The sequence below is a fragment of the Devosia sp. 919 genome (assembly GCF_013185965.1).
Taxonomy (GTDB): domain Bacteria; phylum Pseudomonadota; class Alphaproteobacteria; order Rhizobiales; family Devosiaceae; genus Devosia.
This window is the reverse complement of the sequence record NZ_JABAOL010000001.1, coordinates 167,052-223,196: the sequence shown is the minus strand read 5'-3', so window position 1 is coordinate 223,196 and position 56,145 is coordinate 167,052. Positions and strand designations below refer to the sequence as shown.

At 63.2% G+C, this 56,145-nt stretch carries 54 protein-coding genes (2 of these 54 running past the window's edge); 29 read left to right on the top strand and 25 right to left on the bottom strand.

Annotation, left to right across the window (positions count from 1 at the left end):
- Positions 1 to 349, top strand: partial view of a ParB/RepB/Spo0J family partition protein gene (locus HRQ64_RS01075; RefSeq protein ID WP_172121683.1) — the 3' end only. Its footprint begins 521 nt before the window's first position; the window shows 349 of its 870 coding nt (coding positions 522-870); its start codon lies beyond the left edge, outside the window; the stop codon is at positions 347 to 349.
- A gap of 3 nt (positions 350 to 352) precedes the next feature.
- Here the strand turns inward: HRQ64_RS01075 and holA are convergent, their stop codons facing one another.
- Genes holA through leuS form a run of 3 tightly spaced genes read right to left on the bottom strand, consistent with a single transcriptional unit; the run spans position 353 to position 4,484 of the window.
- Positions 353 to 1,375 (bottom strand): DNA polymerase III subunit delta, encoded by a 1,023-nt coding sequence (gene holA, locus HRQ64_RS01070; protein WP_172121682.1) that lies wholly within the window; start codon positions 1,373 to 1,375, stop codon positions 353 to 355.
- Positions 1,376 to 1,879 carry a hypothetical protein gene (locus HRQ64_RS01065; protein WP_172121681.1) on the bottom strand — a complete coding sequence of 168 codons (504 nt, stop codon included), beginning with the start codon at positions 1,877 to 1,879 and terminating at the stop codon, positions 1,376 to 1,378.
- Positions 1,866 to 4,484 (bottom strand): leucine--tRNA ligase, encoded by a 2,619-nt coding sequence (gene leuS / locus HRQ64_RS01060; RefSeq protein WP_172121680.1) that lies wholly within the window; start codon positions 4,482 to 4,484, stop codon positions 1,866 to 1,868. The genes HRQ64_RS01065 and leuS overlap by 14 nt, the downstream gene beginning before the upstream one ends.
- 170 nt (positions 4,485 to 4,654) lie before the next feature.
- On the opposite strand from leuS, the gene HRQ64_RS01055 reads away from it, so the two are divergent.
- From HRQ64_RS01055 to HRQ64_RS01045, 3 genes are all read left to right on the top strand, one after another.
- Positions 4,655 to 5,299: a YggS family pyridoxal phosphate-dependent enzyme gene (locus tag HRQ64_RS01055; protein WP_349236727.1), complete on the top strand. Its 645-nt coding sequence runs from the start codon at positions 4,655 to 4,657 to the stop codon at positions 5,297 to 5,299.
- Positions 5,300 to 5,467: 168 nt separating this feature from the next.
- Positions 5,468 to 6,151: a response regulator transcription factor gene (locus HRQ64_RS01050; protein ID WP_127754947.1), complete on the top strand. Its 684-nt coding sequence runs from the start codon at positions 5,468 to 5,470 to the stop codon at positions 6,149 to 6,151.
- 109 nt (positions 6,152 to 6,260) lie between these two features.
- A complete protein-coding gene (locus tag HRQ64_RS01045; RefSeq protein ID WP_172121679.1) occupies positions 6,261 to 6,707 on the top strand; it encodes a cyclic nucleotide-binding domain-containing protein in 447 nt (148 codons plus the stop codon).
- Between the two features lie 3 nt (positions 6,708 to 6,710).
- Here the strand turns inward: HRQ64_RS01045 and HRQ64_RS01040 are convergent, their stop codons facing one another.
- Positions 6,711 to 7,520, bottom strand: coding sequence for an exodeoxyribonuclease III (locus tag HRQ64_RS01040; RefSeq protein ID WP_127754945.1), 810 nt, complete (start codon positions 7,518 to 7,520; stop codon positions 6,711 to 6,713).
- A 287-nt stretch (positions 7,521 to 7,807) separates the two neighbouring features.
- Between HRQ64_RS01040 and ffh the strand changes: the two genes are divergently transcribed.
- On the top strand, positions 7,808 to 9,385 hold the full coding sequence (ffh, locus tag HRQ64_RS01035) for a signal recognition particle protein (protein ID WP_172121678.1): 1,578 nt from the start codon (positions 7,808 to 7,810) through the stop codon (positions 9,383 to 9,385).
- A gap of 26 nt (positions 9,386 to 9,411) precedes the next feature.
- Positions 9,412 to 9,786 carry a 30S ribosomal protein S16 gene (gene rpsP, locus HRQ64_RS01030; protein WP_172121677.1) on the top strand — a complete coding sequence of 125 codons (375 nt, stop codon included), beginning with the start codon at positions 9,412 to 9,414 and terminating at the stop codon, positions 9,784 to 9,786.
- Positions 9,787 to 9,929: 143 nt separating this feature from the next.
- On the opposite strand, the gene leuB is transcribed toward rpsP, so the two are convergent.
- From leuB to argC, 4 genes are all read right to left on the bottom strand, one after another.
- The gene (gene leuB, locus HRQ64_RS01025) at positions 9,930 to 11,030 is read right to left on the bottom strand and encodes a 3-isopropylmalate dehydrogenase (RefSeq protein WP_127754942.1); all 1,101 of its coding nucleotides are present in this window, start codon (positions 11,028 to 11,030) and stop codon (positions 9,930 to 9,932) included.
- A gap of 11 nt (positions 11,031 to 11,041) precedes the next feature.
- A complete protein-coding gene (locus HRQ64_RS01020) occupies positions 11,042 to 11,431 on the bottom strand; it encodes a RidA family protein (protein ID WP_172121676.1) in 390 nt (129 codons plus the stop codon).
- 11 nt (positions 11,432 to 11,442) lie between these two features.
- On the bottom strand, positions 11,443 to 12,048 hold the full coding sequence (leuD, locus tag HRQ64_RS01015; protein WP_127754940.1) for a 3-isopropylmalate dehydratase small subunit: 606 nt from the start codon (positions 12,046 to 12,048) through the stop codon (positions 11,443 to 11,445).
- A 358-nt stretch (positions 12,049 to 12,406) separates the two neighbouring features.
- Entirely contained in the window at positions 12,407 to 13,357 is a 951-nt protein-coding gene (argC, locus tag HRQ64_RS01010; protein WP_172121675.1) for an N-acetyl-gamma-glutamyl-phosphate reductase, read from the bottom strand.
- A 131-nt stretch (positions 13,358 to 13,488) separates the two neighbouring features.
- Here argC and deoD point away from each other — a divergent pair, with 131 nt between their 5' ends.
- Positions 13,489 to 14,199, top strand: coding sequence for a purine-nucleoside phosphorylase (gene deoD / locus HRQ64_RS01005; protein WP_172121674.1), 711 nt, complete (start codon positions 13,489 to 13,491; stop codon positions 14,197 to 14,199).
- Between the two features lie 43 nt (positions 14,200 to 14,242).
- On the opposite strand, the gene HRQ64_RS01000 is transcribed toward deoD, so the two are convergent.
- On the bottom strand, positions 14,243 to 14,605 hold the full coding sequence (locus HRQ64_RS01000) for a hypothetical protein (protein ID WP_172121673.1): 363 nt from the start codon (positions 14,603 to 14,605) through the stop codon (positions 14,243 to 14,245).
- 323 nt (positions 14,606 to 14,928) lie between these two features.
- Here HRQ64_RS01000 and glgX point away from each other — a divergent pair, with 323 nt between their 5' ends.
- The 7 genes from glgX (at position 14,929) to HRQ64_RS00965 (ending at position 24,555) form a co-directional block, all read left to right on the top strand.
- Positions 14,929 to 17,016 carry a glycogen debranching protein GlgX gene (gene glgX / locus HRQ64_RS00995; RefSeq protein ID WP_172121672.1) on the top strand — a complete coding sequence of 696 codons (2,088 nt, stop codon included), beginning with the start codon at positions 14,929 to 14,931 and terminating at the stop codon, positions 17,014 to 17,016.
- Between the two features lie 125 nt (positions 17,017 to 17,141).
- Positions 17,142 to 19,460: an AI-2E family transporter gene (locus HRQ64_RS00990; protein WP_172121671.1), complete on the top strand. Its 2,319-nt coding sequence runs from the start codon at positions 17,142 to 17,144 to the stop codon at positions 19,458 to 19,460.
- Between the two features lie 136 nt (positions 19,461 to 19,596).
- Entirely contained in the window at positions 19,597 to 20,373 is a 777-nt protein-coding gene (locus HRQ64_RS00985) for an ATP-binding cassette domain-containing protein (protein WP_172121670.1), read from the top strand.
- A 54-nt stretch (positions 20,374 to 20,427) separates the two neighbouring features.
- The gene (locus HRQ64_RS00980) at positions 20,428 to 21,438 is read left to right on the top strand and encodes a sugar ABC transporter substrate-binding protein (protein ID WP_127755386.1); all 1,011 of its coding nucleotides are present in this window, start codon (positions 20,428 to 20,430) and stop codon (positions 21,436 to 21,438) included.
- Between the two features lie 70 nt (positions 21,439 to 21,508).
- A complete protein-coding gene (locus tag HRQ64_RS00975; RefSeq protein WP_127754933.1) occupies positions 21,509 to 22,504 on the top strand; it encodes an ABC transporter permease in 996 nt (331 codons plus the stop codon).
- The gene (locus HRQ64_RS00970; protein ID WP_127754932.1) at positions 22,501 to 23,277 is read left to right on the top strand and encodes an SDR family oxidoreductase; all 777 of its coding nucleotides are present in this window, start codon (positions 22,501 to 22,503) and stop codon (positions 23,275 to 23,277) included. Before HRQ64_RS00975 ends, HRQ64_RS00970 begins: the two co-directional genes overlap by 4 nt.
- A 42-nt stretch (positions 23,278 to 23,319) precedes the next feature.
- A complete protein-coding gene (locus HRQ64_RS00965; RefSeq protein WP_172121669.1) occupies positions 23,320 to 24,555 on the top strand; it encodes an FAD-dependent oxidoreductase in 1,236 nt (411 codons plus the stop codon).
- Between the two features lie 17 nt (positions 24,556 to 24,572).
- Here the strand turns inward: HRQ64_RS00965 and HRQ64_RS00960 are convergent, their stop codons facing one another.
- Together HRQ64_RS00960 and HRQ64_RS00955 are read right to left on the bottom strand one after the other, a co-directional pair.
- Positions 24,573 to 25,664, bottom strand: a complete 1,092-nt coding sequence (locus tag HRQ64_RS00960) for a Crp/Fnr family transcriptional regulator (protein WP_172121668.1) — start codon at positions 25,662 to 25,664, stop codon at positions 24,573 to 24,575.
- Entirely contained in the window at positions 25,651 to 26,019 is a 369-nt protein-coding gene (locus tag HRQ64_RS00955) for a response regulator (protein WP_172121667.1), read from the bottom strand. Before HRQ64_RS00955 ends, HRQ64_RS00960 begins: the two co-directional genes overlap by 14 nt.
- Positions 26,020 to 26,633: 614 nt before the next feature.
- On the opposite strand from HRQ64_RS00955, the gene HRQ64_RS00950 reads away from it, so the two are divergent.
- The gene (locus HRQ64_RS00950; protein WP_172121666.1) at positions 26,634 to 26,807 is read left to right on the top strand and encodes a hypothetical protein; all 174 of its coding nucleotides are present in this window, start codon (positions 26,634 to 26,636) and stop codon (positions 26,805 to 26,807) included.
- Positions 26,808 to 26,823: 16 nt separating this feature from the next.
- Here the strand turns inward: HRQ64_RS00950 and HRQ64_RS00945 are convergent, their stop codons facing one another.
- Positions 26,824 to 28,686, bottom strand: a complete 1,863-nt coding sequence (locus HRQ64_RS00945) for an adenine deaminase C-terminal domain-containing protein (RefSeq protein ID WP_172121665.1) — start codon at positions 28,684 to 28,686, stop codon at positions 26,824 to 26,826.
- 199 nt (positions 28,687 to 28,885) lie between these two features.
- Here HRQ64_RS00945 and HRQ64_RS00940 point away from each other — a divergent pair, with 199 nt between their 5' ends.
- The 6 genes from HRQ64_RS00940 (at position 28,886) to HRQ64_RS00915 (ending at position 34,922) form a co-directional block, all read left to right on the top strand.
- On the top strand, positions 28,886 to 29,923 hold the full coding sequence (locus HRQ64_RS00940) for an ABC transporter substrate-binding protein (RefSeq protein WP_172121664.1): 1,038 nt from the start codon (positions 28,886 to 28,888) through the stop codon (positions 29,921 to 29,923).
- A 61-nt stretch (positions 29,924 to 29,984) separates the two neighbouring features.
- On the top strand, positions 29,985 to 30,809 hold the full coding sequence (locus HRQ64_RS00935; protein ID WP_172121663.1) for an ABC transporter permease: 825 nt from the start codon (positions 29,985 to 29,987) through the stop codon (positions 30,807 to 30,809).
- Entirely contained in the window at positions 30,806 to 31,597 is a 792-nt protein-coding gene (locus tag HRQ64_RS00930) for an ABC transporter permease (RefSeq protein WP_127754924.1), read from the top strand. The genes HRQ64_RS00935 and HRQ64_RS00930 overlap by 4 nt, the downstream gene beginning before the upstream one ends.
- A gap of 12 nt (positions 31,598 to 31,609) precedes the next feature.
- On the top strand, positions 31,610 to 32,677 hold the full coding sequence (locus HRQ64_RS00925) for an ABC transporter ATP-binding protein (RefSeq protein WP_127754923.1): 1,068 nt from the start codon (positions 31,610 to 31,612) through the stop codon (positions 32,675 to 32,677).
- Positions 32,674 to 33,999 carry an amidohydrolase gene (locus HRQ64_RS00920; protein WP_349236653.1) on the top strand — a complete coding sequence of 442 codons (1,326 nt, stop codon included), beginning with the start codon at positions 32,674 to 32,676 and terminating at the stop codon, positions 33,997 to 33,999. Before HRQ64_RS00925 ends, HRQ64_RS00920 begins: the two co-directional genes overlap by 4 nt.
- Entirely contained in the window at positions 33,996 to 34,922 is a 927-nt protein-coding gene (locus HRQ64_RS00915; protein WP_172121661.1) for a nucleoside hydrolase, read from the top strand. The genes HRQ64_RS00920 and HRQ64_RS00915 overlap by 4 nt, the downstream gene beginning before the upstream one ends.
- Here the strand turns inward: HRQ64_RS00915 and HRQ64_RS00910 are convergent.
- On the bottom strand, positions 34,904 to 36,070 hold the full coding sequence (locus HRQ64_RS00910; RefSeq protein ID WP_172121660.1) for a M20 aminoacylase family protein: 1,167 nt from the start codon (positions 36,068 to 36,070) through the stop codon (positions 34,904 to 34,906). The two genes, HRQ64_RS00915 and HRQ64_RS00910, sit on opposite strands and share 19 nt — an antisense overlap.
- An 80-nt stretch (positions 36,071 to 36,150) precedes the next feature.
- Between HRQ64_RS00910 and HRQ64_RS00905 the strand changes: the two genes are divergently transcribed.
- The gene (locus HRQ64_RS00905; protein ID WP_172124717.1) at positions 36,151 to 36,843 is read left to right on the top strand and encodes a phosphoribosyltransferase; all 693 of its coding nucleotides are present in this window, start codon (positions 36,151 to 36,153) and stop codon (positions 36,841 to 36,843) included.
- A 63-nt stretch (positions 36,844 to 36,906) separates the two neighbouring features.
- Here HRQ64_RS00905 and HRQ64_RS00900 read toward each other — a convergent pair whose 3' ends face one another.
- The 9 genes from HRQ64_RS00900 to HRQ64_RS00860 all read right to left on the bottom strand — a co-directional run bounded on the left by HRQ64_RS00900 (position 36,907) and on the right by HRQ64_RS00860 (position 44,840).
- A complete protein-coding gene (locus HRQ64_RS00900; RefSeq protein WP_127754919.1) occupies positions 36,907 to 37,176 on the bottom strand; it encodes a DUF2312 domain-containing protein in 270 nt (89 codons plus the stop codon).
- Positions 37,177 to 37,292: 116 nt separating this feature from the next.
- Positions 37,293 to 38,174: an N-acetylmuramic acid 6-phosphate etherase gene (locus tag HRQ64_RS00895; RefSeq protein WP_172121659.1), complete on the bottom strand. Its 882-nt coding sequence runs from the start codon at positions 38,172 to 38,174 to the stop codon at positions 37,293 to 37,295.
- Positions 38,171 to 39,079 carry a BadF/BadG/BcrA/BcrD ATPase family protein gene (locus tag HRQ64_RS00890; RefSeq protein ID WP_172121658.1) on the bottom strand — a complete coding sequence of 303 codons (909 nt, stop codon included), beginning with the start codon at positions 39,077 to 39,079 and terminating at the stop codon, positions 38,171 to 38,173. Before HRQ64_RS00890 ends, HRQ64_RS00895 begins: the two co-directional genes overlap by 4 nt.
- Positions 39,079 to 39,756, bottom strand: coding sequence for a putative N-acetylmannosamine-6-phosphate 2-epimerase (locus HRQ64_RS00885; RefSeq protein ID WP_172121657.1), 678 nt, complete (start codon positions 39,754 to 39,756; stop codon positions 39,079 to 39,081). Before HRQ64_RS00885 ends, HRQ64_RS00890 begins: the two co-directional genes overlap by 1 nt.
- Positions 39,753 to 40,616 carry a carbohydrate ABC transporter permease gene (locus HRQ64_RS00880; RefSeq protein ID WP_349236652.1) on the bottom strand — a complete coding sequence of 288 codons (864 nt, stop codon included), beginning with the start codon at positions 40,614 to 40,616 and terminating at the stop codon, positions 39,753 to 39,755. Before HRQ64_RS00880 ends, HRQ64_RS00885 begins: the two co-directional genes overlap by 4 nt.
- Positions 40,613 to 41,533: a sugar ABC transporter permease gene (locus HRQ64_RS00875; RefSeq protein WP_172121656.1), complete on the bottom strand. Its 921-nt coding sequence runs from the start codon at positions 41,531 to 41,533 to the stop codon at positions 40,613 to 40,615. Before HRQ64_RS00875 ends, HRQ64_RS00880 begins: the two co-directional genes overlap by 4 nt.
- Before the next feature lie 62 nt (positions 41,534 to 41,595).
- Entirely contained in the window at positions 41,596 to 42,834 is a 1,239-nt protein-coding gene (locus tag HRQ64_RS00870) for an extracellular solute-binding protein (protein WP_172121655.1), read from the bottom strand.
- A gap of 54 nt (positions 42,835 to 42,888) precedes the next feature.
- Entirely contained in the window at positions 42,889 to 43,953 is a 1,065-nt protein-coding gene (ugpC, locus tag HRQ64_RS00865) for a sn-glycerol-3-phosphate ABC transporter ATP-binding protein UgpC (RefSeq protein WP_127754914.1), read from the bottom strand.
- Between the two features lie 89 nt (positions 43,954 to 44,042).
- Positions 44,043 to 44,840, bottom strand: coding sequence for a GntR family transcriptional regulator (locus tag HRQ64_RS00860; protein WP_172124715.1), 798 nt, complete (start codon positions 44,838 to 44,840; stop codon positions 44,043 to 44,045).
- A 276-nt stretch (positions 44,841 to 45,116) separates the two neighbouring features.
- Here HRQ64_RS00860 and HRQ64_RS00855 point away from each other — a divergent pair, with 276 nt between their 5' ends.
- From HRQ64_RS00855 to HRQ64_RS00830, 6 genes are read left to right on the top strand one after another with little or no spacing between them, the layout of a single operon-like run.
- Positions 45,117 to 46,586: an ABC transporter substrate-binding protein gene (locus tag HRQ64_RS00855; protein WP_248308218.1), complete on the top strand. Its 1,470-nt coding sequence runs from the start codon at positions 45,117 to 45,119 to the stop codon at positions 46,584 to 46,586.
- A gap of 49 nt (positions 46,587 to 46,635) precedes the next feature.
- Positions 46,636 to 47,595 carry an ABC transporter permease gene (locus HRQ64_RS00850; RefSeq protein WP_172121653.1) on the top strand — a complete coding sequence of 320 codons (960 nt, stop codon included), beginning with the start codon at positions 46,636 to 46,638 and terminating at the stop codon, positions 47,593 to 47,595.
- Positions 47,595 to 48,434 carry an ABC transporter permease gene (locus HRQ64_RS00845; RefSeq protein ID WP_172121652.1) on the top strand — a complete coding sequence of 280 codons (840 nt, stop codon included), beginning with the start codon at positions 47,595 to 47,597 and terminating at the stop codon, positions 48,432 to 48,434. Before HRQ64_RS00850 ends, HRQ64_RS00845 begins: the two co-directional genes overlap by 1 nt.
- Positions 48,431 to 50,161 (top strand): ABC transporter ATP-binding protein, encoded by a 1,731-nt coding sequence (locus HRQ64_RS00840; protein WP_172121651.1) that lies wholly within the window; start codon positions 48,431 to 48,433, stop codon positions 50,159 to 50,161. The genes HRQ64_RS00845 and HRQ64_RS00840 overlap by 4 nt, the downstream gene beginning before the upstream one ends.
- The gene (locus tag HRQ64_RS00835; protein WP_172121650.1) at positions 50,158 to 51,165 is read left to right on the top strand and encodes a serine hydrolase domain-containing protein; all 1,008 of its coding nucleotides are present in this window, start codon (positions 50,158 to 50,160) and stop codon (positions 51,163 to 51,165) included. The genes HRQ64_RS00840 and HRQ64_RS00835 overlap by 4 nt, the downstream gene beginning before the upstream one ends.
- A gap of 4 nt (positions 51,166 to 51,169) precedes the next feature.
- Positions 51,170 to 52,285 carry an anhydro-N-acetylmuramic acid kinase gene (locus HRQ64_RS00830; RefSeq protein WP_172121649.1) on the top strand — a complete coding sequence of 372 codons (1,116 nt, stop codon included), beginning with the start codon at positions 51,170 to 51,172 and terminating at the stop codon, positions 52,283 to 52,285.
- Here the strand turns inward: HRQ64_RS00830 and HRQ64_RS00825 are convergent.
- Complete coding sequence (locus HRQ64_RS00825) at positions 52,282 to 52,701, bottom strand: GNAT family N-acetyltransferase (RefSeq protein WP_172121648.1); 420 nt, start codon at positions 52,699 to 52,701, stop codon at positions 52,282 to 52,284. The genes HRQ64_RS00830 and HRQ64_RS00825 overlap by 4 nt on opposite strands.
- Before the next feature lie 255 nt (positions 52,702 to 52,956).
- Here HRQ64_RS00825 and HRQ64_RS00820 point away from each other — a divergent pair, with 255 nt between their 5' ends.
- Positions 52,957 to 54,621 carry a hypothetical protein gene (locus HRQ64_RS00820; RefSeq protein ID WP_172121647.1) on the top strand — a complete coding sequence of 555 codons (1,665 nt, stop codon included), beginning with the start codon at positions 52,957 to 52,959 and terminating at the stop codon, positions 54,619 to 54,621.
- 21 nt (positions 54,622 to 54,642) lie between these two features.
- Here HRQ64_RS00820 and uxuA read toward each other — a convergent pair whose 3' ends face one another.
- Together uxuA and HRQ64_RS00810 are read right to left on the bottom strand one after the other, a co-directional pair.
- Entirely contained in the window at positions 54,643 to 55,863 is a 1,221-nt protein-coding gene (gene uxuA, locus HRQ64_RS00815) for a mannonate dehydratase (protein WP_172121646.1), read from the bottom strand.
- Positions 55,864 to 55,918: 55 nt separating this feature from the next.
- Positions 55,919 to 56,145, bottom strand: partial view of a TRAP transporter large permease gene (locus tag HRQ64_RS00810; protein WP_172121645.1) — the 3' end only. Its footprint extends 1,057 nt past the window's final position; 227 of the gene's 1,284 nt are visible here — the last part of the coding sequence; its start codon lies off the right edge, out of view — the gene reads right to left on this strand; the stop codon is at positions 55,919 to 55,921.

Sequence of the window (56,145 nt, the reverse complement as noted above, 5' to 3'; positions counted from 1 at the left end):
CGAAGACGTCAAGGAGATGGTCTCGAGCGGCGATTTGACCGCGGGCCATGCCCGCACTCTGATCACGGCGGAAGATCCGGCCAGACTGGCGCGGCAGATCGTGGATGAAGGCCTTTCCGTGCGTGAGGCCGAGGCGTTGAGCCAACAGCGTGAGGTTGCGCCCAAGAAGCGCAGCACGCCAACCGAGCGCGACAGCGATACGGTGTCGCTGGAGCGACGTTTGTCGGACGCGCTGGGCCTATCGGTGTCGCTCAATCATGGCGACAAGGGCGGCAAGATCGAGATTCGCTACAAGACCATGGAACAACTCGACGGCATTTGCCATCGGCTGACTGGCGCCGGGAACTAGGCTTTAATGGCTTGCGGCCGCCGTGCAGATGCTCAGCAAAGCACGGCGCAGCACCGGTTCGGCCAAGGCCGGGCGACGGCGCGACTCGCCGGTGGCGAGCAGCAGCCGCTCCAGCGCCGTGCCCAGTGCAGTGTCGGACCAAAGCCGCAGCTGCTGCTCCAGGCTTGAGCGGCGCGAGAAATGCGGCTTGGGCTTCAAGCTATCCAGGACATCGCGGGGGCTGCGGCCCTTGTCGACTTCGGTGCGCCAGCGCCGCAGATTGGCGAAGTGAATGGTCGCCGTTGCGAGCAGCCGCTGCGGATCAACGGCGCCGCTCAAAGCTCGATTAAGCGTCAGTTCCAGCCGCTCGGCGTGACCGCCAGCAGTTGCATCGATGATCGCATCAATGACGAGAGCGCCATTATCGGCGCAGAGGCGCAGCACGTCTTCGCGCGTCAACTGCTTGCTGGCGGCAGCGTAAAGGCTGAGCTTGTCGAGCTCGCGCCGGGTGACTTCGCGATCATTGCCCAGGATTTCGAGCAGTGTGGAGACTACGTCCCCATCAGCCCGGATGCCCTGGGCGTTGAAGGTTTCACGGATCAGCGCCGAAAGGGTCTCGTCCGTATCGGCATAGCAGGGCAGGGCGCGACCGAGCTTGGCTGCTTCCACAAGGGCCCGCAGGGCGTCCCGCGGGGCCAGATTGCCGGCTTCGAGCACGATGGCGGAGCCGCCGGGATCATCTCGCAGCTGTGTCAGCGCCATGACGAGGTTCTTGCCAGCCCCCCGGACCCGGATGATGCGCTTGCCGCCAAAGAGCGACGTGCTCCGCGCTTCGAGAACCAAGAGCGAGGGATCGGCATCGAGCTGGGCGCTGTCGAGCACGATCACATCGGCGGCTTCGGGATCATCGCCGCTCAGGCGGCGCATCAGGGTGTGCGCGGTTTCGCGAACGAGCCCGGTGTCGGGCCCGTAGACAAGAAAAATGCCCTCGCGGAGGTCGGGCCGGGCGAGATAGCGCGCGACCTCATGAGCCTTGAGCGCGCTCATCTAGCGCGACAGGACGGCCAGGAGCCCGAGACGCAGTGACTCGGCGACCGATTGGGCCGCGCGTTCGGCGGCTTCGGTGCCGGCCATGCGATCGGCCAGAACCTGATCATTCTTGGTGAAGCTCGCTGTCGCCGTGCGGGTCAGCACGATCGGCTTGCCACCGGGCAGGGCTGCCACGGTCAGGGTGCCGGTGATGGTCACTTCGAGCGGCTTGTAGGGGCTGCCGGTTTGCGACAGCGCCGCATCGGCATAGGTTACGGCGAGGCTGACGCGGGCCTCGCGGGGTGTGGCAGTGGCCGAATTGCTGAAGCTTTCGGCCAGCTCCTGGTAGATGATTTGCTCAAGCCGGTTGCCCGGCTTGGCAAAGCTCAGGGCAAACTGCTCGACCCGCGCCGCATTGGCTTGCCCATAGACCGGCGAGAAGCTGCAGCCACCCAGGGTGGCCGCAGCAGCGACAAGGCCAAGAGCGAGCAATGCGCTCCGGAGTGGGCTAGACCACGACATTGACGATCCTGTCCGGCACCACGACGATCTTGCGCGGTGTCTTGCCCTCCAGCATGCGGGCAATCGCTTCGAGTGACAAGACCATGCGCTCGATCTCGGCGGCGGCGGTGCCCTTGGCTACGGTGATTTCACCACGCCGCTTGCCGTTGACCTGGATGGGCATGACTACGTCATTGTCCACGAGGAGCGCCGGATCGACCTGGGGCCAGGGTGCATCGGCCACGAGACCGTCGCGGCCCAGTGCCTGCCAGCAGGTTTCTGCCAGGTGCGGCATCATCGGGGCGATCAGCTGCACAAGGTAGCCAACCCCTTCCTCGAGCGCCGCGAGGCGCGCTGCGGGAGCGGCCGATACCAGACCCGAGGAGCGTACGAGAGCATTGGTCAGCTCATAGATCTGGGCGACAGCGCGGTTGAAGCGGAGGCCTTCGATGTCGTCTGCGACCTGCTGCACCGCGCGGTGGGCGGCACGGCGAAGGGCAATGGCTTCTTCGTCCGCGGCAACAGGAGCCAGGTCCTGCGACTGGGCGCGCAGGGCCACCGTATCGCCCACCAGGCGCCAGATGCGCTGCTGGAACCGGCTGGCGCCTTCGACGCCGGCTTCGGTCCACTGCACGTCGCGCTCGGGCGGGGAGTCCGAGAGCATGAACCAGCGTGCAGTATCGGCACCATAGGTGGCAACGATCTCGTCGGGATCCACCACGTTCTTTTTGGATTTGCTCATCTTTTCGACCGAGCCGATGCTGATCGGCGCGCCGGTTTCGAGATGGGTGGCGGAGCGGGTTTCACCGCTGGTTTCGAGCACGACGTCCACCGGGGCGACCCATTCGCCCGCAGCCGAGCGATAGGTTTCGTGGGTGACCATGCCCTGGGTGAAGAGGCCCTTGAACGGCTCATCGAGCCCCACATGGCCGGTCGCCTTCATCGCGCGGGTAAAATAGCGCGAATACAGCAGGTGCAGGATCGCGTGCTCGACGCCACCGATATACTGATCCACCGGCAACCAACGATTGGCGATGTCGGGGACGGTCGGGGTTTCGGCCTGAGGCGCGGTGAAGCGGGCATAATACCAGGAGCTGTCCACGAAAGTGTCCATGGTATCGGTTTCGCGCCGGGCGGGGCCGCCGCATTGCGGGCAGGGCACGTGCTTCCAAGTCGGGTGATGATCGAGCGCATTGCCGGGTTTGTCGAAGGTGACATCCTCGGGGAGCACCACCGGCAGGTCCTTTTTGGGGACGGGCAGGGTGCCGCAGACCTCGCAATGGATCACCGGGATCGGACAGCCCCAATAGCGCTGGCGCGAGACGCCCCAATCGCGCAGGCGATAATTGACCTCGACCTTGCCCTGCGGCTTGCCGTCAACGGTGCGCTCGGCAAAGAACTGCGCTGCGGCGGCCTTGGCTTCGGTGATGGAGAGGCCGGAGAGGAAGCCCGAGTTGAAGATGTGACCAGTGTCAACATAGGCTTCATCGCCAATGGCGAAGCTGCCCGCATCGGCGTCGGGTGGCAGCACGACCGGGATCACCGGCAGGTCGTATTTGCGCGCGAAATCGAGGTCGCGCTGGTCATGGGCCGGGCAGCCGAAAATGGCGCCGGTGCCATAGTCCATCAGCACGAAATTGGCGACATAGACCGGCAGGGCCTGGCCGTCCAGCACGGGGTGCTTGACCTGAAGACCGGTGAAGACGCCCTTTTTTTCCGCTTTCTCGATGGTTTCGGTTGCCGTGCCGAGGCGCCGGGTCTCCTCAACGAACTCGGCCAGCGCCGGATTGCTGCGCGCCAATTCCGCCGTCAGGGGATGATCGGGAGAAAGGGCGACAAAGGAGGCGCCGAAAATGGTGTCGGGGCGGGTGGTGAAGACCTCGATGCTGCCGGCATTGACGGTGTTGTTGGGCACCATCTCGAACAGCAGGCGCAGGCCTTCGGAGCGGCCGATCCAGTTGCGCTGCATGGTGCGCACTTTTTCGGGCCACTCGGTCAGGCCATCAAGCGCTTCGAGCAGCTCTTCGGCGAAGTCGGAGATCTTGAAGAACCACTGGGTCAGCTCGCGCTGTTCCACGACGGCGCCCGAGCGCCAGCCCTTGCCATCGATCACCTGCTCATTGGCGAGCACGGTCATGTCGACGGGGTCCCAGTTCACCTTGCTTTGCTTGCGGGTCACGAGGCCCGCCGCCATCATGTCGATGAACATGGCCTGCTGGTGCTTGTAGTATTCGGGCTCGCAGGTGGCGAATTCGCGCGTCCAGTCGATGGACAGGCCCATGGATTTGAGCTGGCCCTTCATGGTCGCGATATTGGCGCGAGTCCACGTGCCGGGATGGGTCTTGCGCTCGATGGCGGCGTTTTCCGCCGGCAGGCCAAAGGCGTCCCAGCCCATGGGGTGCAGCACATTCTTGCCGCGGGCCCGGTGATAGCGCGCGACCACATCGCCCATGGCGTAGTTGCGCACGTGCCCCATATGGATGCGCCCCGAGGGATAGGGGAACATTTCGAGCACGTAGTAGGGCTCGCGCGGGTCATCATTGGAGGTCACAAAGCTTTGGCGCTGGTCCCAGACCTGCTGCCAGTGCGGTTCCATTTCGCGCGGATTATAGCGTTCGCCGCTCAATCTATCAGTCCTTGGGGGCAAATGCGCAGTCTGCCGAAAGGGCGAAGCTGCTTGCGTTTATTGGGGATTTTGGCTACCGGACCATCATCAGAAATCACCCCTCAGGTCAACAGCAACAGGGCAAAAGCGTGAGCGAGACTGCAGTGGACGCGCCGGCGCGGCTGGCCGAAATCCGCGATCGCATCGCGCGGGCGCAGGCGCGCTTCGAGCCTAGGCTGGCCGAGGTTAAGCTGGTGGCGGTGTCCAAGACCTTCGATGCCGAAGCGATCGCCCCCTTTCTCGAGGCGGGGCAGCGGGTGTTCGGGGAGAACCGTGTGCAGGAAGCCAAGAACAAGTGGCCGGCGCTGCGCGAGCGTTTTGCCGATGTGGAACTGCATCTGATCGGGCCGCTGCAAACCAACAAGGCGCGCGAGGCGGTTGGGTTGTTCGACGTGATCCAGAGCGTGGACCGCGACAACCTCGCGCAAGTGCTGGCCGCAGAAATGGCGCGCGCAGAGCGGCGGTTGCCCTGCTATGTGCAGGTCAATATCGGGGAAGAACCACAAAAGAGCGGCATTGCGCCGGCCGAAGCCGTAGCCTTTGTGGAGCGCTGCCGGAGCGTGCATGGGCTCGATGTGGTGGGGTTGATGTGCATTCCGCCCGATGGCGTGCCGCCAGGCCCTTATTTTGCTCATCTGGCCACGCTGGGCCGGGCGGCCGGGGTGTCGCGCCTGTCCATGGGCATGAGCGGGGACTTCGAGACAGCCATCGCCATGGGCGCCACCGATGTGCGGGTGGGCTCGGCCTTGTTTGGGGCCCGACCGCCGCTTGCCTAGCCGCCGCAAATGGTTAGCAGGAGATAAACTTGCGCCGCTTTGTGCCCGCACTGCAACTTCTGGGCGTCGTGTTCCGTTGCTTATCACCGTAACGGCGACGTGACCGGCCCTTTGCCTTTCTGCAGGCAGCCGTTTGCACTCGCCCTGGTCCAAGTCCGGAGCGAATTCATGAACAAGCGCCGCATTCTTCTGGTCGATGACGATGCGGATCTGCGCCAGACCATGGTGGATCAACTCGAAGACGAACGGGAATTCGAGATCGTCCAGGCTGCCAGCGCCAATGATGCGCTCAAGGCCACCCGCGAAAACAATATTGACCTCATGATCCTCGATGTCGGCCTTCCCGACATGGATGGACGCGAGGCGGTCAAGATCCTGCGCCAGGAGGGCTTCAAGAGCCCGATCCTGATGCTGACGGGGCAGACCAGCGATGCCGACCAGATCAAAGGGCTTGAATCGGGCGCCAATGACTATCTGACCAAGCCCTTCCGCTTTCCCGTGTTGATGGCGCGCATTCGCTCCGCGCTGCGCCAGCACGACCAAAGCGAGGACGCGGTGTTCACCATCGGGCCTTATAGCTTCCAGCCGGCGGCCAAAATGCTCGAAGCCAATGACGGGGGCAAGGTGCGCCTGACCGACAAGGAAACTTCGATCCTCAAATATCTCTACCGGCAGGGTCCTAAAACCATCACCCGGGATGTGCTGCTCAAGGAGGTGTGGGGCTACAACAACCGCGTGACCACCCATACGCTCGAAACCCACATCTATCGCTTGCGCCAGAAAATCGAGCGTGACCCGTCTCATGCCCGGCTCCTGGTGACCGAAGAAGGGGGCTATCGCCTCGTCCCCTAGCCCATTGGCGCTAAAGGGGGTTCAAAGCGGGAGCCGAATTGCCCTATAGCTTGGCGAACCGCTTCGGACCGACCGGGCGACCCGCTGATTTGTTGGATAGGGCGATATTATGGACGAAACGGCCGCGATGTTGGCGCGGGCCGAGTTCCTGGAAATGTGCGACGACGAGCAGCGGCGCATGCTGGCCTTTGCCGGCGACCAGCAGCATTTCGGCGCCGATCAGGTGCTGTACCGGGCCGGCGAGATTCCGAGCGGCGCCTTTGTGCTGCTCGAGGGAGTCCTGCAGGTGGCGCCACAAGGCGACGGCTCGGCCCCCTATACAATCGATGAGCCCGGCAGCGTTGTTTCTGCCATGGCGCTGATCCTGGCCAAACCTCGTCCCGTCACCATCACTGCTTTGACCGAAGCCCAGGTGTTTTTCGTGCCGCGGCACGCTTTCATGAAGCTGGTGCAGCAGTCCCCAGTGCTGGCACAGCGCGTGGCCGAGCGCATCCAGGCCGACCTTGGCAGCTATCTCGAAGCGCTGCAGCCCATTCGCAACAAGTTCAAGCGCTAGGCGTCACAGGCCAAACTGGGCGATCACCGGCACGTGGTCAGAGGGCTTTTCCGTCCAGCCGCGCGCCGGCTTGATGATCTCGGCCCCCGAGCAATGGGCGGCCACGTCTGCGGTGGCCCAGATGTGGTCAAGTCGGCGACCGCGGTTGCTTTTCTCCCAGTCGAGCCCGCGATAGCTCCACCAGGAAAACAGCTTCTGGTCATAGGGCACGTGCTTGCGGATCAGGTCCACCCAGCCGTGTCCGCCGGCCAGCAGCGCGTCGAGCCGCTCGGTTTCGGCAGGGGTGTGGCTGATGACCTTGAGCATCTGCTTGTGGCTCCACACGTCGTTCTCGTGCGGGGCGACGTTGAAGTCACCGGCGATGAGCTGGCCCTGAGCGAACTGCGGTTCGGCAAACCAGAGCGCCATTTCGTCGAGGAAATCGAGCTTGTGCTTGAACTTGATGTTGATCTCGGCATCGGGCTCGTCCCCGCCGGCCGGAATATAGAAGTTGTGGAGGGTCACCGGTCCACTGCCCCAGTCGAGCCGGGCCGAGATGTGGCGGGAGTGATCGATGTCACAAAACTGCCGGGTGGCAATGTCGGTGAGCGGGAAGCGAGAAATGATGGCGACGCCATGATAGCCCTTTTGCCCATGCACCGCATGGTGGGGATAGCCAGCTTCGGTAAAGGCCACGCGTGGGAACTGGTCCTCGGTGCACTTGATCTCCTGGAGCATCAGCACATCGGGGCTATATTGCTTGAGAAAGTCGAGCACCATGGGCAGGCGCAAGCGCACCGAGTTGATGTTCCAGCTGACAACGGCAATCGGCATGGGTGGATCCAGTTAATCGGGATGGCGCCCTTATGGCCAGCGGAGCGCCGGGCGTCCAGCCGCTAAAGGGGCGCAGGCCGGGCTTTCCTTGACTCGGAGGCGTGAAAACTCTATGCAGCACCCATTCATCAGGCCGTACCTGATCCGCCGACCGGGACCCCAAGTGGTATAAAACGATCCCGGAGGCCACCATCCGCCAGCGCGTTGCGCCCGCGGGTGGGTTTGGCGTTTGGGCTGATGGATCTTATCTCTCCTCGGATCACCCGAAGAGAATAAAGGACAAGTTCATGTTCGAGAGCCTTTCAGACCGGCTTGGCAAGATCTTCGAGGGACTGCGAGGGCGCGGTGCGCTCAACGCTGCCGATGTCGATGTGGCGCTGCGCGAGATTCGCCGCGCGCTGATCGAAGCCGACGTGTCGCTCGAAGTGGTGCGTGCCTTTGTGGAACAGGTGCGCGAGCGCGCGGTGGGCGCCGAAGTCACCCGTTCGGTCACGCCCGGCCAGCAAGTGGTCAAGATCGTCCACGACCAGCTCGTTGCCGTGCTGGGCGAGGACGCCGTCGCGATCGATCTCAATGCCCCTGCGCCCGTAACCCTCCTGATGGTGGGTCTGCAGGGCTCGGGCAAGACCACGACCACAGCCAAGATCGCCAAGCGCCTCAAGGACCGGCAGAAAAAGAAGGTGCTGCTGGCCTCGCTCGATACCCGCCGCCCCGCTGCCATGGAGCAGCTGCGCGTGTTGGGCGAGCAGGTGGGCGTTGCCACCTTGCCGATCGTCGCCAGCGAAACCCCGGTCGAGATCGCGCGCCGCGCCGCGCGCGAAGCCCGGCTGGGTGGCTTTGATGTGCTGGTGCTCGATACCGCCGGTCGCACCCATATCGATGAAGAGCTGATGGTCGAAACGACCCAGATCAAGTCGATTGCCAATCCACACGAAATCCTGTTGGTCGTCGATGCCCTGACCGGTCAGGACGCGATCAATGTGGCGCGCTCGTTCGATGAGCGGCTCGATGTCACGGGTATCGTCCTTACCCGCGTCGATGGCGATGGCCGCGGGGGCGCTGCGCTTTCGATGCGTGCCGCCACCGGCAAGCCGATCAAGCTGATCGGCGTGGGCGAAAAGATGGATGCGCTCGAGGATTTCCATCCCTCGCGCATTGCCGACCGGATCCTGGGGATGGGGGACATCGTCTCCCTCGTCGAGCGCGCCGCAGAGCATGTGTCGGCCGAAGACGCCGCGAAGATGGCCAAGAAGCTCAAAAAGGGCTCCTTTGACCTCGAAGATCTGCGCAACCAGCTGCTGCAGATGAAAAAGATGGGCGGCATGGGTGGCCTTATGGGCATGCTGCCGGGCATGGGCCAGATGAAAAAGGCCATGGCCGGCGCCAATGTCGACGAAAAGATCTTTGATCGCCAGGTCGCCATCATCAATTCGATGACCAAGAAGGAGCGGGCGGAGCCTGACCTGCTCAATGCCTCGCGCCGCAAGCGCATTGCCGCTGGCGCGGGGGTGGAAGTCAGCGAAATCAACAAGCTCATCAAGCAGCATCGGCAGATGGCCGATATGATGAAAAAGGTCTCCAAGGGCGGCATGGGCGCACTTGGCGGCATGTTCGGCGGCAAGATGGGCAATATGCTGGGCGGCATGCCGGACCTAAGCAAGATGGATCCCGCACAACTCGAAGCCATGGCCCTTCAGGCCGGCATCGATCCCAAGCAGTTGCAGGGCCTGCCCTCCGTGCAGCCGCAGCTGACCGAAAAGCTGCCGACCGATGTCGGCTCGCTGCTCAAATCCGCCCCGGGCCTACCCGGCCTTGGCGGTGCTCCCCGTTTCCCCGGCCTGCCTGGCCTGGGCAAGAAAAAGTAACCCTTCAACCAAACTAGGATACCAAAATGGCTCTCAAGCTCCGTCTGGCTCGTGGTGGCACCAAGAAGCGCCCGTTCTACCACATCGTTGTTGCCGATGCCCGCTCGCCCCGCGATGGCCGCTTCATCGAAAAGCTGGGCACGTTCAATCCGCTCCTCAACAAGGAAGCCGAGAACCGCGTCGTGCTGAACGGCGAGCGCGCCAAGCATTGGCTCGAAGTTGGCGCCCAGCCGACCGACCGCGTGCTGCGCTTCCTTGACAATGCGGGCCTGACCAAGCGCGATCCGCGCAACAACCCCAACAAGGGCAAGCCCGGCGAGAAGGCCACCCAGCGCGCCGAGGAAAAGGCCGCCAAGGCCGCTGCTGCCAATGCTCCGGCCGAGGACGCTGCCGCCGAGTAATTCGGCTTTTGGCGACTGCCAGAAGAACCCCGGTGCGCAAGCGCCGGGGTTTTTGGTTTGTGGGGCTTGGCCGTGCGCTGGCACAAACAAAAACCCCGGCGCGAGGCCGGGGTGATCTTGGTGCAACGCTGAGGAAGGGGGCTTTACGCCTTGAGCTTGGCGAGGATGGCCGAGCCCATTTCTTCGGTGCCCACAGTCTTGCGGTTGTCCTGGGCGATGTCGCGGGTGCGCAACCCGTCGCTGAGCACGGCCGAGATGGCGTCCTCGACCTTGCCGGCGAGTTCCACCATGCCAAAGCTGTAGCGTAGGGACATGGCAAAGCTCGCGATCATGGCGATCGGGTTGGCGATGCCCTGGCCGGCGATATCGGGGGCCGAACCATGCACGGGCTCGTAGAAGGCCTTGCGCTTGCCCGTCACCGGATCGGGTGCACCCAGCGCGGCGGAGGGCAGCATGCCGAGCGAGCCGGTCAGCATGGCCGCCACGTCCGAGAGGATATCGCCGAACAGGTTGTCGGTGACCATGACGTCGAACTGCTTGGGATTGCGCACGAGTTGCATGGCGGCGTTATCGGCGAGGATATGGCGCAGCTCGACGTCCGAGTAGTCCTTGTGCACCTGGTGCACGACTTCATCCCAGAACACGCCGGACTTCATGACGTTCTTCTTGTCGGCGGAGTGCACGAGACCGCGGCGGGTACGGGCGAGATCGAAGGCGACGCGGGCGATGCGGTCGATCTCATAGGTCTCGTAGACCTGGGTGTCGACGGCGCGTTTCTGGCCGTTGCCCAGATCGGTGATCTCCTTGGGCTCGCCGAAATAAACGCCGCCCGTTAGTTCGCGCACGATGAGGATATCAAGGCCTTCCACCAGCTCGCGCTTGAGCGAAGAGGCGTCGGCCAGGGCGGGGTAGCAGATGGCGGGGCGCAGATTGGCAAAAACGGCCATTTCCTTGCGCAGGCGCAGGAGAGCCGCCTCGGGGCGATGCTCATAAGGGACATTGTCCCACTTTGGCCCGCCCACGGCGCCAAACAGCACGGCATCAGCCGCGAGCGCCTTGGCCACGTCTGCATCCGTGATGGCGACGCCATGCTGATCATAGGCGGCGCCGCCGGCAAGACCGGTATCGATCGAGAAATCGGTCAGCTGCTCGCCATTGGTCCAATCAATGAGCTTTTCGACCTCCACCATGATCTCGGTGCCGATGCCATCGCCGGGCAAGAGGAAGAGGGAATGGGTGGCCATATTTTGTGCTTTCAAGAGTTGGAGGCGCCCAGGCGGGCGGTTACTTCGATTTCAATCTTCATGCCGGGCTCGATCATCTGCACGATCAGCATGGAAGCGGCGGGGCGGACCGTACGGAAAACCGGTCCGACCGCCGCCACGACGTCCTCGACATGTGAGCGGTCTGCTACGTAGTAAACGACGCGGACGGTGTCGGCGATCGTGCAGCCCAGTTCACGCAGGGCCGCATCGATGGTCGAGAGGGCATTGCGGGCCTGATCGCCCGCGCCCTCGGGCATGACCATGCTGGCATAGTCATAGCCGGTGGTGCCCGAAACATAGACGGTGTCCCCGTGCCGGACGGCGCGGGAATAGCCAAAGTCGGTTTCAAACGGCGAGCCGGTAGAAACGCGCTGCACCATGGCCGGGAGCCTTAGAGCCAGGGGCGGTCCACGGCCATCTTGCTTTCAAAGCCAGCGATGGACGGGTCGGATTTGAGCGTGCCGGCGATATCGTCGAGGCCTTCGAGCAGGATCTGCTTGCGGCTGGGATCAATATCGAAATGGATGGTGCCGCCATCGGGACCCTGAACGGTCTGTGCTTCCAGATCGATGGTCAGGGTGGCGTTGGAGCCGCGCTCGGCATCGTCCAGCAGCAGCTTGAGCTGCTCGGGGCTGACGACCAGCGGCAGGATGCCGTTCTTGAAGCAGTTGTTGTAGAAAATATCGGCAAAGCTCGTCGAGATCACGCAGCGGATGCCGAAATCCAAGAGCGCCCAAGGGGCATGCTCGCGCGAGGAGCCGCAGCCGAAATTGTCGCCGGCCACGATGATCTTGGCACCGCGATAGGCCGGCTTATTGAGCACGAAATCGGGGTTTTCGGTGCCGTCTTCGTTGTAGCGCATTTCCGAAAACAGCGCGGTGCCCAGACCCGTGCGCTTGATGGTTTTCAGATACTGCTTGGGGATGATCATATCGGTGTCGATATTGATGATCGGCAATGGCGCCGCAACACCGGTCAGGGTGGTGAATTTGTCCATCGGAAAACCTCGCTTTGTGCTGGTCTTTGCGCGAAAGCGGGGGTGGGGTCAAGTCGAGTTGGGGGGAAACCGTTCGCTGGCGTACTCTTGGTTACGCCTGCGGAGTGGTTTTGGGCTGCAAGAAGGAATTCTCGGCGTTTGGCAGGGCTCAGAACTGGCCTTATCCCGCCAGCTGTCATCCCGGCCTTGAGCCGGGATCCATCCTGAGGTGTTGGTGGAAGGTGCTGAAGGTGCCCCCGTGAAGCACCTGGCGGCGCGGGCGGGATCTCGTGATGGGCCCCGGCTCAAGGCCGGGATGACATCGAGGGTGGGGCGGCGGCGGTTATGGTCCTGCCGCCGTCAGGTTTGGGAGCTTGCCCTAAGCCGCTAGGCTTTCGCGCGCGTCCACGCCGAGCATAAGGTTGAGGTTCTGCACGGCAGCGCCCGAGGCGCCCTTGCCCAGATTGTCGTAGATCGCCACGAGCAGCGCCTGGGCGCGATCGTCATTGGCAAAGACGTGCAGGGTCATGCGGTTGGTGTCGTTGTGGTGCTGTGGATCGAGCGCCGGGGTCTTGGCCACGGCCTCGAAGGGCGCCACGTCCACAAAGCTGTCGGGAATGGCAGCGTAATGGTCGGCCAAAGCGGCATGCAGTTGCTTGCCGGTCGGCGCCTTGGGCAGAATGCCCAGCTGCAGCGGCACGGCCACCAGCATGCCCTGGGCGAAATCGCCAACGGCCGGCTGGAACAGCGGCTCGCGCTGAAGGGTGCCGTATTGGGTAAGCTCGGGCACATGCTTGTGCTGGAAGGTCAGGCCATAGGGCATGAAGTGGCTGGCGCTGGCTCCCGCCGCTTCATATTCCTCGATCATCTGGCGGCCGCCGCCGGAATAGCCCGACACGCCATTAACCGTCACCGGGTAATCGGCCGGCAGCAAGCCCGCGGCGATCAGCGGGCGCAGCCCGGCAATGGCGCCTTGAGGCCAGCAGCCGGGATTGGCCACAAAGCGCGCTTCGGCGATCGCCTTGGTTTGTGCGCGGTCCATCTCGGCAAAGCCATAGGCCCAGTCGGGGTTCACCCGGTGCGCGGTGGAGGCGTCGATCACCCGGGTGGTGGTGTTCTCGATCAGCGCGACGCTTTCCTTGGCGGCATCGTCCGGCAGGCAGAGAATGGCCACATCGGCCTCGTTGAGCAGCTGGGCGCGCATGCCCGCATCCTTGCGCCGCTCGGGCGGGATGGTGAGCAATTCGAGATCGCGCCGCTCCTGCAAACGCTCGCGGATCTGCAATCCGGTGGTTCCAGCTTCCCCATCGATGAAGATCTTGGCGGCCATGTGCTGTTTCGCGCTCCTCGTGTTGTTCGTCTAGATGGGCCGCGTCCGACGCGGCGTCAAGCCGCCGGCCTTGCCCGGAGGGGCGGCCGATGGCAGGGTTTTGTCTCCGAAACCAGCCAGGGACGCAACCGATGACGCCGCATAATCATGCCAAGCCGGGCGATTACGCCGATGCCGTGCTGCTGCCGGGCGATCCGCTGCGGGCTAAATGGATTGCCGAAACGTTCCTCGCCGATGCGCGGCAGGTCAACAGCGTGCGCAATTGTCTGGGCTATACCGGCACCTATCACGGCCGGCGGGTTTCGGTGCAGGCGAGCGGAATGGGGCAGCCTTCGCTCGCGATCTATGTGCATGAGCTCATCAATGTCTATGGCTGCAAGACGCTGATCCGGGTGGGCACCTGTGGCGGCCTCAACACCAAGGTCAAGGTACGCGACGTAATCCTGGCGCAAGGGGCCTGCACCGACAGCTCCATCGTCAAGGGGCGGTTCGGCCCCTATAGTTTTGCCCCGATCGCCGATTTTGGGCTGCTGCGCCGTGCCGCCGAGCGCGCCGAAGAGCTCAAGCTGCGCTTTCACGCTGGCAATATGCTGTCGGCCGATATCTTCTATCATGCCGATGGGATGGCCGGTTACGACGCCTTGCCCGAACATGGCGTTCTGGGCGTCGAGATGGAGGCGGCCGCGCTTTATACGCTCGCCGCCCGGTTCGGGGCGAGGGCGCTCGCCATCTGCACCATGACCGATTGCATCATCACCAAGGAGGAGCTCAGCGCCGAAGAGCGGCAAAGCTCCCTTCGCGAGATGGTGGAGTTGGCGCTTGAAGTGGCCATTGCAGGCTGATTGCGGTCAGGGAAGGGCCCGGCGCAAGGCCGGGCCCCCTGGATCAGCGGCGAACCCGGTCGCGATCGATGATGCGGCCGCGGCAGGCGTCTACAGTCACAATATAGGAGCGGCGACCTTCGTCACCCCGGACGCGAACATAACGGTCGCCCGAAGCATAGATGCGCACATGGCGATAGCCGGCGCGCTCGACCAAGCGCCGCACCTCACGATCGCTCATGCAATGGCGCTGCGGGCGGTGGCGTTCGCCAACCGAAAAGCCATAACCATTGCCGTTCTGGAAGCTGAACGACAGGCTGGGGCTATTTGACTGGGCCTGGGCCGGCATGGCCGAAACCGCGGTGACACCCAGTGCCAGTGCCACGGCCCCAGCACGCAGGAGGGGAGAAAAAGCGGGGAGTTTCATGGGAGAACCTCAGGGTTTGAAAATGATCATGCCCTCAAAAGCATGCTCGGTTCTAACCGCTGGGCTCTGAACCAAACCATATCGCCTGGTTCATTTTCGGTTCAGCGTAGGGCGCCTGCCCAACCAAATGGACAGGCGCCTCACTGACGCTGTTTGCACGTACCCGGTACATACCGTGCGCCTTCCTTGTAGGGCCCGCATAGTGAAGACGAGGTTACCGCCGCCCGCCGTCGCCGCCAATTTGGCGCATTAACGACACGGATTTGAGGCAACTTCGAAGGGCCTCGCGACGTTGAGCGGCGTCAATCAAGGGTTCCCGCTCCATGTCGATTACAAGCTCGTCTTCCCGCCAGGTCCTGCCCGGTGATTTCACCACGCTGGGCGCTCACTGGGACGGGGACGGGACCAATTTTGCCCTGTTCAGCGCTCATGCCGATCGGGTGGAGCTGTGCCTGTTCGATCCGGCAAGTGGGGCGGAAGAGCGCATCACCCTTCCCGAATATACCAACGAAATCTGGCACGGCTATCTGCCCGGTGTAGGACCCGGCACCCTTTATGGCTATCGCGTCCATGGTCCCTATGATCCCATGAACGGCCATCGGTTCAATCCCAACAAGCTGCTGGTGGATCCCTATGCCCGTGAATTGGTGGGTGATGTGCAGTGGTCGCCCGCCCATTTCGGCTACATCACCGATAGCGAAGACAAGGATCTGTCCTTTGACGAGCGCGACAACGCCGCAGGCATGCCCAAGGCGCGGGTAATCGATCCGCGCGGCTATGACTGGAATGGCGATCGCAAGCCCAATATCGCGTGGGACCAGACCATCTTTTACGAAACCCATGTAAAGGGCTTCACCCAGCTCAATTCGGCGATCCCCGAAAACCTGCGGGGCACTTTTGAGGGCATGGGCCACAAGGCGGTGGTCGACTATATCAAGAGCATGGGCCTGACTTCGGTTGAACTGCTGCCGACGCACTTCTTCCCCGATGACGATTTCCTGCTCAATCGCGGGCTCAAGAATTTCTGGGGCTATAATACTCTCGGCTTTTTCGCGCCGGCGAACCGCTATTTCGGCCGGCGCGGCCTCGACGGATTCCGCGACATGGTGCGCGCCTTCCATGACGGCGGCATCGAGGTGATCCTCGACGTCGTGTACAACCACACCGCCGAAGGCAACGAAATGGGCCCGACCCTCTCGTTCAAGGGCATCGACAACTTCGCCTATTACCGCACCATGCCGGGCGAGCCGCGCTACTACATCAACGACACCGGCACCGGCAACACGGTCAACACCAGCCATCCGCGCGTGCTGCAGATGGTGACCGACAGCCTGCGCTACTGGGTCGAGCAGATGCATATCGACGGCTTCCGCTTCGATCTGGGCACCATTCTGGGGCGCGAGCCCTATGGCTTTGACGAGCGCAGCGGCTTTTTCGAAGCGGTCGGGCAGGACCCGGTGCTGAGCAAGGTCAAGCTTGTGGGTGAGCCTTGGGATATCGGGCCGGGGGGTTATCAGGTCGGTGGCTTTCCGCCCGGCTGGTCGGAATGGAACGACAAATATCGCGATACCGTGCGCGATTACTGGCGCGACGAGGACAACACCGTCCGCGATTTTGCGGCCCGCTTTACCGGATCGGGCGATGTTTATGATCTACGCGGCCGCCGCCCCTGGTCGAGCGTCAATTTCATTACCGCCCATGACGGCTTCACCCTCAATGACCTCGTTTCCTACAACGAGAAGCACAATGAGGCGAATGGCGAAGACAACAATGATGGGCACAATGATAACCGCTCCTATAACTACGGCGCGGAAGGCCCAACCGACGATGCCGGCATCAATGAAGTGCGCGAACGGCAAAAGCGCAACATGCTGGCGACGCTCCTGCTTTCGCATGGCACGCCGCTGATCCTGGCGGGCGACGAGTTCAGCCGCTCGCAGCTGGGCAACAACAACGGTTATTGCCAGGACAGCGAGATCTCCTGGGTGAACTGGGACGAACGGCCTGCCTCCACCGCTGAATTGACCGAGTTTGTGCGCCAGGTGATTGCGCTCCGGCAATCACAGCCGCTGCTGCGGCGCGCCAATTGGCGCGACGGCATGACCGTTACCTGGTTCAATCCCGGGGGCGGGGAACAACAGGACGAGCATTGGGAAGACGCTGGCGCCACCACGATCGGCCTGCATCTGGCGCGCGAGGATCTCAAGGGCCAGCCCGACACCTGGTGGGAGGTGCTGGTGCTGTTCAATCCCCATGACGGCGACGTGGATTTCGTCGTGCCCGAGCGGGAAGGTGGCCATGAATGGCTGGTCGAGATCAACACTGCTGCCGTCACTGGCGAGGAAGTCCGCAAGCTTACAGCGGGCGAGCCCGTAAGGATGACCTCGCGCTCGCTGCTGCTGCTGCGCTAACCTTGCCGGGGTGCCTGAGGGCACCCCTTGCGTCATTGTGCGCCGAGGGCGCGCAGTAACGGAACCGGGAGGGGCCGTGGCCGTTGCCTTCGCGCAGCAATCTCGCGGCTTTCAGGTATTCACCCATGAGCGATCCGCACGACACTCCTCCCCTGGTCGGAGCGGTCAACTACAAGGGCGCCCCGCCAACCAACACCTTGGTCACCGCCGCCTTTATCGGAATGACCATTGTGGTGCTTTATCTGGGGGCGGGCATTTTCGTGCCGCTGGTCCTGGCGGTGCTGCTGGCTTTCGCGCTGGCGCCGGTGGTGCATCGGCTGCGGCGGCTGCATTTGCCCCATATCGTGGCAGTGCTGCTGGCCGTGCTGCTGGCAGGCGCGGTGTTGTCGACCATCGGCTATATTGTCGCCACCCAGCTGATCAAGCTCGCGGGCGACCTGCCGCGCTACCAGACCACGGTAATCGAAAAATTTACCGCACTGCAGCAAACCCTGGGCGGGGAGGGCGGCACGGGGTTCCTCAGCAGTTTTGGCGATGCGATCGGCCAGTTGCAGGGGCAGCTTGAAGCGGCGGATGGCGCTGAAACCACGCGGCCCATGCCGGTCGTGATCACCAATGATGCCGCTGGCCCACTCGCCATGGTGCAATCGGTGCTCAGTTCCGTGCTGGGGCCGCTGACCACCGCCGCTATCGTTGCAGTGTTCCTGATTTTCCTTCTGCTCGAGCGCGAAGACCTGCGCGACCGCTTCCTCAAACTCGTCAGCCGGGGCGATCTGCGCACCAGCACCAAGGTAATGAACGAAGCGGCCGCCCGCGTCGGGCGCTATCTGCTGGTGCAGTTCTGCGTCAACCTTTCCTATGGGGTGGTGTACGGGACGGGCCTCAGCCTGATCGGGGTGCCCAATGCGGTGCTTTGGGGCTTGCTCGCGGCCATTTTCCGCTACATCCCCTTTGTCGGTACGCTGATCGCCTCATCCATTCCCTTTACCCTCGCCTTTGCGGTGGATCCGGGCTGGTCGATGCTGCTCTATTCCGTGGCGCTGTTCGCGACGCTCGAGCTCGTCACCACCAATGCCATCGAGCCGAGGCTTTATGGCTCGAGCACCGGGCTGTCACCGCTCGCGGTGTTGGTGGCGGCTATGTTCTGGGCCACACTATGGGGACCGATCGGCCTGATCCTGTCGACGCCTATAACCGTGTGCCTTGTCGTGCTCGGCCGCTATGTGCCCCAATTGCAGTTTTTCGAGACGCTCCTCGGCAGCGAGCCGGTGCTGGAACCGACGGAGCGGTTCTACCAGCGGCTGGTGGCGGGCAACACCGTGGAGGCCATTGAGCTGGCCGAAGAATATGTCGGCGAGCATGATCTGCAGCGCTTTTATCAGGAGATCGCCATGCCCGCGCTGCGCCTGGCGGAAGCAGACCTCGACACCAACGCCAATGATGTCGCCCATCGCCGCCGGGTGGTGGAAAGCCTTTCGGGCGTGGTGGACGACCTCGACGATGATCTGGGCCGCCATGCGGTGGAGGCGGAAAAGCCTCAGGTGCTTTGCATCGGCGGGCGCACCGAGCTCGACGGCTCGGCCGCACTGTTGCTCGGGAGGCTGCTGGAAACCGAATATGCCATCAGCGTCATGCCGCCCCTAGCCGTCCGCCAGGAAAGCATCGGCCAACTCGATCTCGAAGGCGTGCGGGTGGTGTGCCTGTGTTATCTCGGCGAGAGCATGCGCAGCTATCTGCGCTATGTGGCGCGCCGTCTACACCGTCGCCAGCCCGGCCTTGTCGTAATCGCCTGCGTGTTCAATGACGACATGGCGACGGCCGAAGCGGGTGAGCTGAACGCGGACATGGTGGCGCGCAATATCGAGGAAGCAGCCACTGCCGTGCGCGTCGAGATGGCTGAGCCCGAAGGGGGGACACCGGCTCTCGAAGCAACCGACCCGCTTGGCGCGGCCGCCGACATGGCCTGGATCCGGCAACTCGCTCGTCCTGAGGGCCCCGTGGCCGAACGCCTGCGGGAAATTGCGGTGACCATGGAAGTGCCTGTTGCGGTCGTGGACTTGCGCCAGGACGAGGCCGGCGGCAGCAATGGTTCATCCACGCCCGCGACGCCGCATGGCGCCAGCACGGTGGCCGCTCTCGCCATGAGCACGGGCGAAGTCGTGGTGGTGACCGATGTGCGTTCGGATGCGCGTTTCTCCGCCGATCCCGCCCTGCTCGAGAACGGCATCGGGTTTTGTGTTTCGGTGCCGCTGGTCGGGGGCGATGGGGAAATCGTCGGCGCGTTGTCGCTCTTGGACCAGGAAGCGCGCAGCAGTTTTGGCGCCGAGGACGCCGAAAAGCTCAGCCTGTTGGCCTTGCACCTGATGCAGGATGCTGCCAACGGCCACCTTGCCGTGGCGAGCGGTTCAGGAAAGGGACCGGGCGAGGGCAGCAGGAGCCATTGATTGCCGATTGACTTGAAATTTAGGCGCTGCCAGTCTGCTGCCTATTGAGGGGGCACGGCGGCATGCTAGTTGGCGCGGCAGATGGTGTGGTTGGCAGGTTGAACTGCCTATTCGTCGCGGCTTGCGGAGTGGCCGCGTGAACCAGCCTCTCCTCGAGCTCGATGGTATCACCAAGAGCTTTGGCGCCGTGGAAGCGCTGCGAGGAGTGTCCTTTTCCATTCGCAAGGGCGAGGTCATCGCCCTTCTGGGCGACAACGGCGCCGGCAAGTCGACTCTCGTTAAGATTATCTCGGGCGGGCTGGAGGCCAGTTCGGGCAGCATGCGGTTCGAGGGACGCGACTTCCGCCCCCGTTCCCCCTCCGAAGCCAAAACCGCCGGGATCGAGACGGTCTACCAGGACCTGTCGCTCTGCACCAATATCGATGTGGTCGGCAATTTTTTCATGGGGCGGGAGCTGACGCGCAAGGTGCTGGGCGTTCGCGTGCTCGATGAAGCCACCATGGAGCGGCAAACCGCCAAGGCGCTGGCCGATGCGGGCACGCGCATTCCCTCCCTGCGCACCAAGGTCGAGCATCTGTCGGGCGGGCAGCGCCAGGCGATTGAGCTCAATCGGTTCGTGCATTGGGGCGGCAAGCTGGTCTTGCTGGACGAGCCCTTTGCGGCGCTCGGCGTCGAGCAAACCCGGCGGGGCCTGCAGATGATCCGACAGGTCGCTGCGCAGGGGATCGGCGTCGTCATCATCACCCATATCATGCAGCAGGCTTTTCAGGTTGCCGACCGCATCGTGGTGATCCGCCAGGGCGTGGTGGCCGGCGATGTGGCGCGCAGTCAAACCAATGCGGACGCAGTGATCGGCATGATCACGGGCGAAACCTTGACCGGATCCGGACCGGCCCTGGGCGCGGGGCAGTAGCGATCCGGTTTGAGGAGCGATGTTTTGAACAAACTGCTGAAATCGACCCTGCTCATGGCGGCGAGTGGCGCGGCCTTGTTGAGCCCGGCCTATGCCCAGGACAAGGGCACGGTCTACTACATGGTCCCGACCCTTCTGGATGAATTCCAGACCGGCTCGGTCAGTGCGCTCGAAATGTTCCTCGAGCAGGTCGGCTACGACATGACGACGCTCAATGCCGACAACAAGACCGACTTGCAGCAATCGCAGATGAACGACGTCATCACCCTAGCCCCCACGGCCATTATCCTGGCAGCAGTGGACTTCAATGCCCTGGCGCCTTCCGTTGATGCGGCGCGGGCGGCAGGCATTCCCGTCATCCAGTTTGATCGGCAGATTTCCTCTACCGTTTCGGACTTCACCTCGGTCGCCGGCACGATCGAGATTGGCTATGTCGCCGCCCAAGAGGTCGAGCGGCTGCTGACCGAAAAGAACGGCGGGGTTAAAGGCAAGGTGCTGCAGGTGCTGGGCGACCCCGGTGACCCCTATACCCTCGATATTCAGAAGGGTTTTGAAGAGAAGATGGCAGCCTTTCCCGAGGTCACCATCATCAGCCAACCCGCCATGATGTGGGAAGCGAGCAATGCCGGCACCATTGTGTCGGACCAGCTGCTGGCCAATCCCGACATCGACATCGTCTTCAGCCACGCAGCGCATCTATCCGTCGCGGCCGTGGCGGCGCTGGAGTCGGCCGGCAAGCAGCCTGGCGATGTCCTGGTGATGAGCTCCAATGGTGCCCCGGTTGCGCTGCAGCTGATCCGAGATGGCTGGATGCAGGTGGAAGTCGAGCAGCCGCTTTATGCGCAGGCTGCGGCGGTGGCGATGTTCATGGACAAGATCGTTGCCAAGGAGCCCATCGAGCCCGGCGAATATGATGTGCTCGGGCTAACTTCAGCGGTGACGGTCGAAGACTGGGGCCCCACGATCAAGATTCCGGGTGCCGCGGTCACCGCCGAAAATGTGGATGACCCCGCTTTCTGGGGCAACGGGCAGCCGCCAGCACAGCCGATCACGCCGGTTGAATAACCATTGAACCCTCTGCTCCCTCCCCCATCGGGAGGGAGCCTTTGTCCATAGCCCTCCCGGAAGCTCATCCATGCCGCCTCGCCAACGCCAAGCGCTCGAGTTCGTGCTCGATAACCTTGTGTGGTTCATGCTGCTCGCGGTGCTGGCAATCTTTTCGGCTGTTATCCCGAACTATTTCCAGCCCGGCATCTTCGCCAACATCATCGAGCAATCCAGCGTTCTGGGTGTCATGTCCATTGGCCTGGCGCTGGTGATCATCGCCGGCCACATGGACTTATCGGTGGAATCGGTCGCCGCGCTCAGCGCCATGGTCACGGGGATACTCTTTGCTTCGTCTGGCATCGGCCTTGGCATAACTTTGACACCGGGCTGGCTGGTTGTGCCAGTCTCGCTTGGCGCCGGCCTGCTGGTGGGCGCCGCTATCGGCGTGCTCAACGGCTTTCTCGTGGTCAAGGTCAAGATGAATGCTTTCATCGTCACCCTGGCGAGTTTTATCTGGGTGCGGGGGCTGGTTGTGGCCTTGTCGGGCGGCCGCTCGGCGCAGAACCTGGCACCCGAATTGCGTTGGCTCGGTATTCAGCGCGTCCTTGGCATTCCCCTCACCGCTTACATCGCCATTTTCTGCTTTGTGGCCTTCTCCTTCATCCTGGCGAAAACCCGGTTCGGCCGGCACCTGCTGATGATCGGGGGCAATGAAGGCGCCGCGTTTCGCGCGGGCATCAAGGTCAACAAGGTGCTGATGGCAGCCTTTGTCCTTTCAGGGGCTATTGCCGCCCTGGCCGGTTGGCTCCTCGCCATTCGCACCTCGGGGGCTACCGCCAATCTGGGCGCCGGCATGTTGTTCAATGCCTTTGCCGCGGTGGTGATCGGGGGCGTCAGCCTCAAGGGCGGCGTAGGCTCGCTGCCCGGCGTTTATGCCGGCGTGCTGCTGCTCTCGTCGATCAACACTGCAATCAACCTCATGGGCCTGCCGGCTCATTACACCCAGGTCATCCATGGCCTTCTGGTCTTGGCGGCGGTGCTGCTCGATACCCTCAAACAAACCATCAGAAAGCAATTGGCATGAGCGACAGGCTGGCGGGCAAGACGGCCCTGATCATCGGGGCTGCCCGTGGCATTGGCAAAGGCATTGCGCTGCGCTTTGCCGAGGAAGGCGCCAACCTCGTTCTGGCCGATTGGGAAGCCGAGGCCGGTCGCGCCTCGGCCGAGGAGTTGGGTGCGCAGTTCATCGCCACCGACATTTCGCGGCTGGCCGATGCGGAAGCGGCCGTGGCTATGGCACTATCCGCCTATGGGCGGCTCGATATCATCGTGCAAAATGCCGGCGTTTATCCCTGGCAGCTGATCGAGGACACTTCGGAAGCCGATTGGGATCGCGTCATGGCGGTCAATCTGCGCGGCTCGTTCAATGCCGCCAAAGCGGCATTAGCGCCGATGCGGGCGCAAGGCTCGGGGCGGATCCTTTTTACCTCCTCGATCACCGGCCCGCATGTCACCAGCCCGGGCCACGGCCACTACGCCGCGACCAAGGCCGGCATCAACGGCTTTATCCGCTCGGCGGCGCTGGAGTTTTCCGCCTATGGCATCACCGTCAATGGCGTCGAGCCCGGCAATATCCTGACCGAAGCGATGCAGGAGCATCGCGGCCCGGCTTTCATCGCCGATATGGAAAGCGCCATTCCCCTGGGGCGGCTGGGCAGTGCCCGCGATGTTGCTAACGCGTTTTTGTTTCTGGCTTCCGACGAGGCCAGTTATATCACTGGCACCACCATTGTCGTAGATGGTGGTCAGTTGCTGCCCGAGGGCAACGACTTCCGCATGCGCCCCAGCGGCGTCTAGACAGCGGATCGCCAACATTATTGAGTTGAGTCGGAATTCTCCATGAAAGCAGATTGCGTTGTCCTCGGGGCCGGGATCGTCGGGGTCAGTGTCGCCATTCACCTTCTCAAGCGCGGCCGTTCCGTGGTGCTGCTGGACCGGGGGGAGGCCGGAAAGGAAACCTCCTATGGCAATGCCGGACTGATCCAGCGCGAAGGGGTGGCGCCGCATCTGTTTCCCCAGTCGCTGGTGACCGTACTCAATTATGGCCGCAACCAGAGCGTCGACATGCGCTTTCGCTGGCGCGACCTGCCCAAGTTGTCGCCGTTCCTTGCGCGCTATTGGTGGGCGTCGCGCTCGGGCTCCTATCAGAAGATCGTTGAGGACTATTCCAAGTTCATCGCCCATTCGGTGTCCGAGCATGCGCCGTTGATCGAGGAAGCGGGCGCCGGGGACCTGATCGGCAAGGCGGGCTGGATGGAGGTGTTCCGCACCGAAAAGGGTTTCCGCGCCGCCCTCGAGGAAGCCGAGGGGCATGGCCGCTATGGGCTGGAGCACCAGGCGCTCGACCAGCAAACGCTGCGCAGCCAGGAACCCCATGTCACTGCCCCACTCGTTGGCGCGGTGCATTGGACGCAGCCCTGGACGGTACGCGATCCGTTGGCGCTGACGCAGGCTTATCTGCGCTTGTTCATCCAGCTGGGCGGAAGGTTCGTGCATGGCGATGCGCTCAGCCTGCGTGAAGCGGCGCCGGGCTGGAGCGTCGACACAGTCGAGGGCCCGCTCCAGGCGCGCGATGCGGTGGTGGCGCTGGGCCCATGGTCGGGCGGGCTGCTGAGCAGACTGGGGCGGCACCTGCCGCTCGGGGTCAAGCGCGGCTACCACATGCATTACCGCCCGCGCGGCAATGCCACCATCTCCATGCCGATGTTTGATGAAGCGGGCTTCCTGATGGTGCCGATGCGCCAGGGCATCCGGCTCACCACCGGGGCGGAATTTGCCGCGCTCGATGCGCCGCCCAACCCTGTGCAGGTGGATGCCGCCGAGCCTTATGCGCGCGAGGGCTACCCCATTGCCGAGCGGCTCGATGCCAAGCCTTGGATGGGGGCGCGGCCCTGCACGCCCGACATGAAGCCCATAATCGGGCCTGAAGGGCGCAAGGGGCTATGGCTGGCCACCGGCCATGCCCATCATGGGCTGACGCTCGGGCCCGCCACGGGGCGGCTCCTGGGCGAAATGATGACGGGGGAGACCCCCTTTGTGGATCCAACGCCCTACAGTGTTGCGCGTTTCCGCTAAAGGCGCAAAGCCAGGCCTCAGGCCTGGCTTTTGCTGCGGTCGGGCACCAGCTGCACGCGGTGAAACAGGCTCGTCAGCGTTTCCACCGTGGCCTTGCGCTCGGGGGCATCGCCCGCCAACTCGTGCAGATCATTGGCGAGGCGGGTGAGCTTTTCAAATAGATCGTCAGCTTCCCCGCGCATGATGCCCGAGGACACGAATGACCAGGTCTTGAGCATCTGCTTGAAATCAGCCGCCTTGCGCCGGAAGGCGTCGGGCTCCTCGGACGCCGTCGGCGCGCGGCTGGGGATGAACTCGAAACTGTCCTCAATCCGGCTTTGCAGCACCGGGGTGGGCCGCGCTGGGGCCAGCTCGGCAGCCTGCTCGCCCAGATGCAGATAGCCGGGGGTGAATTCGCCGATTTCAGCCAGCTCGTCCCAGCGATGGATCGTCAGCACGCCATTGGAAAATTCGATCAGGTTGTCGGCGCGCAGCACCATCAGCGTGCGGTTGACATGCACCACGGACATCCCGGTCACTTCGGCAAGGTGGCGCTGCGAAAGGGGCAGGGGGCAGCTATTGCCCTGGGCAATGCCGGCGGCCTTGGCGCGGATCAGCAATTCGCAAAACAGATGCGCCAGCTGCCCGGCGGCATTCTTGATGCTGTTGCGAAGAAGCCAGATGCGCAGCATCGAGGCCTGCACCAAAGTTTCGCGCCACATCAGGCCCTGCAGGGACGGAAACTGCGCGAGCAGGTCGAGCATCTTGCGCTGCGGAATGAGCCCGACAATGGAGGGAACCAGTGCTGAAAGCCCCTGGTCCGCGATCGGCATCTGCAGCGTTTCCAGCCCCGGGGCATCGCCGCGCAGGTAAAGTCCGCAGATCTGGCGATTGCCGCGGGCATCGTCGTTGAAGCGCTGCAACACGCCATCGAGCACCACGACGATGCTGGACGCGTGCGACCCCAGCTGGGTAATTTCTTCATTGGCCGACAGCCGCACGGTGGAGCCCGTCAGGGCCAGCAGGCCAGTGCGCTCAGCGGGGCTTAGGGGGCCAAACAATCCCAGATGGCCGGCCAAGGCATCGCCGATGGCGGGCAGGCCCGAGCCTGAATGGTTACGCATAAGCATGTTGCTGCAATCCTTGCTTGATGGCTCGAGCCAGATCTTCGGTCGAGAACGGCTTGGCCAGCACTGGGGCGTTGCCACATTGGGTCGGCACGTCGGCGGGGGTGTAGCCGGTGGTGAAGACAACAGGGATGTTGCGATCGTGACAGGCGGCCGTGATGCCGAGGCTCGTGGTCAGGCCCAGATTGATGTCCAGCACCGCCAGGGCAGGCTTGTGGCTGTTGAGGTAAACAAAGGCATCCGCTTCGGAGTGGAGGCATCTCCCGACCGGCCAGCCGATTTCATCGGCCATTTCCTCGATCATCATGGCAATCAGGGGTTCGTCCTCAACGATCATCAGTTCCGCACCATCCGACATCGCCAACCTCCTGTTCATTGAACTATGTTAGTCAAACTCGAGAATTACGAAGCCATGTCTGCGCTTGTTGCCGTGCCGCTGATGGCGCCAGGAAGCGCTACAGGGCACTGCAGTTTAATTGTCTCGCCTGAGCCGGTCCGCTCAGGTTCGTGCAGCAATTCTGGCGTATAAAGCGGCCTGGATCGGGCAGTGACGTCCGCTCATGGCGAACGCAGCAGGGCAGCATCGCCTGTGGCGGCTGCGTCTCTAGGCGTCATCAACTCAGTCTTAGCACATCAGCCCCGATAGGACCAACTTGTATTAGCAAGCGTACCAAGTTGGACCCATTCCCCTTGGGTCCGGTCAGCCGGTTCATTTAATCGTGATGCAAATGGCTGGCGCCGGTCACGTCATCGATAGCACAGCATTGCTGGGGGCGTGCCGAGCCAGCCATCCCTGCACCAGATGCTTTCGCTATCTGTGCACACGCTGTCGATCCAGACCGGATATACGGCCCTGTCCAACGCCGTGCACCCGGTCCACGAGCGGTTGGCGCGCTGGCTGTTGATGTGTCACGACCGGGCCGAGGCTGATGAGATGGCGCTCACGCACGACTTTCTCGCGCTGATGTGGCCGTGCGCTGCCCCAGTGTCACCACGGCGCTCCACTCCCTTGAAGGGAGCCACTTCATTCGTGCGAAGCGCGGCTTCATCACCATTCGTGATCGCGAAGCGCCGGAGGCCTTTGCCGCCGATGCCTATGGCGCCCCCGAGGCAGAATATCGACGCGTGCTGGGCCCGTTGCACTAGGCGAGCCCAGCCACATCTACCAGACGATGGGGTGGGTGGCTCCGGTGGCAACATTGACGAACCCCTCCGGCGCGAGCGGCGAAGGGGCTACCAGAACCCAACGCCAGGGCGCGCAGGTGAGGGTGGCAAAGGCCAGCCGTTCGGGAAAGCCGGGCCACCAGCGCGGCGAAAAGGTCGGCTCGAACATCCACTCAATGGTTTCGCCCTGTCGGTAAAGCTCGGCCATTTCGGCATCGAGTTCGGCGGCCGGGCGGCAGGTCATGAGGCCCCCGACCTCATAGCGCACGGTGGCGAGCACTTCCCCGCTACGCACCAGGGCCCAGCCCCCTTGCGTTTGGCGCAGGGTATTGACCGCGAGCGCCATGGCCTCGTCCGACGAGCCCACAACCCAGATATTGTGCTTGTCGTGCCCCATGGAACAGGCCAGCGCCGTATCGGGCGTGGCCGGCCCGGTGCCCAGCCAGAACATGGCCGCGGTTTTGCCCTCCCCCGAAAACCGGTCAACAATGGCGAATTTGGTGATGTTGCGGGCAGTGTCGCGCTGCACCAGCCCATTCTCTACCTTGAGTTGGGTGGTGATGAAGTCATCGGCCCAGTGGAAAGGCCGCAACAGCGCAGCCTGAACCGTGTCGCGATCCGCAGGTGCGGGAATAGCGAAATCATCGGCCGTCATTTCCCGCTCGATATGGACCGTCTTTGTTGCCCAGTCGGGCCAGGTGATCTGGGGCAGGGCGCCGGTATAGCTTTTCCCCTGCGAGACCTGGGTGCCGTCAGCCCAGACCTGGTCAATGGCGAGCTTCTCAATGTCATCGAGCAGAACCAGATCGGCAAAGCGTCCCGGCGCGATAGCGCCGACCCAAGGCGTTAGCCGCATATGCCGGGCCGGATTGATCGTCACCAGTTGGATCGCGGTCTCGACCGGCAGCCCTGCGGCGATCGCCAGCCGGACATTGTGGTCGGTGGCCCCCAGCTTCATTGTATCGGAACAGGAGCGATCATCGGTGCACAGCGCGACATTGGACCATTCGCTCTGCCCGCGCTCAAGCAGGCCCGTGATCATTTCGGTGAGGGAATGGGGCCGCAATTCCATGAAAAGGCCGCGCCGCAGCTTGTCGCTGACCTCCTCGGCCGTCCAGGCTTCATGGTCCGACGCCATGCCGGCGGCGGCAAAGGCGTTGATGTCGTCGATGCCGCGCATCCCGGCCGCATGCCCTTCCACGACGCCGCGCTGCTCGAAGGTCGCGCGGATCATGCCCCAAAGCCGCTCATAGGAAGGGTTCTCGGGGTTCCAGACCGCCGGCCAGTCCATCACCTCGTCGAGCCCCGCCACCATCAACTGGCTGCGCAGGAACTGGGCCTGTTCGGCATAGCCGAAATGTCCGCCACCCCATTCATAGGCGGTGGGCGGAACGGCCGAGCCCGGCAAGGGGAAAATCTTCATGGGCGAGCCGGCCAGCCGTGCAGTCAGCCAGAATTGGAGATTGTGAGCGCCATTCACATTGGAAAATTCATGGCTAGCTTCGCAGGTCCAGGTGCAGCCATGCGGCAGCACCAGGGCCGCCTCCCATTCGGGCGTTAGATGGCTCGATTCAATATGCTTGTGCACTTCGCCAAAGCCGGGCACCGCCGCCAGATGCGAGCGATCGATCCGTTCCGCGACAGTTCCCGGATAGGCGCCGGCCGGACCCACCCAGGCGATGCGGCGCCCCGAGACCACGATCTCCTGATCCTCGTGCCAGTTGCGGCCATAGACATCGAGCACCTTTCCCACGCGAATGGCGCGATCGGCCGGGCGCTTGCCCAGTGCGACCAGGGCCAGGTTCTGCCGGATCGCGACTTCGTCTTCAGGGTTGATCAGCAGATCGCTTATGGTGGTCATATCAGTTCCGAGATACAGTTTGCCGCGCTGACAATGCGCTTGCCTGTCAATAAGAGGGATGGCGAGTAGAAGCCATCTTCCCATGACAGTTGCACAAAGATAAGGCTTGCGGCATATGCGACCCAAAAAACAGGCTTCTGCCGGCCGGGCCTGCGCTCCATCCGTTCGCGGACGGCACTCCGCGTGCAAAGGAATATCCATGTCGAAAACAGTTTCTTCCGTCTTCGCGGTTGCCCTTGCCGCCACTACCCTGATGGCTGCGCCCGCAATGGCGCAGGACAAGACCCTGACCATCTCCTGGTGGGGCTTCAATGGCGAAAAGCTCGAAACGCTGGTGCTCGCGCCCTTCCGCGAAATGTGCGATTGCGAGATCGTGTTCGAGACCGGCAATAACGGCGAGCGTCTCAACAAGCTGCAGATCCGCAATGGCGGTGGCGTTGACGTCGCCTATTTCTCCGACAGCTTCAGCCAGCAGGGGATTGAAGCGGGCCTGTTCCAGCAGATCGATCCGGCCAAGCTCCCCAATCTTGCCGGTCTCTATGACATCGCCAAGGACCCGCAGGGTGGGTATGGTCCGGCCTATACGATCGGCCGCGTCGGTATCGTTTACGACACCGCCAAGATCGCAACGCCGGTCACCTCCTGGAATGACCTTTGGAGCGAAGACCTCGCTTCCTCGCTCTCGCTGCCCGGCATCACCACCACGGCTGGACCGATGGTCGTGCTCAAGGCAGGCGATCATGCCGGCGTCGATGCCTATGAAGACACCGATGCCGCCTTTGCCGCCGTCGCCGAACTCAAGCCCAATGTGGTCAAGAACTACAACACCGGCTCGGAGATGATTAACCTCTTCTCGACCGGCGAGATCAGTGCTGCCATTGCGCAGGACTTCACCCTTGGCCAGATTCAGGCTGCCGTGCCGACCGTTGAATGGGCCGAGCTCGAGGAAGGCTCGATCGCCACGCTCAACACCGTCAACATCCCCAAGGGCGCAGCCGAGCCGGAACTGGCCTACCAGTTCATCAACTTCATCCTGTCGCCCGAAATCCAGCAGGTTCTGGCTGAAGAGGGCGTTGATGCTCCGGTGAACACCGCGGTGGAACTGACCCCCGAGCAGGCAGAACTCTGGACCTATGGTGCCGACACCATCGCCGGCCTGCAGCGCATCGACTATGCCAAGATGAACGCTGCCAAGTCCGGCTGGATCGAGCGCTGGAACGAAATCTTCGGCATGTAATCTCCAAGCGGGGCGCCTTAGCGCGCCCCGCAATCTTTGCTGGACTAAAGGGCCAGGTTGAATGAAGCGATTTTCAGGTTGGACCCTGGCCTCCCCCGCGACGCTGCTCGTGGTCGTCTTTCTGGTGCTGCCGGTGGTCGCCACCATCGTCACCACCTTCATGACGCCCAACGGCCCGCTGGCGCCGTATCTTGGATTTTTCGGCAGCGGTTTTCGCCGGACGGTGCTGTTCCGCACCATTCAGGTTTCGTTCATAGTTACGGCGATCGCGCTCATAGTTGGCTTCATAACGGCCTTTGTGATCAGCCGCGCGCCGGGTTGGCTCAAGTCGATCCTGATCATTGCCGCCGTGTTTCCGCTGCTGACCGGCGTCGTCGTGCGCTCCTTTGCCTGGCTCATCATTCTGGGCAAGAACGGCATTCTCAACAATTTCCTCGTCTCCGCCGGTCTCATCGGCGAGCCCCTGACCATGCTTTACACGCAAGGCTCGGTGATCGTGGCGATGGTCTATCTCTTTGTTCCCTTGATGATTTTGACCCTGGTGGGCGTGCTTGAATCTATCCCGGAGGACCTGATCCAGGCCTCCTCCTCGCTGGGCGCCAAACCCTGGGCGACCTTCACCCAGGTCATTCTGCCGCTCGCGGTGCCGGGCCTCATCGTGGGCGCGGTGCTGGTGTTCACCGGCAGCTTCACCTCCTATGCCACGCCCCAATTGCTGGGCGGCGAGCAGGTGATGATGATGGGCACGCTGATGTATCAGCAGGCCATGGTCACCTTTGACTGGGTCGCGGCTTCCACCATCGCGGCCGTCATGGTGGTGTTCACCATCGCCATTGTTCTTGTGATGACGCGCGTCGCCCGCCGTCTCAACCCGATGGCGGTATGATGACCCAAAAGCTGCACCCGGCCCTCATTGGCTTTACCGTCCTCGTGTTCATCTTCCTCATCGGCCCGCTCATCATCGTGGTGGGCTCGGCGCTGAGCGACACGACCTATCTGACCTTCCCGCCCCAAGGGCTGTCGCTGCGCTGGTTCGCCAATATCTTCGAGATCGCTGCGTTCCGGCGTACCATCATCACCAGCCTGCAGATCGCGTTCCTCTCGACCTTCATCGCGCTGCTGATCGGTATTCCCGCCGCCTATGCGCTTAATCGCTATCGCATCCAGCTGCCCGGGTGGCTGGCCACGCTGTTCGTGCTGCCGGTGCTGGTGCCTGAGCTGGTGCTGGGGTTCGCGCTCCTCAAGAATGTAGCGGTACAGTTCAACACCCCCATTTTCCTGACGCTGGTGTTCGGTCACAGCCTGCTCGTGCTGCCCTATGTGGTGCGGGTGATCAGCGCTTCGCTCGCCTCGTTCGACTTTTCGGTCGAGGAAGCGGCGATCAGCCTGGGCTCACCCCCGCTGCGCACCTTTTTCACCATCCTGCTCCCCAATGTGCGCTCGGGCGTGATCGCGGCCTTTATCCTGGCCTTCATCACCTCGATCAATGACGTGTCCATCTCCATTTTCCTCACCGGCCCGGGCATTTCCACACTCCCCATCCAGTTGCTGGCCCATATGGAGCAGTTCTTTGATCCTACCGTTGCTTCGGTGTCAGTGCTGCTGATGGTGCTGACCGTCGGGGTCATGGCGATTGTCGAGCGCACGCTCGGCCTTACCTTCCTTGCTAAATAGAGTGCCACGCGCGTGACCAAAGCTCTTTCGATCCAGTCGATCACTGCCCATTACGGCACGACCAAGGTGCTTGAAGATCTTTCGCTCGAGGTGGCGGAAGGCGAACTCGTCTCGCTGCTGGGCGCCAGCGGCTGCGGCAAGACCACGACCCTGCGTCTGGTGGCCGGTTTCCTGCAGCCCACTTCAGGCCGCATCCTGCTTGGCGGGGTCGACCTGACACGCCTGCCCGCGCATCGGCGCGATATCGGGCTGGTGTTCCAGAACTATGCGCTCTTTCCCCATATGAGCGTGGCCGACAATGTGGGCTTTGGGCTCAAGCAGCGCGGGGTTGCGCCGGCGGAAAAAACCAAGCGTGTCGCGGCCATGCTCGAGCGCGTGGGCCTCGCGCATCTCGCGAGCCGACTGCCCGGAGAGCTGTCGGGTGGGCAAAAACAGCGTGTGGCACTGGCGCGCGCCCTCGTTATTGAGCCGCCGCTGCTGATGTTTGACGAGCCGCTGTCCAATCTCGACGCCAAGCTGCGGGTCGATATGCGGGTCGAAATCCGCCAGCTGCAGCGCGCCAATGGCACGACCTCGGTTTACGTCACCCACGACCAGGAAGAAGCCTTTTCGATCTCGGATCGCGTGGCCATCATGCATGCGGGCCGCATCATGCAGCTCGATACGCCCGAAACCCTCTATCAGCGTCCAGCCAATGCGTTCGTCGCGCGGTTTGTGGGCTTTGAGAACCTGATCCCCATGCGCGTTGTCGAGCGGGATGGGGCGAAGATCACCGCCGAGGCTGCCGGTGGCGTGCGGTTGACGCTGGGCCTTGAGCAGTTCGGCGCCATTCCCGACAGCTTCACGCTGGCCTGCCGGGCCGATGGCCTTGTGGCAAGCCCTGACCTCGCCATGGAAGGCATTCCGGCGACGCTGGGGCTGCGCACCTATCTGGGTCGTGCCTACCAGTATCAGTGCGACACGCCCGCCGGCCCGCTGCTGGCCAATGGGCCGCTGACGCGGCCGCTCGAGATGGGTGGGCAGGCCAAGCTCGTGCCCGTGCCCGAGCAATGCACGATTCTGGCGGCAGAAACGGCGTGACCATTCTTTTCGTCAATGCCTGGGTGCTGACGCTCGACGAGGCGATGAGCGAGCACAATCCTGGCTGGGTGCAGGTGGATGGCACCACCATCACGGCACTGGGCGGTGGCGAGCCGCCCTCCATCGCCGGCGCCGAGATCGTGGATTGCGGCGGCGATATCGTCATGCCGGGCATGGTCAACACCCACTGCCATATGGGCATGGCGGTGTTCCGGGGCTTGGGCGAAGACGTGGATGATCGCCTGTACCGCTATATCCTGCCGCTTGAGCGCAAATTCGTGTCGCCCGAAATGGTGCGGGTCGGCTCGGCCCTGTCGGCGCTGGAGATGATCCAGGGCGGGGTCACCACCGTCGCCGACATGTATTATTTCGAGCAGGAAGTGGGTCGGGTAGCTGCGGCTTCGGGCCTGCGCGCCATTGTCGGCCAGACCCTCGCCGACTTCCAGCCGCCCGATCATCGCGACTGGGACGAGGGCTTTGCCCTGGTCGAGGCGCTGGTGGATGAGTTTGCCGGCCATCCGCTCGTCACGGCTTCGATTGCCCCGCATGCGCCATACTCCACCGGCCGCGCCACCATGGAGCGGGTAGCGCGATGGTCGGCGGATCACCCCGATATTCCGGTGCAGATGCATCTGGCCGAAAGCGATCTGGAAGTCCGCTGGGCGCAGGATAACCATGGCTGCTCGACGGTCGAGGTGACGCGCGAAGCTGGTTTGCTCAAGCCCAACCTCATCTGCGCGCACTGCCTGCAGCTCGATCATGCCGATATAACCTTGATGGCCGAGGCGCAGGTCTGCGTCGCGACCAATCCGCGCTCCAATGGCAAGGCCGGCCGCGGGATCGCGCCGGTGGAGGCCTTGCGCAATGCCGGTTTGCCGGTTGGCCTGGGCAGTGACGGGGCAATGAGCGGCAATACGCTGGATCTGTTTGCGCAATTCGCGCCGGTGTCGATGTTTGCCAAGCTCTTGGGCAAGTCGCGGCGGCCGCTGCCGGCGCGCGATGTCGTGCAGATGGCGACGATCGAGGGAGCCCGGGTGCTGGGGCTCAATCTGCAGACGGGTTCGCTCGAGCCGGGCAAGCAGGCGGACCTTATTCGCATCAGCCTTGCCGCGCCGCGGCTGCATCCGATCTATGATCCTTATTCGGCGCTGGTGTTTGCCGCCGTGCCCGGTGATGTGCTCGACACTATGGTGGCCGGCCGCTGGCTGATGCGGGACCGGCAGGTGCAAACGGTAGAGCCTAAGAAGGCGCTCCGCGACGCCTTGCAGATTGCCGACCAGTTCAAGGCCGAGATGGTCCTGCTTGACGAGCAGAAAGCTTGAGCGCGCCAGCAACCCCGCGGCGGGTGATCATCGACACCGATCCCGGGCTCGATGATGCGGTCGCGATCCTTTACGCTGTGGCTTGCGGTCGGTTCGAGGTGCTGGGACTGACGACGGTCGCGGGCAATATCGGTATCGAGGCGAGCACAAGCAACAGCCTTCGGCTGCTTGCCGCGATGGCGCGCAGCGATGTGCCGGTGCGCCGCGGTGCTGCGCAGCCGCTTCGTCGTGGCGGGGCGGAACTCACCTCCATTCACGGCGATGATGGGATGGGCGGCCTTACGCTGCCCCCGCCGCAAGCCCAAGCGCAAGGAGAAGCGGTCGGGTGGCTGGTCGAGCAATTGCAGTCGGCGCCTGCGGGGAGCGTCGACATCCTTGCCCTCGGGCCCCTGACCAATATCGCCCTCCTCGTGCGCGACCATCCTGATGCTGCGGCCCGCATGGGTCGGCTCATCGTTATGGGCGGAGCGGTGGACGAGCCCGGCAATATCGGGGCGCGTTCGGAGTATAATTTCGCCACCGATCCGGAGGCGGCGCAGATGGTGCTCGGAGCGGGGCTTGATCTCACCGTCATCCCGCTCGATGTCACCCGGCGCGTGCGGGTGCTTCCGGGGCAGATTGCCTCGCTGCGCGGCTCACGCGCGGGAGACCTTTGTGCCGAGATCATCGCGCTTTATTTCGGCACCGGCCGGGAAAGCCGGCCGCTCCACGACCCTTGCGTGATGCTGTTTGCGGTCGAGCCGGGTTTGTTCGGCCTCGACACCCTGAGCCTTGCCGTTGATGTCAGCGAGGGGCCCGAAGCGGGCGCCCTGGTGCGCTACCCGGACGGGCCGCCCATCAAGGTCGCGATGCGGGTCGATGGCCCCGGGGCTATCGAGGCCCTGAGGCATGGCCTCAATGCGGCTCAGCGCAGCTCTTGCTGAACCAGTGTGCTCCAAAAGCGGGCGCCGGTTGCAATGGCTTCGTCGTTGAAGTCGTAGCGCGAATTGTGGTGCAGCGCCCCATCCACTGCCGGACCATTGCCGAGCCAGACATAGGCGCCAGGCACCGCTGCGCCAAAGAAGGCAAAGTCGTCGCCCGCGGTGGAGGGGGGAAAGTCGGTCACCACCGGCCGGCCCGTTACGGCCTGCGCTGCCGCCAGGGCGCGACGGGTCGCGTCGGCATCGTTGATCACGGGCGGGATGCGGCGCAGGAATTTATAGTCCGCAGTGATGCCGAACATGGCAGCGGTGCCCTGCGCCAGCTGGCCAATTTCGGCTTCGAGCTGGTCGCGCACCGCGGCGCTGTAGGCGCGGGCCGTACCGCCGATGCGGACAGTGTCAGGGATGACATTGAGGGCCCGGAAATCGCCGCTCTCGATAGCGCAGGCGCTCACCACGGCGGGTTGCAGCGGATCGACGCGACGAGCGACGATGGTGTGGAGGGCAAGAAGGAATTGGCCGGCGGCGGTGACGGCATCGCGCCCCAGATGGGGCTTGGCACCATGGGTGCCGATGCCGCGGAACGTCACTTCCCAGCTATCGGACGAGGCCAGCTGCGGGCCGGCGACCACTGCCATCTCGTCGGGAGCGAGCCCGGGCATGTTGTGGAGACCATAAACAGCATCCACCGGGAAGCGCTCGAAGAAACCGTCATCGATCATGGCCTTGGCACCACCGCGTCCTTCTTCGGCGGGCTGGAAGATGAAATGTACTGTGCCCGAAAAGTTGCGCTCCCGGGCGAGGTGGCGTGCCGCCGCCAGCAGCATCACGGTGTGGCCGTCATGGCCGCAGGCATGCATGGTGTTAGGGGTCTTGGAGGCATAATCGCGCTCGGCCAGTTCAGGCATGGCCAGCGCGTCCATATCGGCCCGCAAGGCGATCGCCCTTGTGCCCGTGCCCACGCGCAAAGTGCCGACGACGCCGGTCTTGCCAAGGCCGCGATGCACTTCGATGCCGACCTCTGCGAGTTGATCGGCGACGATCTGGCTGGTGCGCGTTTCCTCAAAGCCCAGTTCGGGGTGGGCATGCAGGTCGCGGCGCAGCTCGATCATGTGCATGAGCTCGAAAGGGTCATTGCTGTTGGATTGCATCGAAAGCCCGTACTTGAAACACTAGCCCCCAGACATCGGCTCCCGGGTGGGGCCCTTGCAAGAGAAACCTTGCCGTGACCATCGAACCACACAGCTTTTGGCAGCAGATCGTGCCGAAGGGCACTTATCCCGGCGACCCGGAAGCCGGCTATTTCGGGGGCTATCCGGCCCAACTTGCGGATGGACGCGAATTGCTGCTGCCCATTCGCGTCCTGCCCGGCGATGGCACCAGGGCGGTTGCTTCCCTGATCATCAACCAGGCGAGCTTTGCCGTGGAAGATGCACTGGCCGAGCAATTGGCGGGGCTGCTCGCCCCTCATGCGCCCGATGTGGTGGTTGGGGTGCCGACGCTTGGTTTGCCGCTCGCCAATAATGTGGCGCGCCGGCTGGGCCACCCCCGGATGGTGGCGCTCGGAACTTCGCGCAAGTTCTGGTATGTCGAGGATCTCTCCGAGCCGATCAGCTCGATCACCAGCCCGGGACTGGGCAAGACCATGTTCGTTGATCCGCGCATGCTGCCCTTGCTGGAGGGCAAGCGGGTGGCGGTGATCGACGATGTGATCAGTTCAGGCACCTCGACAGGAGCCGTGTTGCGGCTGCTGGGGAAGGCCGGGATCGAGCCGGTGGTGATCGGGGTGGCGATGCTGCAGGGCACGCGGTGGCAGGAGCCGCTGGCGCCCTGGCGAGAGCGCATCGTGGCACCGCTGGCTTCGCCCTTGCTGCAGCGGGCGGGCGAGGGCCCGTGGCGACCATTGCCGGACGGGACCAGCTGACAGCAAAAAGCACCCCCAAGCTGGCTGGGAGTGCTTTTCCAAGCTCACGAGGCGAAGGCCGGCTCAGGCCGCCTTGGCGTCTTCGGTCTCGTCGGTGCGGTCCATGGCGCGCATATAGAGATCGAGCAGGGTTTCGTGCTCGTCACGCTCGTCCTGGTCCTGCTTGCGCAGCTTGATGATCTCGCGGATCACCTTGACGTCGAACCCTTCGCCCTTGGCTTCGGCAAAGATCTCTTTCTTGCCTTCGTTGAGTTCGGCGATCTCGCCTTCGATCTGCTCGATGCGTTCAACAAAGGAACGGATCCGTCCACCCGCAATACCAGCGTCGCTCATGGTGCCTCCTGGGTTTCAATGAGGTCGGCACTATTCGCGTCTGCGGGTTGACGGAAGGTAAACCATAAGCGGTTGTCCCGGGATCTTTGCGCGGACGCCGCGTAACGCGCGCCGGATTATTGCAGGGCGCGGCGCAGATTGCCGTCGACGCCGGCCAGAGCAGCTTCCGCGCCCGCCCGATCGAGCGACTTGAGCAGCATGACGGTGGCGATCTTGATGCTGCCGCCGGCAGCGGCGAGGGCCTCGGCGGCGGTGGCGTAATCGGTGTCGGTGAGGGTCGCGACCATTTTGGCGGCGCGGTCCTTGAGCTTGGTATTGGTGGGGCGCATCTCGACCATAAGGCCGCGATACACAAACCCCAGCCGGATCATCACGCCCGTCGAGATGCAATTGAGCGCCGCCTTTTGCGCGGTGCCAGCCTTCATGCGAGTGGAGCCCGAAAGGATCTCGGCCCCGGTATCGAGCAGCACGGCGATATCGGCCACTTCGCCCAGGCGAGCGCCTGAGTTGTTGAAGATGCTGATCGTCAAGGCACCCTTGGCGCGGGCATGCTGGACGCCGGCAATAGCATAGGGGGTGCGGCCGCTGGCGGCGAGGGCAATCACCACGTCGTTTTCGTTGACGCCGATGCCCTCGAGAGCCTCGATGGCCAGCTGCTCGCTGTCTTCGGCACCTTCGGCGGCGCGGAACACGGCATCTTCCCCGCCTGCCATGAGGCTGAGGGCCCGCTCATAGGGCCAGTTGAAGGTGGGGGGCAGTTCGGCAGCGTCCTGGGTGGCGATGCGCCCCGAGGTGCCGGCGCCGAGGTAAACGAGGCGACCACCACGGGCCAGCCGTTCGGCGCCCCGGTCAATGGCTTCGGCGATGGGGGCGCTGGCGGCCTGGACGGCACTGATCGCGCTGAACTGGCCTTCCAGAATGCCGGCAACGAGATCGGTGCTGGACCAGTCTTCGAGATTGGCGAAGCGCAGGGAGGCGGATTCGGTGGTGTGGCTCATAAAGGGGCCTCCTGTTGGTGAGTGGTTCTGGCCCATTGGGCTGCGTGGCTCGCGGCGTCGATCTGGGGGAAACTGACTGATGTTTCCGGTAGGGCAGCGGTCAGGCCGGATTTGATCAGGGGGTGGAGCGTCGTGATCCCACCCACAAAGGCGACGGGGAGCCTGCCGGCGCGCCCGATCAGCGCCTTGGCGAGACGGGCGAGTTCATCGGCGGCGCGCTCGAGGACCTCGGTTGCCAGTGGATCGCCGGCAGTCGCGGCGCGGGCCACGGCCTGGGCGAGGGTGCCGATCCGGCCGCGGTCGCTGCCATAAACAAAGGTCCGGGTCTGATCCCAGTGGTCGCCGCCCATCTCGGCAAAGAGTTCGCGCGCGAGGATGGCGGCATCGGCAGGGCCGCCGGTGGCATCGATGCGGCGATAGAGTTGATCTAGCGCGGTCAGGGCGATCCAGGTGCCCGAGCCGCCGTCATCGATCAGGAGCCCGCGACCGCCGACCCGGAGCATGGTGCCGTTGGCATCGAGATGCAGCCCGATCGAGCCCGTTCCCGCCGAGATGAGGTGCCCTTCGCCCGGAGCAAAGGCAGCGCGAAAGGCCAGTTCCATGTCATCGATGAGGCGAATGGCGCCTGCCTGGAGCTTGAAGCTGCTGCCGACCAGTTGCCGTGCCTCTTCATGCACGCTTTGGCCCAGCCCTGTAATGCCCAGGCAGGTAGCATGGATGGGCTCTTGAGGGAGCGCTGCGGCGATAGCGGCGAGGGTGGTGGCCAGTCGCTCGCGTTCAGCGGCATTAAAGAGATGGCCGGTGGCGCCGGCGGCCGAACCACGGGCGAGCGGGGTGCCAGTTGCATCCACCAGCACCCAGCGCGAGGCGGTGCCGCCGATATCGATGCCTAGAAAGCCTGCCATCAATGTGCCTCGGCAACCGCCCGGGCAAAGCCGCGGGTGATCTCGCGCGGATTGGTGATCATGGTGCCGACCACGACGGCATAGGCGCCAGCAGCGATCGCGGCTTGCGCCAGTTCGGGGGTGTTGAAGCGGCCTTCGGCGATGATGGGCGTCTTAACGGCGGCAGCAAGCGCACGGATCAGCTCGAAGTCGGGCAGGTCGGGCTTGGGCTGGGTGTATTCGGTATAGCCCGAGAGCGTGGTCGAAACATAGGTCGCGCCCATGGCCGCCGCCGCGATGCCCTCCTCCACCGTCGAGACATCGGCAAAGGTTTCAAGCCCAAGCCGGTCGCGGATATGGGCGATGATGGCAGCAGCTTCATCGCCATGGCGGGGGCGCGGGGTGCAATCCAACGCGATGATATCGGCACCGGCTGCCGCCAGCGCATCGGCGGCCGCAATGGTGGGGGTGATGTAAACGGGCACGTCCGGGGAAAAGACCTTGTGGATGCCGATCACCGGCAGACCCGCAGCTTTCACGGTGCGCACATCCTCGGGCCCATTGGCGCGAATGGCGCTGGCGCCCCCATCGCGTGCGGCCAGGGCCATGGCGCCCATGAACTGGGGACCATGCAGGGGATTGTCGGCCCGGGCCTGGCAGGACACGATGAGGCTACCCTGTTGCAGGCGCAGGCTCATTTGATGGCTCCCGAGGTCATGCCGCTGATGAACTGCCGGGACAGCACGATATAGATGATGATGATCGGCAGGGCCGAGAGCGTCAGGCCGGCATAAAGCACGCCGTAGTCGGTGGAATATTCACCCATGAAGGTAGTGAGGCCCTGGGGCAGGGTTTTCAGGCGATCGTTCTGGATGAACACCAGCGGGAAAAAGAAGTCGTTCCAGATCGGCACGACGTTCTGGATGCCGGCGATGACCATGGCCGGACGCACCAGGGGCAGCATGATCGACCACATGATCCGCGCCTCGCTGGCGCCATCCATGCGGGCGGCATCTTCAAGTTCATTGGGCAGGGTGCGAATGAACCCCGTCATGATGAAGATCGTCGTGGGTAGGCCCATGGCGGTATAAACAAAGATCAGCGAGAGCTGATTGTTGAGAATGCCGAGATCGCGCATCAGCATGAAGAGCGGGATGATGGCGAGCTTGAGGGGCAGGGTCAGGCCCGCGATGAAGAACATCAGGATAAAGCCGGCGCCGAAGAACTCGTAACGCGCCAGCGCATAGGCTGCCATCGTGCCGAGGGTCAGGATCAGTGCCATGGAGGCGCCAGTCACGACGAAGGAATTGATGAGGTACTGCAGGAAGTTGGTCTGGGTCCAGATCCGGCTGAAATTGACCAGATTGGTGAAATCAGGAATGCCGAAGGGCGAAGCGAAGATCTGCGGCGTGGTCTTGAAGGCCGAAAACATCATGATGACGATGGGCGCCAGCATGATGAAGGTATTGGCGATGAGGATGATCTGGACCAGCCCGTCGCGCCCTAGGGTGGCGATGAGGCCGGGACGATCGCTGTAAGTGCTGGTGACAGTGCTCACAACTGGATCTCCCGTGCGCGTAGGCGCACCGTGATGACGCCGGCGACGGCGGCAATGAAGAGGAAGATCAGCACGGCAAGGGCACTGCCCAGACCGAAGTCTTGCTGACCAGAGGACACATTACCGAAGGCGGTGCGGTAAAAATAAAGGCCCAGCACGTCGGTAGAGCCAAAGGGCGAGCCATCGAGCCCCGCCATCACATAGGGCAGCTCGAACCAGTTAAACGCGCCCACAAACAGCAAGACGAAGACGACGGTGGCGCTGGGCGCGACGAGCGGCCAGACAATCTTGGTGATCTTGACCCATTCGCTGCGGGTTTCCATGCGCACGGCATCGAGCATTTCCGTGGGGATGCGCTGCATGCCGGCGAGGAAGACAAGGGTGGGAAAGCCGACCATGTGCCAGGCATTGGCGGCGATCAGGGCCCAAAGCGCGGTTGAGCTTTGCCCGAGCCAAGGTTGCGCCAGTTCGCCCAGGCCCATGCCGCGCAGGCTGATGTTGACGACGCCGAACAGCGGATGAAGGAAGAGCTTGAAGAGATAGCCGACAATGATGGTCGAGAGCACGACGGGCAGGAACACCGCGACCCGGTGGAAGCGGGCGCCTGGCAGTTCGCGCCACAGCGCATAGGCGAGGAAAAAGCCCAGGCCGTTCTGCAGCACCATGAGGGCAAAAAAGACGATGATGTTGTGGGAGAAAGCGTTGCGGGTCCAGCTGGCATAGGGCTCGGCGAACAGCACGGTATGGAAGTTGTCGAGGCCGACAAATTCGCCGCGCAGCAGCCCGTTCCAGTCAAAGAAGGCATAAGCGAAGGCGGAAATGATCGGGTAGACGACGAACAGCGCCACAAAGGCCAGTGGCGGCACGATCAGCGCCGTGATCCAAAGCCCGCGCCCGGTGAGGCGAAGTTGCGGCATGGTGTTCTCCAGCTAGGATCTCCCCCGCCGGTGGGCGAGGGAGGGATTGGGCAAAGGGGTGATCAGTCCTGGAAGGGCTCGTACCAGACCTTGAGACCATCGGTGATGGCTTGGCCCGCGGCTTCCGGCGTGGTTTCGCCGGCGAACAGCTTTTGCACTTCGCTCTGGATCAGCACCGAGCCGGAGGGCTCGCCATAGCGGAAGGCAACCAGGAACAGGTAGGGGATCGAGCTGGTATTGAGCTCGGCAACCTCGGCCAGGAGCGGATCCTGGAACGTCACGCCCGGAGCGGTTGAGATGTTGTTGAGGTTGTCGGCAAAGGCCTGACCGAATTCGGTGCTCGCGAGATAGTTGATGAACTTGAGCGCCGCTTCCTTGTTGGCGCCGGCGGCATTGGCTGCATAGCCGCCGTCGAAATAGAGAGCGACAAGCTTTTCGTCCTCGGCAGTACGGCCGGGGGCGGCAAAGACGCCGAGTTCCAGATCGGGGTTCTGGGCGCGGAAGGTGGCCAGCTCATAGGAGCCGCCGCCAAACATCGCCGCCATGCCCGAGGAGAACAGCTGCTGGGCGCTGGCATAATCAAGGCCGATAAAGCCGTCCGGGAAGTACTGTGACAGGTCTTTGAGAGCGGCCAGGGCACTGGTGAAGCGCTCATCGGTGAAATCGGTTTCGCCCGACATGATATCGGCAACGAAATCCTTGCCCATCAGCGAGGACACGAAGTCGAAGGTCACGGTCTCGTTCTGCCAGGCAGTGGCGGTGCCATTGGCGATCGGGATGATGCCGCTGTCCTTGAGCTTCTGGCTCAGCGCCATGAACTCGTCCCAGGTCTGGGGTTCGCTGAGGCCTGCATCATCGAAAATCTTCTTGTTGTAGATCACGAGCTGAGTCTGGCTGGCGAAGGGCACGGCATAGACCTTGCCGTCGGCGCGCACGGTTTCGGCGGCCAGCGCTTCGGGCGTGTAGTTGGCCAGAGCCGGCACGATTTCGGTCGTCAGCGGCTCGAGATAGCCGGGCACGGCGATGTTTTCGAGCCCCCCATAGGCGCGGACCATCATCAGGTCGGGCCCGCTGCCGCCGGCGAGAGCCGTGGCGAGAATGGTGTTGTAGTTCGTGGCTTCGAAGGTTTCGAAGTTTACGGTGATGCCGGGATTGGCGGCTTCGAACGTGTCGATGAACTGGTCATACTGGGCGCGATCTTCCTGGCGCCAGCTCCAGAAGGTCAGGTCCTGCGCCAGTGCGGGCGCCGCGACGGTGATGGCGGCCAGTGCGGCGCCGATCCGAATGAGTGTGCTTGGCATTTCAACTCCCTTGATTTGTTTGCAGGCGTAATCGTCATCAACTCGCCACCTGGATTACGCGGGTAACCGGCGGCCATCTTCGGCAGAAAAGAAATGGATCGCGTCATTGTCGAGCAGCAGGCCGACCGGCGCGTCGGGCTCATAGAGATCATTGGGCGTGGTGCGGATGCCCACCAGCGTGCCATCCACGAGCCGGGCATAAACAAAGGCGTTTTCACCCAGATATTCGGTGTAAACGACTTTGGCCGGAATGGCGCTGGCACCCGGCTCGCGCTGAATGCGCATGGCGTCGGGGCGAATGCCCAGGCGTAGCGCACCTCCACCGGCGGGCAGGCGAGCGAGTGGCACCGTGGCGCCGGCGACAGTCACGGCATTGCCGGTGCGCTCAGCATTGATCACCGCCATTTTAGGCGAGCCGATAAAGGTCGCCACAAAGAGATTGGCCGGGGTTTCATAAAGTTCGCGGGGCGAGCCCACTTGCTCGATCCGACCGGCATTCATGACGACGATCCGGTCGGCCAGGGTCATGGCTTCCACTTGGTCGTGGGTCACATAGATCATGGTGCCACCGATTTCCCGGTGCAGGCGCGCGATTTCGAGGCGCACTTCGGAGCGCAGGGCTGCATCGAGATTGGACAGCGGCTCATCGAGCAGGAACACTTCGGGCTTGCGCACAAGGGCGCGGCCAATGGCAACGCGCTGGCGCTGGCCGCCCGACAATTCGCGCGGGCGGCGCTTAAGCAGTGGCTCGAGCTGCAGCATGCGCGCGGTTTGGGCGATGCGGGCTTCAACCTCGGTCTTGCTCAGGCCCATCAGCCGAGCGCCAAAGGCCATGTTCTCGTAGACATCCATATGCGGGTAAAGCGCATAGCTCTGGAACACCATGGCAATGCCGCGCTGGGACGGATGCACTTCGTTCATGCGCCGGCCGTTGAGGATGAACTCGCCTTCGCTGATGGGGTCGAGGCCGGCGATCAGGCGCAGCAAGGTCGACTTGCCGCAGCCGGAGGGGCCGACAAACACCACAAATTCACGATCACCGATGTCGAGATCGATGCCATGGAGCACTTCAGTGCTCTTGAAGCGTTTCTTGACGCCACGAAGGTTCAACCGCGCCATGCATGGCCTCCTGCGCACGGACCATACCAGTGCAATACCACAGCATTGAACAAGGCGCTGCGGATGTAAAGCACTTGTCGCATTTTGCCTCAGTCTTCGAGGTGCAGTTCGGCGACAAAATCATAGCGATCACCGCGGTAAGCGGAATGGGTCACTTCGATGGGCTTGCCATTGGCGAGAAAGGAATGGCGCTCGATATGGAGGATCGGGCTGCCTTCGGGGATCTCGAGATGGCGCGCTTCATCGGTGTTGGCGACGGCGGCGCGCAGGCGCTGCAGCGCGCGCACCGGCCGGTTACCGGTGTGGCGCATCGCGTCGTAGAGCGAGTGCTCGATTCGCTCGGGCTCCACGGCAAAGAGCGGCACTACGGCATTTTCAATGGCCAGCGGCTCGTCATCGGCGAGCCGAACGCGCGACAGTCGCAGCACCTTGTCGCTGGGCGACAGCGCCAGCTTGAGCTGTTCGTCCGGCTTGGGCAGGCTCACCGTCTTGCCCAACAGAATGGAGCGGCCGGCAAGGCCGCGCCGCGTCATATCGGCGCTGAACCCGACCAGAACCGACATGGGCTGGTCGAATTTGCGGGCGACATAGGAGCCGGCGCCGGGGCGGCGCGACACCAGACCTTCGCGAAACAGTTGGTCGATCGCCTTGCGCACGGTGACACGGGAAATGCCGGTGGCCCGGACCAAAGTGCGCTCCGAAGGCAGCGATTCGCGGTAACGCAGGTGACCGCTTTCGATCAGGCCGCGAATGGCGCGGGCGAGCTGCAGATAAAGTGGGTCTTCATGGGCCATGTCGCTGCGCATGGCAGCAACAATGGCCTGCGACAGGGTAGAGGGCAGCTCTTCACCCTGGGGCGCAAGCGCCGCCAGCCCGTTTTCTGCCATCACCGGCCCCTCCCGATAGATCCAGTATGATACCAGTCTCGACAGAGCAGACGTTATGGCGCTAAGCTCGTCAACGCAAGAAGCGCTGCCAAGCTTTGTGAAGCGAGGCTATCGACCTGTTGGTTGATTGCCGTTCCCGCTCTCCCAGGCATAAGCTCGCCCTCGGCACCGTGATGGCCCATGAGGCATCAAAGAGCGCGCAAGAGTTTCGCACCGGAGATCACAATGCATCTGAAGTTCGGCAAGCCGTTTTTGTCCAGCGTCGCCATAGCGACGATGTTTTCCGCAGCCCTGGCGCTGCCCGTTGAGGCGGCGAGCTTGCGCATGGCCTGGGCGCAGGACGCCACGGGGCTTGATCCGCACACCCAGACCGCATTCTCGTCCCTGCGGCTGCTGGAGTTGATCTATGAGCCTCTCGTGCGGCTCGACGGCAAACTCAATGTGGTGCCGGCGATTGCCGAAAGCTGGAGCTTTTCTGAGGACGGCACAACGCTGACCTTCAAGCTCGACCCTGACGCCAAGTTCAGTGATGGCACCCCGGTGACGGCAGCGGATGTGAAGGCTTCTTTTGAGCGGCTGCTGGATGAAGCGACCGGCGCTGCCGCCCGCTCGAACTTCCTGTCCATCGCCGCGATCGACACGCCGGATGATGGGACGGTGGTGTTCACCCTGTCCCAGCCCGATGCGCCGATCCTCGTGGCTATGGCCACGATCAATGCCGCTGTGGTACCGACCAGCGCTATTACGGCGGGCAGCATCGGCACCACAGCGCTTGGCTCGGGTCCGTTCAAGCTCGACCAGTGGGATCCGAATTCGCGCGAAGTGCTGAGGGCCAATCCCGAATGGGCGGGCGGCGAGCTTGCCATCGATGGCATCACCATTTCGGTTCTGCCCGATGAGACCGCGATCCTGGCCTCCCTGCGTGCGGGGCAAACCGACTTTGCCCTGCTCAACGATCCGCTGATCGCCACGCTCGTTCCTAATGAGCCGAACCTGCAGCTCAATGCCATTCCGGGCCTAGCCTACAACGTGCTCCAGCTTAATCCCTCGCGGGCGCCGATGGACAACCTCTTGGTGCGTCAGGCCATCTCTTGCGCGGTGAACCGCCAGGAAGTGCTCGATACGGCCCTGGTGGGAGAGGGCCAGGTGACTGGTCCCCTCACCATGCCTGCCTATGCGAGCGATCCCAGCACGCTGTTCTGCTATGAGCAGGAGCTGGAAAAGGCTAAGGCGCTGATGGAAGAAGCCGGGATGGCAGACGGGTTCAAGGCCACCGTCATTGCCGCCAGCGGGGAACCTCCAGTCGCTTCGGCGGAGGCGCAGGTGCTGCAGAGCCAGTTGGCAGAGATCGGGGTTGATCTCGAGATCAAGATCATGGAGCTCAATGTCTTTGTCGATACTTGGTTGGCCGGTGATTTCGACATGGCAGTCGCCCAGAACGGCGGCCGCCCCGATCCGTATCCGATGTATAATCGCTACTTCACTAAGGATGGCAATCTGCTCGCCGTTTCCAACTATGTCGATGACGAGCTCGACAGCTTGATGCAGCAGGGCCGGATCGAAACGGACCCCGCCAAGCGCAAGGAAATCTTTGGCCGGTTCGAGGCGCATCTGGTGGAGATGGCCCCGTGGATTTGGCTGTCGACCTCCAACACCTATACGGCCCAGCTCAAGACCGTGTCGGGCTTTGAGCCTTCGCCGACCGGTACGCTGTTCGGCCTGACCAAGGTTTCCGTCACCCCCTGATGCCTGAAGGCGGGCCAGGGGCCCGCCTCCTTTCCCAACGGTTGATTTCATGAACTACGTCGCGCAGCGGCTGCTGACCTTTCCGCTGATCCTGCTGGGCGTTTCGCTGCTGGTGTTCGTGTCGATCCGGCTCATCCCGGGCGATGCGATCACCGCGATGCTCGGCACGGAAGCGGGACTGCTGACCCCGGCGCAACGTGCGTCCCTGGCTGCCTATTTCGGCATCGACCAACCCATCCACCTGCAATATTGGCGCTGGCTCACTGGGCTGTTCGGGGGCGATATGGGTGTGTCGGTCACCTATGGCCGGCCGGTGCTGTCCGTGATCCTCGAGCGCTTCCCGCTGACGCTGGAACTGGCCGTTTTGTCCATGCTCATCGCGCTCAGCATCGGGGTGCCGGCGGGGGTGCTCGCGGCGACGCGGGCGCAGCGTCCCACTGACCTCGTCGTGCGGGTGCTGGCCATGCTGGGCCAATCAACGCCCGGCTTTGTGGTGGGCCTCGTGATCATCTTCGTGCTGTCGGTTTATTTTGGAGTCGTGCCGGCGATGGGCACGTTCACGCCGCTCCACGTCGATCCCCTGGCCAATCTCAGTCAGCTGATCTTCCCGGCGCTGACGCTGGGCTTTGCCTTTGCCGCTTCGGTCACCCGCATTTCGCGCTCGGCGATGCTCGATGTGCTGCATGAAGATTATGTGCGCACCGCCCGCTCCAAGGGCGCTTCGTCTCGCAGCGTTATCTGGCGCCATGCCTTGCCCAATGCGCTGATCCCGGTAGTGACGCTGAGCGGGGTGGAGTTCGGTTATCTCCTGGGCGGCGCCGTCATTGTCGAACAGATCTTTGCCCTGCCCGGCCTAGGGCGGCTGACGCTCGATGCGATCAGCCAGCGCGACTACGCCCTGGTGCAGGGCGCGGTGCTGTTCGTGGCCTTCAACTTCCTCATCGTCAATCTTCTGGTTGATCTCGCCTATGCGGCGCTTGATCCCCGCATTCGGCTGGGGAGTCGCTGATGGGTTTGCTCAAAGCTATTGCCGCTCATCCGAGCGGCCGGATCGGCGCTGCCATCGTCACGCTTTATATCCTCCTCGCAATCCTTGGGGCCGTGGGGATCACCCCCCATGATGCACTGCAACAGTTTCGTATTGACCGGATGAAGGCGCCGAACGGCACCTATCTAATGGGCACTGACCTCCTCGGACGCGATACTGCCAGCCGCTTAATGGTGGCGATCGGTCAGTCCTTTGTTGTGGCCTTTGCTTCGGTGGGGCTGGCGACCCTTGCAGGAACGGTGATCGGCCTTTTCGCCGCTTGGTGGGGCGGCGCCGCTGACGGCGTGCTGATGCGGATGATGGATGTGCTGCTCGCCTTCCCGGCGATCCTCCTGGCGCTGCTGATCATCGCCATTGTCGGCCCCGGCACCATGACCAGCATTGCCGCCATCGGCATTGTTTATACACCGATCTTTGCGCGCGTCGTGCGCGGCCCGACCTTGTCGCTGAAGCGGCGGGAATTCATCGAGGCAGCAAAGACCTTTGGCTCCTCGCAATGGTTTATCCTCACCCGCCACCTGCTGCTCAATCTCGTGGCGCCGCTCACCGTGCAGGTGACCCTGGCGCTGGCATGGGCCCTTCTCACCGAGGCGGGGCTCAGCTTTCTCGGACTCGGCACTCAGCCCCCGTCGCCTTCGCTCGGCTTGATGATGAGCGAGGCGCGCAACCTAATGCAGCAGGCGCCCTGGCTGCTGATCTTTCCCGGGTTGACCATCATGCTGGGTATTTTGGGCTTCAATCTGTTTGGTGACGCCTTGCGCGATATTCTCGATCCCCGCACGCAGGGGCGTTCGGCATGAGCCCGCTGCTTTCAGTTCGTGACCTGCGGGTCGGGTTCGGGCGTGATCCCAAGGCGCATGAAGTGGTGCGGGGCGTCAGCTTTGAGCTCGACCAAGGGCAGACCCTCGCCATTGTGGGGGAAAGCGGCTCGGGCAAGTCAGTTACGGCCTTGTCGATCAACCGGCTGGTTGATTTTGGCGGCGGGCGCGTCACTGGCGGCAGCGTAAAGCTGCAGCGGCCAGACGGCGACCTGCTCGATATTACCGGTGCCGAGGAGGGCGTGCTGCGCCGGATTCGGGGGCGCGAAATCGGCATGATCTTCCAGGAGCCCATGACTTCGCTCAATCCGGTGCAAACCATTGGCAAGCAGATCGAGGAAGCCTTCCGCCTCAACCGCGGGCTTGAGGGCCGCGCGGCAACTCTGGCGGCAGAGCAGGCGCTGGAGCGGGTGCGCATTCCCGATGCCAAGGCGCGGCTCGCTTATTATCCACACCAGCTATCTGGCGGCATGCGCCAGCGCGTGATGATTGCGATGGTGATCGCCAGCAATCCGCGTCTGCTGATTGCCGATGAGCCGACCACGGCGCTCGATGTTACCGTGCAGGCGCAGATCATGGCGCTCCTGGCTGAACTGCGCGAAGAAACCGGCATGGCGATGATCTTCATCACTCATGACATCGGGCTCGTGGCCGGAATTGCCGACCAGATCATGGTGATGCAGAACGGGGTTGCGGTGGAGCAGGGGTCGCTCGACGGCGTACTGGACCGGCCGCAGCACGACTATACCAAGCACCTGCTTGGAGCGGTGCCCCATTTTAACCGGGGTAGTGCGGTGCGCAGCGATGCGCCGCGCAAAGGCTCTGAGCCACGGGCGGTGGCTGTAGAGGACCTGGTGGTTCGCTTCCCGGTCAAGCGGGGGCTGTTTGCGCGCGCTAGGGGCGCGGTGCATGCGGTGGATGGGGTCGAGTTCCATCTGGCGCCCGGCGAAACGCTGGCCATTGTGGGGGAAAGCGGCTCGGGTAAATCCACTACCGCCAGGGCCATGCTGGACCTCGTCGCCAGGACCCGTGGCAACATCGAGACGGCCAGGGGCGCAGGTGAGCGTCCGATGCAGATGGTGTTCCAGGATCCGTTCGGTTCGCTTAATCCCCGTCTCAATGTGCGTGACCTGATGGCCGAGCCTGCCATTGCCGCTGGTCAGAAGCTGGATGGAAAAGTGCGTGAGCGCATGAGCATGCTGCTGGACCGTGTTGGGCTGCCCGAAGATGCTCTCCTGCGCTTTCCCCATCAGTTCTCGGGCGGGCAGCGCCAGCGGCTCTGCATTGCGCGGGCGTTAATGCTGAACCCCAATGTTCTGGTGCTGGATGAAGCCGTGTCAGCACTTGACGTGTCGGTGCAAGCAAAAGTGCTGGATCTGCTCGTGGAACTGCAGCAGGAATTCGGGCTCGCTTACCTTTTCATCTCGCATGACATGGCCGTGGTGGAGCGGATCGCCCACCGGATTGCCGTGATGTATGCGGGCCAGTTCGTCGAGATTGGAGCTGCAGCCTCGGTGCTGTCTGATCCGCAGCACAGCTATACCAAGCGCTTGATTGCGGCGGTGCCTACTATCGAGCGGCGGCGTCAGCACTTCACGGTGGATGCCACCCAGATCCCATCGCTGGTGCGGCCGCCGGGCTATGAGCCAGCTACGCCGAACTGGCGAGATGCTGGTATTGATCACCGGGTAAGGCTGGAGGACGCATGAGCCTAGAGGATGTAGCGGAGCGCGCTTTTGCCCCCGTGCGGCACGCGATTGAACAAGGACGCATCCCCGGCGGCGTGCTCGGAGTGGTTGAGCGGGACGGCTCCCGGGCAACAAGGGCCATCGGCTTGGCACAGCTGGTACCAGAGCAGCGCCCCATCAGCGAAGCCTCGTCGTTCGATCTGGCGTCACTCACCAAGGTGATTTTTACCACCCCGCGCATTCTGGCGCTGGCGGATGCGGGCACCATCGATCTCGATGCACCCATCATCTCAGTGCTGCCAGATTGGCGGCAGTACAATCCCGACAATTGGGAACGCAAGATCACCTTCCGGCAGTGTTTGGGACACCAGACGCCGCTACCCGGGGTATTTCCCATCTATACCTATGGCAGTGATCCCGAACTGTTGCGTGCCTTTGTGATGCAGCATGAATGGACGTCCGGTCCCGCGGTTTATTCCGATCTCAATTTCATCCTTTTGGGCTTTGTGCTGGAGCGGTTGCAGGGCTGCTCCATGCGCCAGATCGATCCCGGACCGGGTTTCGCCTGGTCGGCGGATCCCGCCCAGGCTGTCGCAACGGAACAGGATCCCTGGCGGGGCCGGGTCATGGTTGGCGAAGTGCATGACGAGAACTGTTATGCGCTGCAGGGCTCCGGTCACGCCGGGCTGTTCGGCACCGTTGGCGCTGTGCTCGACTTTGCCGAAGGCCTCCTGAATGGCACGGGTGCTTCGGTCAAGGCAATCGAGTTGATGCGCACCCCCATTTCGGGACGCCGGACCCATGGCTGGGAGCGCGCCTATGAGGGGTGGTCGGGTGGGGAGGCTTGCTCGGCCGAGACGATTGGCCATACCGGCTTTACCGGCACCGGCCTATGGATCGATTTCGCCAATAGCCGGGCCTGGACTCTCCTGACCAATCGCGTCCATCCGACCCGGCATTTCGACAGTGGCATTATGAGCCTGCGGCGCGCCGTAGGCGATCTTATCAGCGGCAATGGAGAATAGCACCGTGGACCCGATCTGGACTGTTGGGCTGATGACCGGCACGGTGCTGGACGGCAATATCGATGTTGCGCTGCTCAAGACCGATGGCGAGCGGATCGAGCAGTTCGGCGCCTATACGCTGGCGCCATATACGAGCGAGGTTCGCCAATTGCTCGAAGCAACTCTGGCCGCCGCTCGGCAGTGGAACTTCGAGGGGCCCGAGCCTGCCATTTTTGCCGAAGCCGAAGCCGCGCTCACCCGCGCCCAAGCTGAAGCGGTGCGACAGTTGGTGGAAAGCACGGGCCTCAGCATGGCTGATATCGGCATTGTCGGTTTCCATGGCCAATCGGTGTTGCACCGGGCGCCCCAACCGGACCGAATGGGAGCAACCCGTCAACTGGGCGACGGCGCGTTGATGAGCCAGTTGCTTGGCGTGAAAGTTGCGTTCGATTTTCGTTCGGCCGATGTGCGCGCCGGTGGGCAAGGCGCGCCTCTCGCTGCCGTCTACCACCAGGCGCTGCTGCGGGGCATTGGGGCGAGCGGCGACACCGCCGTCCTGAACTTGGGCGGGGTGGCCAATGTCACTTGGTGGGACGGGGAGGCTGGGCTGATTGCCTTTGACGCCGGTCCCGCCAACGCCCCGCTTAACGACTTCATGAAGGCCTTGGGCCTGGGTGAGATGGATCGCGACGGTGCACTTGCCGCCAGCGGCGAGGTCGACGAGGCGCGGCTCGCGCAATTGCTGCAGCATCCCTATCTCTCCGCGCCCTTTCCCAAATCGCTCGACCGCTTCGACTTCACCGCTGCGATGGCCGACGGTCTCGATCCCGCAAGGGGTGCGGCGACCCTTACGGCGTTTACCGCTGGAGCGGTCGGCAAGGCACTGGACCTGTTGCCCGAGCGCCCAACCAAGCTGGTGGTGTGCGGGGGCGGGCGGCATAACCCGACCATCATGGCGATGTTGCATGAGCGTGCCGGCGTGGAAGCCATTCCCGCCGAAGCAGTCGGCTGGCGTGGCGATGCGGTGGAGGCGGAATGCTTTGCCTTCCTTGCGGCTCGCGTGCTGCGGGGGCTGCCGATCAGTTTTCCGACCACCACCGGGGCGCCCCATCCTCTCACCGGCGGGCGCATTGCCGGCTAAAGCGGCTTTTGCAAAAAGGTGCGTGTTCGCCCTGCCGGGAAGTTGGGCAGGGCACCAAAGGGCACATAGCCCGCACGCTGATAAACCTTGAGCGCAACGGGGCTGAATGTGTCGATATAAGCGCCGTGGCAGCCGCGGCTACGCGCTTCTGCTTCCGCTTCCTCGAGCATGCGACCGGCCAAGCCGTGGCCGCGCTGGCCTTCATCCAGCCACAGCCACTGCACGTAAAGCCAGCCCCATGCCGTATAGCCGGAAAGCCCGCCCACAAGCGTGCTAGTACCGTCTTTGAGTGTCACGGCGAGGGCTCGCCGCTCCGCTGGCCCGGCATCTGCCTGGTTGAAGGCTGCCAATCCTTCACTGATCGCCGACAGGTCGGCGGCCGAGGGCTCGGCGGTCACGGTCAAGATAATGCTCATCTGCTTGGTGCTTTGCTGCTGCCGTTCTGTTCCCCGGCAAGTAGCACATTTGGCTTTATCTGCGGGGCTTTCACCTGGGTGCCGCTGCGGGGCTACGCCTCCCTCGGAGGTTAGCAGCCGTCAACCGGCGCGTGCTCCGACACGGCAAATGCGTTGAGGTTAATGCTTTGTAAAGCCGCGGCATGCTCAAGCGGAGAATACGGCGCCAACTGAACCGCTTTCGGTTTGGAGACTGCCAAGCAACAAGGCAATATCGTGCGCACTGATTACCTGCTGAAGCGCGTCCGAGAGCTATTCACCGGATCGAGCAAGGCTGTGGGCTTTGCCGCCGCAACATCGGCGTCCTCGCCTCGCGTCAATGACATTGCTGGCCTGGTCAGCCATATACGCGCGCGCAATTCAACGGCCGTGATGGCGGGGTGCGTGCTCCTTGTCGGGCTCGACGAGATCCGGGCGCGCGTTGGGGAGGGATGGAACACGCTCGCGGATCGCGCCACTGGCATAGCCGAGGAGGTGCTGCAGCAATTTCTGGGCCCACAGGATGTGTTCCAGCTGTTGCCCAGTGGCGCGTTTCAGGTTTGCTTTGAGACCCAAGACGAAGCCTTCGCGCACTTCCAGGTGCAGCGTATCGCGGCGCGGATCGAGGAAAGGATCAAGCTGGAGCTGCAACATGGCGCTCCCATGGTGTCGGTCGAAAGCTTTGCCGCGGCCGTTGACTCGCAACGTTTTACCGAAACCAGCGACCCGCTGGCGGCCCTCCATGCCAGCTTGCTTGACATTCGCGATCAGGTCAGCGACCGGTCGGCCAAACGCCACCGCATCACCGCGCTCCGTTATGCCAGTGCCCTGTTCCAGCCGCTCTGGCCTAGCCGCGCCTTTGGTAAAACCATCAACCGGAGCCTGCTTGATAGCTGGGTAGGGACCGCGGCGGCCGAACATCTTACCGCGCTCGAAAGCCGAGATGAGCTGTTGGAGGCGCTCGCCAATCTTGATTGCGTGTTGTTCGCCAAGTCCGTTGAAGGCCTGCATCAGGCGCTTGGAGACATTAAGCAAGCCAGCGTCATGGTTCCGGTGCAGTTTCAAACTCTGCTGGGTGCTTCGCCCGAGTTCATCGAACTGGGCGCGGCCCTGCCTCCACCTTATCGCAAGTTCCTGTTGCTCGACGTTATCGGCGTGCCTTCCGCGGCAAGTGCGCTTGAGCTGCTCCAGGTCGTCAGAACGGCGCGCGAGATCACCGAACGTGTCGTGTTGCAAGTTACGCCCTGGGACGACCGGTTGAACGATGGCGTTCGCGGCGCGACCTGGGGGTTGTCCATCTCGCTGGGGGAAGCCGAGGGCGAAAACCTGCAAATGGCGAGCGAACTCGAGCGGTTCGGGCGGGAAGCGCGGCTTGCCGGTCTGGCCAGCTTTGCTTATGGCGCCAATACGATCGGCAAGGCGGAAGCGGCCTATTCCGCTCAATTCAATTACCTAGGTGGGGCTGCGGTGCACAGTACGCTCGCCACGCCGCGCTCGCATGCGCGCTTTGCGCCGCTGTTTGGGGACCGGCTTCCAAGCTCGGCTGCTGGCGATGACCGCGCGGAATTGCGCGCTCATCCCCGCTTTGTGCCCCTTAATACGCAGGCGCTGATCTTCCTGCCCGATGGCCGGCAAACCCGCTGCCGCATTGCCAATGTTTCGGCCTCGGGCGCGGTTGTGCTGACCTTTCTGGCTCTGGGGGTCGGCGACTATCTCGCGATCGGCGCCATCGGCGCCCAGGTCGTGCGGGTGACCCGCGGCGGCTTTGCGGTGCAGTTTCTCGAGGTGCAGCAAGCCTTTAGCCTCGAAAGCGCACTACAGGCTAAAAGCATTGAGCCGAGGCTGCTCAAAACCCTGCAGGAACTGGGAGCCGATCGCTTGGGGCACCGGAACAAAGCTTAGTACCGGAGGCGGGCTTCGCTCCTAAGCGTCTTGATAGCGAACGGCGCTGTGTTGCAGCGCCTTGGTGATGCCGCGCAGTTCGGCCAAGCCCTTCATGCGACCGATGGTCGGATAGCCGGGTTGGGCACTGCGGTTGAGGTCATCGAGAATGTCCTGGCCGTGGTCGGGACGCATCGGGATTTCCCAATCGATGCGGCCCGCCGCCTTGCGGCGCCCTTCCTCAGCAAGTACCGCCGCGATCAGCGCGACCATGTCGGTATCGCCGCCCAGATGCTCGGCTTCGTAGAACGAGCCCATGATCGCATCGTTTTCGCGTGTCACATTGCGCAGATGCAGGAAGTGCACGCGGTCGCCAAGCTCTGCCATGATGGAGGGCAGGTCATTGTCCGGCCGGGCACCCAACGAGCCCGAGCACAAAGTCATGCCATTGGCCGGGCTGTTGACCGCGTCCAGGATCAGCCGGAAGTGCTCTCCGGTCGACATGATGCGCGGCAGGCCGAGCAGCGGAAACGGGGGATCGTCGGGGTGGCAGCAGAGCCGCAAACCCAGATCTTCAGCAACCGGGACCACTTTTTCCAGAAAAGCGATGAAATGGGCGCGCAACTGGTCGCGGGAGATCGCGCCATAGCGGGCGAGGTGGGTGTGCATGTCGGCAAGCGACATGGACTCGGTGGAGCCGGGCAGGCCCATGGTCACGCTGCGGGCGAGGGTGATTTTATCGGCATCGCTCATATCGGCAAAGCGCCGGCCCGCTTCCTCGACCACAGTCTCGGGGTAGTCGTCCCCAGCGCCTTTGCGTTCCAGGATGTGGATGTCGAAGGCCGCGAAATCGTTGAGCTCGAAGCGCATGCAGGTGCCGCCATGGGCGAGCCGCCAGCGAAGCGCCGTGCGCGTCCAATCGAGCACCGGCATGAAGTTGTAGCAAATCACCTCCAGCCCGGCTTGGGCAAGGTGGCGCAGGCTGGTCTGGTAGTTGGCGATGTGAAGGCGCCAATCGCCAGTCTGCTGCTTGATGTCTTCCGAGATCGGAAGACTTTCGACCACGTCCCAGCGAAGCCCCGAAGGCGAGCCATCCTTGCGAGTGCCGATCTGGCGCTGGCGCAGCGCGATCTCCTCGGGCGTCCAGACCTCCCCATTGGGGATGTGGTGCAGGGCCGAGACCACGCCCTCGGCACCGCTCTGGATGATGTCGTCAATGCTGGTGAGGTCATGGGGCCCGAACCAGCGCCAGGTCTGCTTCATGTCGATCTCCGAGGGAATAGGGTCGGAGCCGCTGCATGCGGCTCCAACGGCGTCGTCAACTGCCAAAGGCGAGGCGCGGCAGCCAGAGCACGAGGTCGGGCACAAAGAGCAGCACAGCGATCAGAGCGACGACGGCAGCGATGAAGGGGATCGATTCGATGGAATATTCTTCGATCGACACATTCATCAGCGAGCACACGGCAAACATAGCCGAACCGCTGGGCCAGGTCATGCCGCCCAGGGTGACGATTGACATCATCAGAATGCCGAAATGGACGGGAT

Coding starts and splice junctions, on each gene's coding strand:
- holA (WP_172121682.1), bottom strand. CDS start 1,375: ATGAGCGCGCTCAAGGCTCATGAGGTCGCGCGCTATCTCGCCCGGCCC.
- HRQ64_RS01065 (WP_172121681.1), bottom strand. CDS start 1,879: ATGTCGTGGTCTAGCCCACTCCGGAGCGCATTGCTCGCTCTTGGCCTT.
- HRQ64_RS01050 (WP_127754947.1), top strand. CDS start 5,468: ATGAACAAGCGCCGCATTCTTCTGGTCGATGACGATGCGGATCTGCGC.
- HRQ64_RS01045 (WP_172121679.1), top strand. CDS start 6,261: ATGGACGAAACGGCCGCGATGTTGGCGCGGGCCGAGTTCCTGGAAATG.
- HRQ64_RS01040 (WP_127754945.1), bottom strand. CDS start 7,520: ATGCCGATTGCCGTTGTCAGCTGGAACATCAACTCGGTGCGCTTGCGC.
- ffh (WP_172121678.1), top strand. CDS start 7,808: ATGTTCGAGAGCCTTTCAGACCGGCTTGGCAAGATCTTCGAGGGACTG.
- rpsP (WP_172121677.1), top strand. CDS start 9,412: ATGGCTCTCAAGCTCCGTCTGGCTCGTGGTGGCACCAAGAAGCGCCCG.
- leuB (WP_127754942.1), bottom strand. CDS start 11,030: ATGGCCACCCATTCCCTCTTCCTCTTGCCCGGCGATGGCATCGGCACC.
- HRQ64_RS01020 (WP_172121676.1), bottom strand. CDS start 11,431: ATGGTGCAGCGCGTTTCTACCGGCTCGCCGTTTGAAACCGACTTTGGC.
- leuD (WP_127754940.1), bottom strand. CDS start 12,048: ATGGACAAATTCACCACCCTGACCGGTGTTGCGGCGCCATTGCCGATC.
- argC (WP_172121675.1), bottom strand. CDS start 13,357: ATGGCCGCCAAGATCTTCATCGATGGGGAAGCTGGAACCACCGGATTG.
- deoD (WP_172121674.1), top strand. CDS start 13,489: ATGACGCCGCATAATCATGCCAAGCCGGGCGATTACGCCGATGCCGTG.
- HRQ64_RS01000 (WP_172121673.1), bottom strand. CDS start 14,605: ATGAAACTCCCCGCTTTTTCTCCCCTCCTGCGTGCTGGGGCCGTGGCA.
- glgX (WP_172121672.1), top strand. CDS start 14,929: ATGTCGATTACAAGCTCGTCTTCCCGCCAGGTCCTGCCCGGTGATTTC.
- HRQ64_RS00990 (WP_172121671.1), top strand. CDS start 17,142: ATGAGCGATCCGCACGACACTCCTCCCCTGGTCGGAGCGGTCAACTAC.
- HRQ64_RS00980 (WP_127755386.1), top strand. CDS start 20,428: ATGGCGGCGAGTGGCGCGGCCTTGTTGAGCCCGGCCTATGCCCAGGAC.
- HRQ64_RS00975 (WP_127754933.1), top strand. CDS start 21,509: ATGCCGCCTCGCCAACGCCAAGCGCTCGAGTTCGTGCTCGATAACCTT.
- HRQ64_RS00970 (WP_127754932.1), top strand. CDS start 22,501: ATGAGCGACAGGCTGGCGGGCAAGACGGCCCTGATCATCGGGGCTGCC.
- HRQ64_RS00965 (WP_172121669.1), top strand. CDS start 23,320: ATGAAAGCAGATTGCGTTGTCCTCGGGGCCGGGATCGTCGGGGTCAGT.
- HRQ64_RS00960 (WP_172121668.1), bottom strand. CDS start 25,664: ATGCTTATGCGTAACCATTCAGGCTCGGGCCTGCCCGCCATCGGCGAT.
- HRQ64_RS00955 (WP_172121667.1), bottom strand. CDS start 26,019: ATGTCGGATGGTGCGGAACTGATGATCGTTGAGGACGAACCCCTGATT.
- HRQ64_RS00945 (WP_172121665.1), bottom strand. CDS start 28,686: ATGACCACCATAAGCGATCTGCTGATCAACCCTGAAGACGAAGTCGCG.
- HRQ64_RS00940 (WP_172121664.1), top strand. CDS start 28,886: ATGTCGAAAACAGTTTCTTCCGTCTTCGCGGTTGCCCTTGCCGCCACT.
- HRQ64_RS00935 (WP_172121663.1), top strand. CDS start 29,985: ATGAAGCGATTTTCAGGTTGGACCCTGGCCTCCCCCGCGACGCTGCTC.
- HRQ64_RS00930 (WP_127754924.1), top strand. CDS start 30,806: ATGATGACCCAAAAGCTGCACCCGGCCCTCATTGGCTTTACCGTCCTC.
- HRQ64_RS00910 (WP_172121660.1), bottom strand. CDS start 36,070: ATGCAATCCAACAGCAATGACCCTTTCGAGCTCATGCACATGATCGAG.
- HRQ64_RS00900 (WP_127754919.1), bottom strand. CDS start 37,176: ATGAGCGACGCTGGTATTGCGGGTGGACGGATCCGTTCCTTTGTTGAA.
- HRQ64_RS00895 (WP_172121659.1), bottom strand. CDS start 38,174: ATGAGCCACACCACCGAATCCGCCTCCCTGCGCTTCGCCAATCTCGAA.
- HRQ64_RS00890 (WP_172121658.1), bottom strand. CDS start 39,079: ATGGCAGGCTTTCTAGGCATCGATATCGGCGGCACCGCCTCGCGCTGG.
- HRQ64_RS00885 (WP_172121657.1), bottom strand. CDS start 39,756: ATGAGCCTGCGCCTGCAACAGGGTAGCCTCATCGTGTCCTGCCAGGCC.
- HRQ64_RS00875 (WP_172121656.1), bottom strand. CDS start 41,533: ATGCCGCAACTTCGCCTCACCGGGCGCGGGCTTTGGATCACGGCGCTG.
- HRQ64_RS00870 (WP_172121655.1), bottom strand. CDS start 42,834: ATGCCAAGCACACTCATTCGGATCGGCGCCGCACTGGCCGCCATCACC.
- ugpC (WP_127754914.1), bottom strand. CDS start 43,953: ATGGCGCGGTTGAACCTTCGTGGCGTCAAGAAACGCTTCAAGAGCACT.
- HRQ64_RS00860 (WP_172124715.1), bottom strand. CDS start 44,840: ATGGCAGAAAACGGGCTGGCGGCGCTTGCGCCCCAGGGTGAAGAGCTG.
- HRQ64_RS00855 (WP_248308218.1), top strand. CDS start 45,117: ATGTTTTCCGCAGCCCTGGCGCTGCCCGTTGAGGCGGCGAGCTTGCGC.
- HRQ64_RS00850 (WP_172121653.1), top strand. CDS start 46,636: ATGAACTACGTCGCGCAGCGGCTGCTGACCTTTCCGCTGATCCTGCTG.
- HRQ64_RS00845 (WP_172121652.1), top strand. CDS start 47,595: ATGGGTTTGCTCAAAGCTATTGCCGCTCATCCGAGCGGCCGGATCGGC.
- HRQ64_RS00840 (WP_172121651.1), top strand. CDS start 48,431: ATGAGCCCGCTGCTTTCAGTTCGTGACCTGCGGGTCGGGTTCGGGCGT.
- HRQ64_RS00835 (WP_172121650.1), top strand. CDS start 50,158: ATGAGCCTAGAGGATGTAGCGGAGCGCGCTTTTGCCCCCGTGCGGCAC.
- HRQ64_RS00825 (WP_172121648.1), bottom strand. CDS start 52,701: ATGAGCATTATCTTGACCGTGACCGCCGAGCCCTCGGCCGCCGACCTG.
- uxuA (WP_172121646.1), bottom strand. CDS start 55,863: ATGAAGCAGACCTGGCGCTGGTTCGGGCCCCATGACCTCACCAGCATT.